This is a genomic window from Salinimicrobium gaetbulicola, from assembly GCF_042676025.1.
Classification (GTDB): Bacteria; Bacteroidota; Bacteroidia; order Flavobacteriales; family Flavobacteriaceae; genus Salinimicrobium; species Salinimicrobium gaetbulicola.
In genome coordinates, this window is the sequence record NZ_JBHTJP010000034.1 from 173,286 (window position 1) to 218,685 (window position 45,400).

The window sequence follows — 45,400 nt, forward strand, 5'->3', positions numbered from 1 at the left end:
ATATTTTTCCTGAATAAGGTGTTTTGAACAGTCAACAAAATCTGTAAAAGTGTTCATCTTTTTCAGCAGTTTCCCGTCTTCATACCATTGTCTGCCAAGGTACTCTCCTCCTCTAATGTGCGCCAAAACAAAAATAAATCCTCTGTCCAAAAGGCTTAACCGCACCGTTGAAAAATAAGGATCGATAGTAGAACCATAAGAGCCATATGCATATTGCAACACAGGGTTCTTGCCGTCCTTTTTCAATCCTTTGCGATGCACAAGGGTCATTGGGACCTTAGTACCGTCCTTGGCAGTCGCCCAGATACGTTCAGACACATAATTATCCTTATTGAACTTACCGCCAAGTACTTCCTGCTCCTTCTTGACATCTTTCTCTTTCGTCTTCATATTAAAATCAACGACCTGGGTTGGAGTACCCAACGAATTATAGGTATACCTTAATAACGGGGTATCAAAATCTGGATTGGTGCTGGTATAAGCAGTATAAGTTTCATTATCGAATGGCAGAAAATAAGATTCTGTGCCATCCCATCTGCTCACCCTTATTTTATTAAGACCATCACTCCGTTCGCTTACTACCAAAAATTCCTGGAACAGGTCAATATCTTCTAAAAGTACATCTTCCTGATGCGGGATCACATCTACCCAATTTTCCTGACCGGTTGCCGTAACCGGGGTTTTCATCAGTTTAAAGTTGGTCGCCCCGTCTTTATTAGTAAGTATGTAAAAATGATCTTCATAATGAGAGATGCTGTATTCCATTCCCCTGATTCTAGGCTGGACAATCTGGAAATCACCATCGGGATGATCGGCATCTAAAAAGCGATATTCCGTGGTTAGCGTACTGCTGGACCCGATGACAAGGTATTTTTCCGATTTTGACTTATATACATAGGTATGAAAGGTCTCATCTTCTTCAAAAAACACCATTTCATCCTTCTTAGGATCTGTTCCAAGTCTATGTTTATAGATCTTATCACTACGAAGGGTTTCATCATCCTTTCGCGCGTAAAAAAGAGTAGAATTGTCATTGGCCCAGGTAGAACCACCCGTGGTAGTCTTGATCTTCACCGGAAGAATTTCTCCCGTTTCCAGATTCTTGATCTGGATAGTATATTTTCTTCGGCTAATAGTGTCTACTGCAAAAGCGCAAAGTTTATTATCAGGGCTCACATTCAAGCCTCCCAGCTTGTAATAGTCAAAGCCTTTTGCCATTTCATTGACGTCAAAAAGCAACTCTTCGGGAGCATCCAGGCTTTCCTTTTTTCTGGAGTATATAGGGTAATCCTTTCCGGATTCATACCTGGTAATATACCAGTAGCCGTTCAGTTTATAGGGTACCGAAGAATCATCTTCTTTTATACGGCCTTTCATTTCCTGAAAAAGGTCTTCCTGCAACTGTTTGGTATGAGCTGTCATTTGCTCATTATATTGGTTCTCCCGTGCCAGATAATCCAGAACTTCAGGGTTCTCACGCTCCCTCATCCAGAAATAATTATCTACTCTTACATCTCCATGCTTTTCAAGTTCTACCGGACTTTTCTTCGCGATCGGCTCTTGTATTTCCTTATCTGCAACTTTCATTTTCTCTTTTTAAAACCAGCTACAAAGGTATGATTTCTAATAAAGAAAACTTAAAACTATCCTTCATACTTCAGTTATAAAAGATAGTTTAATAGCTTTGCAATAACTATAAAAGCATTACTATGTTTGGAGATATGATGGGCATGATGAATAAGATCAAAGAGACCCAAAAAAAAGTAGAAGAAACTAAAGAACGCCTAAAAACCGTCCTTATAGATGAGGAATCAAGCGACGGATTGCTAAAGGTTACCATCACAGCTAACAGGGAGCTCAAGAACATCCATATTGCAGATGAACTTCTGGAGGATAAAGAACAGCTGGAAGATTATCTGGTTTTGACCCTGAACAAGGCGATCAAAAAAGCGACAGATGTGAATGAGGCTGAACTTGCTGCCGTAGCCAAGGAAGGTATGCCTGACATTCCGGGAATGAACGACATGCTCAAGTAATCTGTTCTTTAAAAATATTTAAAGCAGTCAAAAATGTGATTTTTGACTGCTTTTTTTTTGCAGAATTGTTTAGAATTTCAATCCCGAAATCACTTGTTGAAAACGCTGGTGCATTTCTTCGGAATAATCCAGGTGGGTAACTATTCTCAGTTTACCATGGCCCATGTTACTGATCCTGATATTTTCCTTTTCCAGGGTTTTCATAAATTCGGCTTCATCTGAAGTATTCTGGAGATACAAGATCACGATATTGGTCTCGATAGGCTCTACCTCCTTCACATACGCCTGCGCCCGAAGCACCTCGCCTATTTCCGATGCCCTTCTGTGGTCATCAGCCAAACGCTCCACATGGTTATCAAGAGCAAAGACCCCTGCTGCTGCCATAAAACCAACCTGCCGCATTCCGCCGCCCAAAACTTTACGCACGCGCATGGAATTCTTCATCACCGATTTTTTCCCGATCAAGACAGATCCCATTGGGGTTCCCAGCCCTTTGGAAAGACAGACAGAAATGGTATCGAAGATCTTTCCGTACTCTTTGGGATCTTCATTTTTAGCTACCAGGGCATTGAACAACCTTGCCCCGTCCAGGTGAAGTCCAAGATTGTGTTTATCACATACTTTCCTGATCTTTTTGATCTCTTCAAGATCATAACACGCCCCTCCTCCTTTGTTGGTAGTATTTTCAAGACACACCAGTGATGTCAAAGGACTGTGATAAAAGTCCGGCGGATTTATATTTTCTTCAACCTGTTCGGCAGTGATCATTCCTCGATGACCATCTACCAGTTTACAGGACACTCCGCTGTTAAAAGAAGCCCCGCCACCTTCATAGTTATAAACATGGGCCCACTTATCACAAATAAGCTGTTCTGCAGGCTGGGTATGCAATTTTATGGCCGCCTGATTGGCCATACTTCCGGTTGGAAAGAACAAAGCTTCATCCATCCCGAACATTTTAGCCAGTTTTTCTTCCAGCTTATTGACCGTGGGGTCTTCCTTGTACACATCGTCACCAACTTCAGCGCTCATGATCGCTTTTAGCATATCGCCGGTAGGTTTGGTAACCGTATCACTTCTAAGATCTATTTCTTTCATGTAATTATATATTTTCTGAAAAGAATATGAGGTCTAAAATCCTTTTTTAGCCCAATTCCTTTGAGGATCCTAAAACTATAAAATATTCGTAAAATAGTTTTCAGGAAACCTGTGAAATTCTATTTTTGCTTAAAATCAAAAGATGATTACTACCGATACAATAAAAGATCTTAGAGATCGCCTGGTTGCGTTAAGGAGGTATCTTTGACGTTGATGCCAAAAAAATAGAAATTACCAACCTTCAGGAAAAGACCCTCGCTCCCGATTTCTGGAACGATCCCAAAAAAGCTGAAATCCTTGTTAAGAATCTGAACGCCGAGAAAAAGTGGGTGGAGGATTTTGAACAGGCGGTTACTCTTGTGGATGATCTCGAAGTGATCTATGAGTTCTACAAAGAAGACGAGGCTACTGCCGAAGATGTTGAAGAGCGTCATCAACAGTCACTAGATCTTATCGAGGAGCTGGAGTTCAAGAATATGCTTTCTGAAGAAGGAGACAGCCTGAGCGCGGTTCTCCAAATTACCGCAGGCGCAGGAGGAACTGAAAGTTGTGACTGGGCAGAGATGCTCATGCGCATGTACCTTATGTGGGCTCAAAAAACCGGATTCAAGGTTAAAGAATTGAACTACCAGGCCGGAGAAGTCGCGGGAGTAAAAACCGTGACCCTGGAAATTGAAGGCGATTATGCCTTCGGATGGCTGAAAGGGGAAAACGGGGTACATCGTTTGGTTCGGATTTCGCCTTTTGACAGCAATGCGAAACGCCATACTTCTTTCGCTTCGGTATATGTTTACCCGTTAGCCGATGAAACGATTGAAATTGAGATCAATCCTTCAGAAATATCATGGGAGACCATGAGATCTTCCGGAGCCGGTGGGCAAAATGTGAATAAAGTGGAAACTGCGGTGCGGTTAAGACACGCCCCATCAGGAATAGTGATTGAAAATTCAGAAACCAGGTCTCAGCTGGAGAATAAGAACAAAGCCATGCAGTTGCTGAAGAGCCAGTTATATGAAATTGAACTTCAGAAGCAGCAAGCCCAGCGAAGAGAGATCGAGGATTCTAAGATGAAGATCGAATGGGGATCACAGATCAGAAATTACGTGATGCACCCCTATAAGCTGGTGAAAGACGTACGTACCGGGGAAGAAACCGGGAATGTGGATGCCGTAATGGACGGGGAAATTGACGCATTCCTGAAAGCCTATCTAATGATGATGGGACAGAAAGTTGAAGATTAATCAATCCTATAATTTTTAATACATGATCACGATCTACCACAATCCAAGATGCAGTAAATCAAGACAGGGACTGGAAGTTTTAAAAGAATCCGGAGAAGATTTTGAAATCCGTGAGTATTTGAAAGAACCTGTAACTGAGGAAGAGCTTTCAGAATTGCTTGAAAAATTATCCATGGCACCCATTGAACTGGTAAGAACCGAAGAAAAGATCTGGAAAGAGAACTATAAAAACAAGGATCTAAGTGACCGCGAATTGATACGTGTTATGGTAGAAAATCCAAAATTGATCCAGAGACCGGTGGTTGTGAAAGACAATTCCGCAGTTGTAGGAAGACCGGTGAGTAATATCTCAGAATTTATTCATTAACAAGTTTTCACACCCCTTGTTTAATTTTTTAACCCAGCCTTAACCCTTTGAAACTGAGTTCTTCTTTACATTATAAAAAACTAATGTCATGAAGATGAAAAGGAATTATCAATTAATAATAGTATTCACGGTAGCTTTTTTAACCACCGCTGTGGCGGTTTCTCAAAATATGACGCAACAGGACCCCGATAAAGAACTGAAAGAGGTGGCTCGGGAAGCGGTTGATTTTTGGGAAAAAGAACTGGTGCTCTCCCCTAAGCAGGTGGATCTCATGGAAAAAAAGATCATTGAATTTGCCATTAAAAAGAATCGGCTTATCCAGTCAAAAATGAGGGAAGAAGCCAAAAATGAACGCCTGGCAGAACTGCAGCAGCTGGAATACAGAGATATGAGGGATATTCTCACCGAACCTCAATATGAGAAGTATTTGAAAATCTCAAAACAACGGATCCAGGAACAAAAACACAAGCACAGAAAATAATTTTGTGAAAATTTTTACCGAATAATTTAAACCATTTCCTTTTTTTGATGTCCAAGGATAAAAATCTGGTATGAGCATCAAATCACTTCGATACTGTTTCAAAAGTATCTTTATTCTTTTTTTATTCTTCTATTTCAATGCAAACGCACAACGCGGGGATAGACAAATGCCGCAGTATACCGTTTCCGGAAAGGTAACAGACGAAGCGGGAATTCCTTTGGAATACGCCACTATTTCATTTCAAAGCACCCGGAATCCAGATAAACTTACAGGAGGAATCACCAATGCCCAGGGAACTTTCGAGATCGAGGTTCCGCGCGGTTCTTATAATATCAATATTGAGTTCATTTCGTTTGAACCCAAAAACTTCGAAAAGAGACAGATCAATGCAGACCTGGATATGGGAACCATAGTTCTGGGCATGGCAGCGGGCGAATTAGACGAGGTGGTGGTGACTGCTGAAACTACCCAGGTGGAAGTACGGCTCGACAAGAAGATCTACAACATTGGAAAAGATCTTACTACAGCAGGCGGTACGGTGGCAGATGCCTTGAACAATGTACCTTCGGTTTCTGTAGATATTGAAGGCGGAATCAGTTTGAGAGGAAATGAAAATGTTCGCATTCTTATTAATGGTAAACCTTCAGCCATGGCAGGCTTCGGAAATACCGATATACTATCACAACTTCCCGCAGAAGCGATTGAACGGGTTGAAGTGATCACCTCCCCTTCCGCAAGGTATGATGCAGAGGGAACCGCCGGAATTCTTAATATCATTCTAAAAAAGGAAAAAACACTGGGTTTTAACGGTTCTGTTTCAGCCAGGGTAGGAGAACCGGACATGGTAGGCCTTTCAGCAAATATCAATTACCGTACAGACAAGTTCAATATTTTCACGACCACCGGATTCAGATATTTTGATGCTCCCGGGAATGCGAATTCCAACACCCGTTATTTTGAATATCTCAATCAAGACAATGAAGTGGTGACCCCAAATTTCGAAAGGATCATTGAAGACAGGAAATTTGACCGCCTGAACAGGAATTTCAATACCAGCTTGGGTTTTGAATACTACATTACCGAACAATCTTCCCTTACCGCCACAGGGTTTTACCGTTATGGAGAAGATGAGGACCTTACCACCAATTACAACAGCATGTTCAATAATGAAATGCTGGAATTAAGAACCTTGAGAACCGAGGAAGAAATTGAAGAAGATAACAGTTTTCAATTTGCGCTTAACTATATTAACAAGTTTGACAAAAGCGGCCACCAGTTAACCGCCGATTTGCAATATGAAAATGACAGGGAAACCCAAACGGGAGATATCAATGAATTGATAGAATTCAATTCAACAGGGGAAGATCCTTTCTACCCTATGGAAAACACGCTTACCGAAGAAGTTCAGAACGAATACCTGATCCAGGCTGATTATGTGCGGCCAATTGGCGAAAATGCTCAGTTTGAAGCAGGTTACCGTGGTAATTTTGAAGAAGAAGTGACAGATTATAAGCTTTCCCTGGAGGATCAAAGTTCAGGAAATCTGGAGCTTTCCCCGCTTTCGAATGAATTCACCTATACAGAAAATGTGAACTCTTTATATTCCCAATACGGAAATAAATTCGGGGAGTTTTCTTTTCTGTTAGGACTAAGGCTGGAGAACACCCAGTTAAAAGGGAAGATCGAATCCCAATTGACCGAAACCGAATTACAGGAAGAATTTGGAATACCGATCGACACCGACTTTGACAACAATTATTTAGGTCTTTTCCCCACAGTTAATCTGATCTATGAACTGGACGAACAGGAAAATATCACCCTTGGTTACAACCGAAGGATCAACCGACCAAGAGGCTGGTTTATCAACCCCTTCCCTTCGAGAGCCAGTCGTACGAATATTTTCCAGGGAAATCCTAATCTTTCTCCTGCGTTTTCCAATGCCTTTGACCTGGGATATTTGAAAAGATGGAAGAAACTCACACTTACAACTTCGGTCTATTACCAGCATGAAACAGATTCCTTTGAGAGAGTAGAACAAAGCTCCACGACCCAGGACGGCACCCAGGTTATTCGTACCATTCCTATCAACCTGGCAACCAATGATCGGACAGGCGCGGAAGCCGGGATCTTATACAATCCTGCCAAATGGCTCAGGCTTAATGGAAGTTTCAATTTTTTCCAGTTTGACACCAAAGGGGAATACAATGGCGTTGATTACAGCGCAAAAAATACCAGCTGGTTTGGAAGATTCAGTTCAAAAGTAACGCTTCCCGCCAAGATCGATTGGCAGACAAATGCCTTTTACAGGGGAGCCTGGGAAGGTGCCCAATCAGAAAATGAAGGCATACTTTCAGTAAGCATGGCAGTTAGTAAGGAACTTTTTAATGAGAATGCGACCCTCACGCTCAACGTTAGCGATCTGTTCAATTCCAGAAAAAGAGAATCGTTCACCACTACCGAATTTTTTGAAAGAGAAAGTGAGTTCCAGTGGAGACAAAGAAGCATTACTCTTTCTTTTACATACATGTTCAACCAGCAGAAAAGAGACCGTGAAAGAGCTCGAAGATCTGAAGGTGGAAACGATGATATGAATGGAGAAGGAGAATTTTAGTTTGTTGGTTAGTTAACGAAAAAGAGCCGTCATTACTGACGGCTCTTTTGTTTATTACTAATTCCTATTTAACCACAAGACATAAAAAAAAGGACTTTTTCAAGTCCTTCTCTTTATACTTTTTCCCTTTCCAGGCGTTTCTTCTCTTTTCTTTCATCGAGCATTTCCTTAACGGCTCCTCCAATCCAGTAAGGGATAATGGCAGTTAAGAACAGCATTACCCAAAACCCGATAAGTAAGATAATGACAAAGGCTAAGAACCCCAGATATTGATCAAATTCAAACATGATTTTCTAGTTTTTGAATCTGTGTCAAAGATAGTAACTCTCATAAGTTATCACAATAGTTTTTATTTTATTTTTTAGGACAGTTTTGACCGCTTTCTCTTTTGAAAATAAAAGCTTGAAAGTCATTAATTTTCTATCGTTTTTAATGCTATTATTTTTCTGAAACTGTAAATTTGTGTCAAATAATTAACCGTTATGGATTACAGAATAGAAAAAGATACCATGGGGGACGTAAAAGTCCCTGCCGATAAATTGTGGGGAGCACAAACTGAACGTTCCCGAAACAACTTTAAAATTGGTGCTCCCGGAAGTATGCCGCTGGAGATAATTTATGGATTTGCGTACCTTAAAAAAGCTGCAGCTTTTACTAACTGTGAATTAGGGGTATTATCTGTTGATAAACGTGACCTTATTGCAAAGGTTTGTGAAGAAATTCTCGAAGGAAAGCATGATGACCAGTTCCCGTTGGTGATCTGGCAAACAGGAAGTGGAACGCAAAGTAACATGAACGTGAATGAGGTGATCGCGAATCGCGCTCATCAACTTGCCGGAAAAAAAATAGGAGAAGGAGAAAAGACTTTGTCTCCAAATGATGATGTCAACAAATCTCAATCTTCGAATGACACCTTCCCTACCGGGATGCACATTGCAGCATATAAAAAGATCGTAGAAGTTACGATTCCCGGTGTAAAACAACTACGCAATACACTTAAGAAAAAAGCTGAAGAGTTTAAGGATGTGGTGAAGATTGGACGTACCCACTTTATGGATGCCACCCCTCTAACCCTGGGACAAGAATTCAGCGGATACGTTAGCCAGTTAGACCACGGTCTTAACGCGTTGGAAAATACCCTGCCTCACCTTTCTGAGCTGGCCTTAGGAGGAACAGCAGTTGGAACCGGGCTTAACACTCCAAAAGGATATTCTAAAAGAGTAGCTGAATTTATCGCGAAGTTCACTGAACTTCCATTCATATCAGCTCCTAATAAATTTGAGGCCCTTGCGGCTCACGATGCTTTCGTTGAAACTCATGGTGCCCTTAAGACCCTTGCTGTTTCTTTGAACAAGATCGCAAATGATGTGAGAATGCTTGCTTCCGGACCTCGAAGCGGAATAGGTGAGATCATCATTCCTGCAAATGAACCGGGATCTTCAATCATGCCGGGGAAAGTGAACCCTACCCAGGTAGAAGCACTTACCATGGTATGTGCACAGGTAATTGGTAACGACGTTGCTATTAACGTTGGGGGAATGCAGGGACAGTTCGAATTGAACGTATTTAAGCCGGTAATGGCGGCCAATATTTTACAAAGTGCTCAATTGATCGGTGACGCGTGCGCTTCCTTTGATGAGCATTGCGCTGTGGGAATTGAGCCTAACCACCCAAGAATTCAGGAATTATTGAATAATTCATTAATGCTGGTTACTGCATTGAATACTAAAATTGGTTATTACAAAGCGGCAGAGATCGCTAATACCGCACACCAAAACGGAACCACTTTAAAAGAAGAAGCAGTAAATCTTGGGTACGTCACTGCTGATGAATTTGACGAGTGGGTGAACCCAAAAGACATGGTAGGATCTATGAAATAGACCTTTCAAAATACGGTCAATACCTTATCAATAAACCTTCAAATTCACATTTGAAGGTTTATTTTTTGGGGTTTTAGCAATCAAAATATTTGTGCTATTTTCACCTCCAATTCCCTTACGAAAAATGAACGAAAAGATCGAACTGGATTTTGGAACTATTAGCATTTTTGACAGAATACTTATCTGCGAATGCAAAGAAGGAATCCTGTTAGATCTTCAAAATAACAGAAAGATACTGGAAATAGGGGCTCACCATTTTAACAACCAGGATTTTGGCTACATCTCCCATCGTGTAAATTCGTACGCTGTTGATCCTATGGTTTACAGGGATGCCGCGGAATATGAACATTTAAAGGCTATTGCAGTGGTATCTTCCAGTGAGGCGGCTCGTCAAAGTGCCGTTTTGGAACAGAATTTCTATATCAATAAAAATTCCTTCCAGATCTTCAGCTCCCTTTCAGAAGCCAAAGACTGGATAAGGAATATTCTTCATCATTAGTCAAAAGAGAATTCTGCCAGTTCGTAATTCTCTAAAAACTCTTTTGATTTCTGTATAAAAGGAGCCATTACCACATCCTCTTTTACCAGTGGAACACTTTTCCTGTACTCTTGCACCATTTCTTCCAGAAAATCAGAAGTTTTATATGGTTTTCTATAGGAAAGTGCTTGTGAGGCATTAAAAAGCTCGATCGCAAGTATAGTTGAAAGGTTTTCGAGCACCTTGATCAATTTAGTCGCAGCATTTGCTCCCATACTAACGTGGTCCTCCTGTCCATTTGAAGATACTATGGAGTCAACACTGGCAGGACTGCATAATTGTTTGTTCTGACTCACAATACTTGCAGCAGTATACTGCGGGATCATAAATCCGCTGTTCAATCCCGGGGCATCAACTAAAAATGCCGGTCCGCGAAGTCCTGATACTAGTTGATAGATCCTTCTTTCAGAAATGTTCCCCAGTTCTGCCATGGCGATGGCCATATAATCTAACGCCAGTGCCAAAGGCTGCCCGTGAAAATTACCTGCGGAAATGATCTTATCAGCATCCACGAAAATATTAGGATTATCGGTAACCGAATTGATCTCTGTCTTGAAGCATTTATGAACAAAGCTTAAAGTATCTTTGGTAGCACCATGCACCTGTGGAATACATCTAAAAGAATAAGGATCCTGCACATTTACCTTTTTTTGACGGCCGATCTCACTGCCTTCTAAAAATTTTCTAAAGCGCTCAGCTGTTTTGATCTGTCCGCGGTGCGGTCTTACTAAGTGCACCAGTTCATCAAAAGGTGACATATTGCAGTCATAAGCATCTACCGAAAGTGCGCCTATCACATCTGCCCAATAAGATAACTTATAGGATTCTAATAGGGCGTAAATACCGTGCGCACTCATGAACTGAGTTCCGTTCAATAGGGCCAGTCCGGCTTTGGATTGAAGCTTCACCGGCTCCCATCCAAATTCTTTCAAAATTTCTTCGGAAGGAACGATCTCATCTTTGTAATACATTTCACCTTTTCCGATCAAGGGAAGTGATAAATGAGCCAAAGGAGCAAGATCTCCCGAAGCTCCTAACGAACCTTGAGAATAGACTACCGGAAGCAGGTCTTCATTGAAAAAGTCGATCAGTCTGTTGACAGTTTCAAGGGAAACTCCCGAATGCCCATAACTCAATGACTGGATCTTCAGTAATAACATCAACCTAATGATGGGTTTTGCTATTTTTTCTCCGGTTCCGCAGGCATGAGACATGACTAGATTTTCCTGAAGCTGCGTAAGGTTTTCAGAAGAGATCTTTACGTTACAAAGGGAACCAAATCCCGTATTGATTCCGTAGATAGGAGTCTTATTTTCCTTCATTTTATCGTCCAGGTACTTTCGTGCCTTTTCAATGTTCAGAATAGCTTCATCACTTAAAGCTAAAGTCTTCTTTTTTTCCAGGATCTCCCTGATTTCTTCCAGATCAATTACTGAAGAACTTATATAATGGCATTCTCTCATTATAGTGTTTAAATATTTGGGGGGTTGTTTGGATTTATTTTGTTTTCCGACTGAAAAAGATCAAGAATGGCAGCACCTGTATGCCTTGCTATATCTCCGGCAATTGTACCTTCATAACTCAATTTTTCAGCAGCCAGGTCTCCTGAGCGTCCATGAAGGAACACTCCCAAGACCGCAGCTGTTAATGGATTATATCCCTGGGCCAGCAGGGAGATGAGAATTCCTGTAAGCACATCTCCACTTCCGGCCGTGGCCATCCCGGGATTTCCCGAAGTGTTAATATACAGGTCATCGGCGGTTAGGGTTATGGTGTAAGCATCCTTGAGTACAAGAATGAGTTTATATTCTTTCGCCAGTGCCCTGGCTCTTTCTAATTTTTCAAAATCATTGCTCCACTTCCCTACCAGCCTTTCCAGCTCTTTAGGATGAGGAGTTAAAATACTGGCTTCGGGAACTAATTTTAAAAGCTCCTTGTTCTTTGATAATATGTTCAGCCCATCGGCATCGATCACCATGGGTTTTTCGGTCTTCCTTAGCAGCCCGGAGAAAGCCTTTCCTGTTTGCCGGTCTGTCCCTACTCCTACTCCAAATCCTATAACTGAAGGATCCATTTTGTGATCAATATCGGTGAGCATTTTTTCGTTCGTATCGGTCAATACCATAGCCTCGGGCAATGAGGTTTGAAGGATCTCGTAGCCACAGCCCGGGATAAAAACGGTAACCATCCCTGCCCCGGCGCGCATTGCAGCAGTAGCAGAAAGACAGATGCTTCCCATTTTCCCATAACTACCACCTACCATCAAGGCGTGGCCATAGGTTCCTTTATGGGAGAACTTATTTCGTGGACGATAGAGCATTTTAGCTTCTTCCCTACCTATTAGTTGGGCTTCTGTCTTGGTATTGATAAGATATTCCCTATCAAGTGCTATATCCATGATCTGCAATTCCCCTACGAAAGGAGCTGTTTCAGGCAGAAAAAATGACATTTTAGGTGACTGAAAGGTGATGGTGTAGCCTGCTTTTATGATGGCCTCCTTATCTTCTGTTGGCTGATCTGCCATGAGGCCAGACGGAAGGTCTATAGCAAGCACAAATGCTTCCGAAGCATTTATATGTTTCACAAGATTGGCGACCCACGGTACCAGCGGCCTGTTTAGTCCTACCCCAAAAATGGCATCTACCACGAAATCCCCTTTTTTGATCTCAGGGAAATCCTCTTCAGATCTCAGCAAAGCCGGCCATTTGGTGGTTTGATTCTTAACCCGGTCATAATTGACAAGAAAATCCTTGGAGCGATGCTCGCTGTAATTCACAATGTAAAAGCTTACATCATAACCTTTTTCAAGCAGCAATCTTCCCACGACCAGCCCGTCTCCTCCATTATTGCCAATTCCGCAGAAGATCTTAACGGGAATATGAGCACCCTGCAGGCGCCTGTCAATTTCTTCAAAGACTAGTGTAGCAGCCCTCTCCATCAAATCTGTAGAGGAAATCCCCTGTTTTTCAAGGGTTATTTGATCTGCGTCTTTAAGTTGCCCGGCAGAAAAGATCTTCATATGCTAATCGCCTTTAATATTGTTTTACAAATATAGAATTTCCTGTGCGCTCTGCTTCATGTTGAAGAAATTCTATTGAAAAATTCGGCTTAAAACGCGTTATCCTTACTGAAATTAATAAATTTGCTCAACTAAATTTTCAAAAATGAAAAATACAGCCCTAACCTCTACTCATATTGCGTTAAACGCAAAGATGGTTCCTTTTGCAGGATATAATATGCCGGTATCATACGAAGGTGTGAATGCCGAACACGAAACGGTAAGAAAAGCTGTTGGTGTTTTTGATGTTTCTCACATGGGAGAATTTCTTATCACCGGTGATAAAGCACTTGACCTTATCCAGAAGATCAGCTCTAATGATGCGTCAAAATTAGTTGACGGCAAGGCACAGTATAGCTGTATGCCTAATAATCAAGGGGGAATCGTTGATGACCTTATCATTTACAGGTTCAACGAGGAAAAATATTTACTGGTTGTAAATGCATCCAACATCGAGAAGGACTGGAACTGGATCTCTCAACACAATACCATGAATGCTACTATGAGAGACCTTTCAGAAGAGTATTCTTTGTTGGCTATTCAGGGGCCTAAAGCTGTGGAAGCTATGCAGTCTTTAACCGATGTGGATCTTTCAACTATTAAATTCTACACTTTTGAAGTGGCACCATTCGCCGGAGTGGAAAATGTTATTATTTCAGCCACCGGATATACAGGTAGCGGCGGATTTGAGATCTACTGCAAAAATGATGATGCTCAAAAGATCTGGGACAAGGTTTTTGAAGCTGGCGCCGACTTCGGAATAAAACCAATTGGTTTGGCTGCTCGTGATACTTTACGCCTGGAGATGGGATTCTGTCTCTACGGAAATGATATCGATGATACTACTTCTCCTATTGAAGCCGGTCTTGGCTGGATCACCAAATTCACCAAAGACTTCATTAACTCCGAAGCTTTAAAAGAACAGAAAGAAGAAGGACCAAAAAGAAAACTTGTTGGTTTTGAACTAGATGACCGCGGAATTCCTCGCCAGGGATATGATATTGTCGACGAAAATGGCAAGGTTATTGGCGAAGTAACTTCGGGAACTATGTCTCCTTCTCTTGAAAAAGGGATTGGTTTAGGATATGTTCCAACAGAGGTTGCCACCCCGGGAAGTAAGATATTTATTCAAGTACGTAAAAAACCCCTTCCTGCAACGGTGGTAAAATTACCATTTTATAAAGGATAGGATTTTTTGAAAAAAATATTGATTTTAGGAGCAAGCGGCTTTATCGGCAATGCCTTGTATAAAGAGCTTTACCCTTATTTTGACACTCATGGCACTTATTTCACAGACAGTGCTTTCTTTGAAAAGAACCAAAAGTTCCATCAATATGATGTTGAAAAAGAAAGTATAAGTGTTCTGTTGGAAAATTTGCGCCCGAACATCATTATTTCCGCACTCCGTGGAAATTTTGATGCTCAGGTGCATGCCCATTTTGAGATCATAGACTACCTCCTGAAAAACAATAATACCAAGCTGATCTTCCTTTCATCAGCTAATGTGTTTGACGCCTTCACCAACTATCCGTCTTATGAATATGATAAGACCCTGTCCCAAAGTGTTTATGGCAGGTTCAAGATCAAGATCGAAAATGCACTTTTAAGGCTGCCTAATTCCAAATATGTGATCGCCCGAATGCCTATGGTGTACGGTGCTAACTCTCCAAGAGTACTGGAGATCAAAAAACAATTACAGGAAAAAACGGCCATAGAAGTGTTTGCAAATGTGGTTGTCAACGCGACGACAGACACCAAGTTAACCCAGCAAATTCATTATATCATTAACAGAAGACGCCAGGGGGTTTTCCATTTGGGAAGCAACGATCTAATTCACCACAACGACCTGGTCACAGAGATCTGCGAAAAACTGGGAGTAGAGAAGCCGTTGCTTAAAAATGTGTACGATTCCAATTTTGACCGATTTCTGGCGGTGATCCCAAAAGACAATCTTCTGCCTAAGAATTTGCAGATCTCAGTTCAGGATGTGGTTAGCGGAACTTTGGTGAGTTGATGTTAATCTTCTACTAAATCTCGGTTGTCAAAAATATCTCTTTGAAAGGATGCTTAACTTTAGGTATTAAATAGAAAAGTCATGAAAAAACTAACCGAAGAAGAGATCTACAAAAAACTGGAATCCCTACAGGGATGGGAATTTGACAACAACGCCATTCATACCTCTTTCGAATTCGAAGATTTTAAGGAGGCATTTTCTGCCATGGTGCGTATCGCGTTTGAAGCAGAAGTCCAGCAGCATCACCCCGACTGGACCAATGTTTACAATCAGGTAGAGATCTCCCTTTCAACGCATGATGCCGGCGGTGTCACCGAAAAAGATTTTAAACTGGCCGAAAGCATTGAATCTATAATTAATGCCGGAGAATAATCTTTTTTCCTGCTTCCAAAAATCGATGTTTTTCCTATTTTTACGCCACATTTAATAAAATCTCATGGGAAGAGCATTTGAATTTAGAAAAGCACGTAAAATGAAGCGCTGGTCAGCAATGGCCAAAGCCTTCACTCGTATTGGAAAAGACATTGTTATGGCTGTCAAAGAAGGCGGACCGGATCCCGACACCAACTCACGCCTTAGAGCTGTAATTCAGAACGCCAAGAGTGTCAATATGCCTAAAGACAATATCGAGCGAGCTATTAAAAGAGCTTCAGATAAGAGTCAGGGTGATTATAAAATCGTACTTTTTGAAGGGTACGCCCCACACGGTATCGCCGTATTGGTGGAAACTGCAACAGACAATAACAACCGTACGGTTGCTAATATTCGATCTTATTTCAACAAATGTGACGGAAACCTGGGAACTTCAGGATCTGTAGAATTTATGTTCGATCACACCTGTAACTTCCGAATTCCTTCGGAAGGTATTGACGCGGAAGAGCTGGAACTGGAACTGATCGATTTTGGAGCCGAAGAAGTTTTTGAGGACGAGGACGGAATTTTGATCTACGCTCCTTTTGAAGCCTTTGGGGCACTTCAGAAAGAATTAGAAGGCCGCGGTATTGAGATCATTTCATCTGGATTTGAAAGAATTCCACAGGTCACCAAAAAATTATCTCCTGAAGAAGCGGCAGATGTAGAGAAGCTTTTAGAGAAGCTGGATGAAGATGATGATGTTCAAAACGTCTATCATACCATGGAGGAAACTTCAGAAGAGTAAAAAATAAAAGTTTTAAAGCCGGTTTTCTTAAACCGGCTTTTTTTATTTTAGTCCAAATGGAAACCGAAAAACATCAAAAGGCGATCAATGCTTCCTATTTCAGCATTGTAGGCAATGCAGCGCTGGCTATTATCAAGGGTATAACCGGATTTTTCGGAAATTCATATGCTCTTATCGCTGACGCCATTGAATCTACTACCGATGTCTTTTCAAGTCTCCTCGTTTTACTGGGACTTAAGTACTCTGCCCGCCCGGCTGATGAAAACCATCCATACGGCCACGGAAAGGTGGAACCGCTGGTCACTTTTGCCGTTGTGGGATTTTTGATCGTATCGGCTACCATCATCGTGATCGAAAGCATTGAGAACATCCAAACCCCTCACAAAGTTCCTAAACCCTACACTTTGATCGTTCTAGCCGTGATAATTGTGATCAAGGAAGTATTTTACCGGTTCATTTCCAAAAAAAGCGATGAGACCCAAAGCAGCTCTCTTAAAGCTGATGCCTGGCACCACCGCAGTGATGCGATCACCTCATTAATGGCTTTTATTGGGATCTCCGTCGCGATATTCATGGGGAAAGGTTATGAAAATGCCGATGACTGGGCAGCACTCTTCGCCTCAGGCTTTATATTATATAACGCTTTCCTCATCCTGCGTCCTGCCTTAGGCGAGATTATGGACGAACATTTATATGATGACCTGGTAGAGGAAATAAGAGAGGTTTCACACAAAGTTCCCGGAGTCATAGATACTGAAAAATGCTTTGTTCGAAAAGCCGGAATGACTTATCATGTAGATCTCCACGTTGTGGTTGATGGTAAAATCACGGTTAGTAAAGGGCATGACATCGCACATAATCTCAAAAACGTGCTTTTAAAAGAAATACCTGATATCGCCGATATCCTTATTCACGTGGAGCCCGATGATATCGAGCACTCCTAAATCCCACTTCTATTTCATAAAAAAATTATAATGAGCTTGGCACTTTCTGAGGGTCGCTTTCAAATGCCTATCTTTAATGAATATTAAAGAAATATTTTAAATGGATATAAAATTAGCGGTATTAATTGATGGCGATAACATTCCTTCAGCCTACGTAAAAGAAATGATGGAAGAGATCGCCAAGTATGGAAACCCAACAATTAAACGCATCTACGGTGACTGGACAAAACCCCATCTCGTAAAATGGAAAAATGTACTACTGGAGAACGCAGTAACACCTATTCAGCAATATGGTTACACCCAGGGCAAGAACGCGACCGATTCGGCGATGATCATAGACGCTATGGACATCTTATATTCCGGGAAGGTTAACGGATTTTGTCTGGTATCCAGCGACAGTGATTTTACACGCCTCGCCACCCGTCTTAGAGAAGCCGGTATGAATGTGATTGGAATTGGAGAAAAGAAAACTCCAGATCCTTTTATTGTAGCCTGTGACAGGTTCATTTATATAGAAATCCTGAAAAACCAGGTGAAAGAATCGAGTAAGGAAAAGGAAAATAAGAAAAATGATTATGACAAGATCACTTCAAAGGTCATAAAACTCATCGCCTCAACCATTTCAGATGTCGCGGATGATGACGGCTGGGCTTTTCTTGGAGATGTGGGAAGTTTGCTGCAGAAAAAACAACCAAACTTTGATTCACGTAACTACGGGTTTCAAAAGTTAACTCCTATGATCAACTCCATTGATAAATTCGAAATTGAATCCAGGGAAAATCAACGCGGTAAGTACAAGCTTATCTACGTAAGGAACAAGGATCAATAATAGCTTTTCCAGAGCATTTTAAATTCAGGATTTTAGTATGAGAACTATTAGGAAAGTTCATAAAGCGGAGTATCGGCCTATAGCCGATTTAATCACCTATTCTCCTATGCCTACGCGTAGTCTTAGAATGATCGATCCCTTTTTGTTTTTGAATCATCACGGGCCTCAAAAATACCTTCCGAACAATAATGGATTGCCTTTTGGTCCACATCCCCATCGTGGAATGGAAACGGTCACTTTTATTTTGGAAGGAGATATTGCACATAAAGATTCGGGAGGAAACAAAAGTGTTATTGAAGGTGGCGGAGTTCAATGGATGACTGCGGGAAGCGGATTGATCCATTCTGAAGTCTCTTCGGAAGAATTCAAGAAACAAGGAGGTCCTTTGGAAATTTTACAGCTATGGGTAAACCTTCCGGCAAAGCTTAAAATGACAGAACCTAAGTATAAGGGCCTCAAAAAGGAGGAAATCCCACAGACAACTTTTGATAACGGAAAAGTTTCCGCTCAGGTCATCTCCGGAAAACTTCAAAATGAAGAAGGAGCTTTTGAAACGCTTACCAAGATACATTTGAGTACCTTATTTCTCAAGTCCGGAGGGGTCTTAGAAACTAAAGTACCTCTTGATCACAATATTCTTTGTTACATCATTAAAGGGGAGATCAAGATCAACGGAGAAATTATCCCGGCATTACACCTTATAGAATTCAATAATGACCAGGAAGAGCTCAGATTAGAAGCCCTTTCAGAAAGTACGGTATTATTTGGCCACGCAAAGCCTTTTAACGAACCGGTAGTAGCCAGAGGCCCTTTTGTGATGAACACCATGGAAGAAATTGACCAGGCTTACAAAGATTATGAACAGGGAAAAATGGGAGATCCTTACCAGTAAACTCTACTCTTAAAAAAAAAATCCTGCCTATTGGCAGGATTTTTCATTTATAGATTTTTCTTCTTTTTCTTCTTTTCAAGAAACTTATCCGTTAGTCGGTTCTGGTTTTCTTTCTTGTAGTACTTCTTAAACCTGAAGTACGACACTAATCCCAGTAAACTTACTACCCCAACAGAATAGTATACGAAATTTGGAGTGATCACCTTGTCACCGCTCGCATACGAGTGAAGACCGGAAAGATAAAAGTTCACCCCGAAATAGGTCATCAAAATACTGGCGAAAGACACTACTGCCATCAGGTTAAATAACCAACGGCTTCTTAAGCCGGGAACAAGTCTCATGTGGATCACGAAGGCATAAACCATGATACTCACCAAAGCCCAGGTTTCCTTAGGATCCCAGCCCCAGTAACGACCCCAGCTTTCATTGGCCCATTGTCCACCCAAAAAGTTTCCGATGGTCAGCATAACCAGACCTACCGTTAAAGCCATTTCTGTAATAATGGTGATCTCCTTGATAGTAAGATCCATCTTCTTTTTATTCTTTTTAGTGGTCGCGATCATCAGGATCAAAGCAACCGCACCCAGGATCATTCCCAGGGTAAACGGCCCGTAACTACCAACAATAATAGATACGTGGATCATAAGCCAGTAAGAATCCAGTACCGGTTGTAAATTAGCTATAGAAGGATCCATCCAGTTCCAGTGCGCGATCATTAGGATCATAGCAGTTACAAATGCAGTTGAGGCCACAGTAAGATCACTTTTTCTTCCGAATAAAATTCCGAAGAGCATGGTAGCCCAGGCCACATAGATCATAGACTCATACGCATCACTCCAGGGAGCATGCCCAGAAACGTACCAGCGGGCGATTAGTCCGGCAGTATGAAGCAGGAACAATAAGATGATCGCCACCTTACTGATGGAGATCAAAACACTCACCGCTTTATTGTCTTTGAAGATCTGGAAGATCACAAACATCATCATGAGCACACCTGCCAACATATACATCCAGAAAAGGTTCCTGAAAATGTCGTATTTATTATACAGAATCTCAGTCTTTATTTTTTTATCCGAAGGCATCACCTCATCACCAAATTTCTTCTGGAAACCTTTGATGCTGCCCAATAACTCGTTTGCCTTTTCATAATCTCCGGTTTGTTTTGCTGTACGCAAGGCCGAAAAATACATGGGCAGAATTTGCTGGGTATAAAGAGAATCCATGCCTTTAAACCCAGATTCCATAGCCTCAGGGTAAGAAGCCCACTTATTATTTTCATGTTCTGGAATCGGGAATATTCGAAGGATCTCTCCTTGCAGCGCATTATAAAGCAGGTTCACTTTCCTGTCAGTGTCAATAAAGTCTTTTTGGAATTGATTCGGAACAGCAGCCTGGTAAGCACTCTCCAGATAAGGGCTGAGCTTGTAATTTCCTTCTCGGTCGAAGAAATTAGTCAGAGCCAGGTTTTTTTGATCAGCAGAAACCCCTGCAATATGACGAATACTGTCATTTCCACGCTTCACATTAATAATAGGCACGTTGTACCACATGGTAGGGTTTTCGGTCATGGAGATCAGGATCTGATCTGAGGTTAGACCTTCATATTCGGCACTTTTACTCAACTTCCGAAGTAATTCAGAAGAATAAGTGTTCACCGGTTTCATTCTACCCCCAACATCCTGAACCACCAGCTTTCCAAATTCCTCGGCATGTTCCTCAGAAACCACGTTAGCCTTGATGATAGAATCGATCTGAGCTTTTGGCATGGTAAGCGGAGAATTTTCATGCTCGTGCTGATCTTCCTGCGCGAATCCTGAAACTGAAACGAACAGAACCAGTAACAGGGTTGTCAACTTCGACTTCTTTTTCTTCACTTTTTTAAGCATCTTTTTAAGCTGACCAAATCGAGATCCGCGGTCAAACAGGATCCAAATCAGACCTATGTATAGCAGCGTATAACCTATGTAGGTGATCCAGGTACCCCAGAAATCATGGTTAACGGATAGTACCGTTCCCTTCTCATCGGGATCAAATGAAGCCTGGAAGAATCTGTAACCTTTATGATCGAGCACGTGATTCATAAAGATCTCGTATGGGAAAGATTCATTTTCATCGATCACGGTCACCTTACTCTTAAAGGCAGAGTAGCTCTTTTCGGTTCCCGGATATTTAGATGCAATAAAGTCATTCAATTTAATAGCGAAAGGCAATTCATATTGCTTCGAACCGTAGCGAACATAAAATTCAAGTCCACCTAAATTCAACTTCTTTGGGTCATTGATAATTCCTTTGCTTCCCATCAAGGAAACCACTTCAGATTCACCTGCAGTGGTAACCCTCAATTTGATCGCGTCCTGCTGGTTTGCTGTTTTCTCTTCGGTTGGAATAATGTCATATTTTCCCCTTATCACAGGGTCAGGCAGCACGAACTGCATTCCGGCCATGTTGTAAAGAGACCTCAGGTTAAAGGTTTGCACACTGTCTTTCATCACCTCCCCTTGCTGCTGGTCGGCCATTCTCATGTAGGTTCCTTCAAAAGGGGAAGAGATAAAATACTCTCCGTTTTCAAAGGTGATATTGATGGCGCCTTGAGTAGGCTTATTAAACGCGAACAGCACGTTGTGAATACTTGAAACCTCTCCTTCCTTGAGGTAGTGATCGTGGCGGTTTCCTCCCCCGGCTTCAACGATCTTCAGGAAATTCTCTCCGGAAGGATCTTCCACCAAACCTTCTTCGGCTCCGTGAATGTAATCGATCACTTCCAGTTTTACCGGCTGCCCGTTATAATCCGTATTAAAACTGAATTCATTGGAAGCTCCCGGTGCCAAGAGAATTTCATTCTCAACCACTCTTCTTCTTGGCTCCCCGTCAATTTCGCCATCAATAAACGTGGTGATAAATGTCTTTTCTGAAAGGAAGGTATTTTCTGTAGCTCCCTCTCTAATAGGCATCATTCCTTCATAACTTATATACCTGGTTACAAAGGCACCCACCAAAATCAAGATGAACGCGAGGTGTAAAAGCAGGCTTGACCATTTATCTCTTTTATGAAGTTTAAACCTTACGATATTCCCCAGGAAATTGATCACAAAAAATACCATGATCACTTCAAACCAAAGGGCATTATATATCCAGACTTTAGCGGTTTCTGTACTGTACCAGTTCTCAATAAATGTTCCCAGTCCAAGCGCAACGGCAAATACAACAAATAATACGGCCATTAAACGGGTGGAAAATAGGATGGAGGCAATTCTTTTTTGCATGAAAAGTTGTTTTAAAAACGCAGCAAAAGTAAGCATTTTTAAGGATTTAAGTTTTTTTTAGGACTAGAAATTCAGCTTCCTGTATGGTCCTGATTTTTTTGGTAATTTTGCCGAATGATCGACCTTGTTCTATTAGGATCCGGAAATGTTGCCACACATCTTTACAGAGCTTTTTCTGCTTCGGAAGAAATACGTGTGAAGCAGGTCTATAATCATGCGGAAGAAAGTCTCAAAGATTTTAAAGCCGAGACCGCGGTCACTACATCCCTTTCAGAATTAATGAAAGCCGATATTTACCTTTTAGCTCTCAAGGATGATGTTATCCCTGATGTTGCTCAAAAATTAAGTCATTTGAACGGACTTGTGGCTCACACTTCGGGCTCGGTTACTTTAAATGCACTCGAAGCCTGTAAGCGGGTGGGTGTATTTTACCCTTTGCAGACCTTTTCCAGGAACAAAGAATTGGAGTATTCCCAGATCCCTTTTTGCCTGGAAGCTAACAATACTTCAGATCTGGAAATGCTGAAAAAGATCGCGAAAAATATTTCAGGAAAAGCCTACGAGATCAATTCGGAACAGCGGAAAAAACTGCATTTATCGGCAGTCTTCGTTTGCAACTTCGTGAACCATCTTTATAGCATTGGCGAAGATATCTGCAAAGAGAATGATATTCCGTTTGAGATCCTTCAGCCGTTGATCAAAGAAACAGCCGAAAAAGTTAAGGACTCCTCCCCTTCCGAAGTACAAACAGGTCCGGCCATAAGGAGAGATCAGTCCACTATAGACGCGCATCTAAAACTGCTGTCTTCTTCAGAAAACAAAGAAATTTATCAATTAATAACTACTGCAATCCAATCATTTCATGGAAAAAAATTATAAAGAATTCCTTTCACAGATCACCACTTTCATTTTTGACGTTGACGGCGTGCTGACTGATGGTACCCTGCAAATAAGTACTAATGGTGACCTGCTGAGAACCATGAATATCAAAGATGGTTTTGCCATGAAACACGCTATGCAAAAAGGTTTTACGGTATGCGTGATCTCCGGTGGTTATAATGAAGGGGTACGTCACCGCCTGAAGGGTCTTGGAGTGACCGATATCTACCTGGGATGTCCCGATAAAGTAGAGCAAATGGAAGAATTTTTGGATATCTACGACATCAAGCCCGCGCAGGTTTTATACATGGGTGATGACATGCCCGATTATTACGCGATGCAAAAAGTAGGTTTGCCTTGTTGTCCTCAGGACGCGGTGGCAGAGATCAAGGAAGTCTCCCGATATATTTCTCACAAAAAAGGCGGAAAAGGCTGTGTTCGTGAAGTGATCGAACAGGTGATGAAGGTACAGGGAAAATGGCTGGAAGAATAATATGAATTGGGTCCTCCTGATCATAGCCGGACTTTTTGAGGTGGGTTTTGCAACCTGCCTGGGGAAGGCACGAGAGACTTCCGGAAGTACAGCCACTTATTGGATGCTGGGATTCTTTGTATGCCTTTCCATAAGTATGACCCTGCTTTACAAAGTAACACAAACCTTACCGATTGGAACCGCCTATGCGGTGTGGACCGGAATTGGAGCCTTCGGAACTGTCTTGATCGGAATCTTTGTTTTTAAAGAACCCGTTCACTTCTGGAGGTTATTTTTCCTTTTTACGCTCATCGCTTCCATCATCGGATTAAAGTATGTCTCTGCCTAATGCCAATAGCCCCCTTTCTTAAGCTCGTTCGTTACCCGAATCTATTGATGATCGTCCTTACCCAGGTTCTGGTCAAATACTTTCTATTCGAACCTTTTAAACTGGACGTAACTCTTGACGGCTTGGGATTTTCGTTACTTGTGATTTCCATGGTTTGCCTTGCAGCCGCAGGAAACATTATCAATGATCTACATGACACAGAAACCGACACTGTTAACAAACCTCATAAGCTCATTATTGGAAACAAGATCTCTGAAAAAGCCGCTTACAACTGGTTCATTGCATTGAACATTATTGGTGTGGGAATTGGCTTCTACCTTTCGAATCTCGTAGGCAAGCCCTCTTTTACCGCTCTTTTTATAATCCCCTCAGCTTTCTTGTATTTCTATGCCACCCAGATCAAAGGAACTGTCCTGGTAGGGAATCTGGTGGTAAGCATCATGGTAGCCATGATCATTGTGATGGTGGGGATTTTTGACCTGGTACCGGCAATTACCCCTGCTAACTTAAGCACTCAAAAAGTGATATTTTTGATCCTGGTCGATTATGCCATTTTCGCCTTCTTAGTCAATTTTATACGTGAAATGGTAAAGGATCAGGAAGACATAAAGGGAGATTACAAAGCAGGTTATCAAACCCTGCCCGTCATCCTTGGCAGGAAAAGGACCAATATGATAACATTTTTCATAACCCTGCTTCCGCTTGCCGGGGTACTTTACTATATTTACAATTACCTATATGACAACAAAATAGCCATATTGTATGCCTTGTTGCTTGTCATGGGGCCTTTGCTATATTTCCTGGTTAAAATCCCCGGGGCTGAAACAAAGAAACAATACCATCAACTTAGCACCCTGCTAAAAATGGTTCTCGCGGCAGGCCTACTTTCAATAGGATTGTACCGGTTCATTTTAATTTAAATTATGCTACAAGAAAAACTTAAAGATCATCATATCATATTAGCTTCGGGATCACCCAGAAGACAGCAATTTTTCAAAGATCTGCTCATTGATTTTGAGATCAGGTTAAAACCTGTACAGGAAGTCTATCCTTCACACCTTTCGGGAAAGCAGATCACAAATTACCTGGCAGAATTAAAAGCCGCTGCGTTCGATGGTGAACTTAATACGGGAGATATCCTTATTACCAGCGACACCATCGTATGGCATAAAGGTAAGGCCATGGAGAAACCAAAAGATCCGGCTCAGGCTATGGAAATGATCAAATCGCTCTCCGGAAAGACCCATGAGGTGATTACTTCTGTTTGCTTTAAAACACCAGAAAGAGTTCATACAGTAGATGCTACTACCCGTGTAACTTTTAGTCACCTGGATGAGGATGAGATCCAATTTTACATTGATAGATTCAGACCATTTGATAAAGCAGGGGCCTACGGAATCCAGGAGTGGATAGGTTTGATTGGCGTGGAACACATTGAAGGAAGCTATTTTAATGTTGTGGGGCTTCCCACCCACCTGGTCTACCAAACTTTGATCGAAATTGCCGAATAAATGCACCTTTTTAGAAACCCGAATCTAATTTTGAATCATTTATCTTTGACAAAATAACCTCGCAGAATGAAAGAATTCTTTTTCACTTACCAATACCAGATAATTTATACGATCATAACTTTATTGGTCTTATGGTTCTTCCAGTTTGGCCTTAAAAAGGCGGCTCAAAGGGTGGGTCATAAAAGTGAAATTCACATCACCCGTACGCGGTTGATGTTCAAATACATCAACATCCTTATTGTTCTTATCGCTTCGTTTCTATTGGCTTTAGCCTGGGGAGTTGGCGTGGGAGACCTGGCCTTATTGTTTTCTTCAGTTTTTGCCGTAATTGGAGTCGCACTCTTTGCCATCTGGTCTATTCTCAGCAATATTACTGCAGGTATCATCCTATTCTTTTCATTTCCATATAAGATCGGAAGCAAGATCAAGATCCACGATAAGGATATGCCAATTGAGGCGATAATCGAAGATATAAAAGCCTTCCACCTACATCTAAGGACCATGGACGGCGAATTGATCACGTATCCTAACAACCTTATTCTCCAGAAAGCGGTTTCATTGATTGAAAAAGAGCATTACTACGACGAAGGTAAGGATGCGCTTTAACATCTACTGCCTCTAAAGTAATCTTGCTATATTTGAAGAGTTCCAAAATTCATTTTAATGCGAAAGCTCTTAGTATTTCTCTTCCTTCTTATATTTTCCAACTTGCAGGCACAAGAGCCTCAAAAATTAAATTCTTCGGAAATATTCCAGGAGATCAAGAAACTGAACTTTCTGGGAAGAGCCCTGTACGTAGCAGCCCATCCGGATGATGAGAATACAAGGCTGATTTCATACCTAAGCAATGAACTGCACGCAAAAACAGCATATCTTTCCCTTACCCGTGGAGACGGAGGACAAAATCTCATTGGCCCGGAATTAAGAGAAAAGCTGGGAATTATAAGAACACAAGAACTGCTCGCGGCCCGAAAAATTGATGGAGGAGAACAGTTTTTTACTCGCGCAAATGACTTTGGGTATTCCAAAAATCCCGAAGAGACACTGGAGGTATGGAACGAAGAGGAGATCATGAAGGATGTCGTAATGACAATTAGGAAATTCCGTCCAGATGTTATCATCAACAGATTCAATGTGGAATCGGCAGGACGCACTCACGGTCACCACACCTCATCGGCCATTTTAAGCACCCAGGCGTTTGAGATTTCAGGAAATAAAAACACATATCCTGAACTGGCGGAAAAGTACGGATCCTGGCAGCCAAAAAAGCTGTTTTTCAATACTTCTCCCTGGTTCTACAGCTCCCAGGAAGCCTTTGAAGCAGCAGACAAATCTAATTTTCTGGAAGTAGACACCGGAGTATATTACCCTTTGACCGGAAAATCAAATACTGAGATCGCCTCTTTAAGCCGAAGCCAGCATCAATCCCAGGGTTTCGGAAGTACCGGAACACGAGGCAAACAACCTGAATATTTAGAATTCATAGCAGGAGAGCATCCAAAAAATGAAAATTCTCTTTTCGCAGGAATAAATACCACCTGGAGCAGAGTTAAAGGAGGAAAGAAAATCGGGGAAATTCTGAAAGAGGTAGAAGAAAATTATGATTTTAAAGATCCTTCTGCCAGTATTCCCGGTCTTTTAAAGGCTTACACCCACATTCAAAACCTGGATGATGGGTTTTGGAAAAAGGAAAAATCAGATCACATCAAGGAGATCATCGCTGCCTGCGCCGGACTTTACCTGGAAGCAGTGGCGACAAAACCCCTGGCGACACCGGGAGAAGAAATAGAAGTGAACCTGGAAGCCATTAACAGAAGCGCTTCTGACATTTCCATAAGTGAGATTACCGTTACTCCAAATCTGGAAACTTTAAGTCTGCAAGCAGCACTTCCAAATAATGAATCCTGGAGGAAATCTGTACGTGTGAAAATACCTGAAGCTTCAGAATATTCCGGTCCTTACTGGCTAGTGGAAAAGAGTGACCTGGGAATTTACAAAGTGAAGGACCAGGCTTTAATAGGTCTTCCTAAAACGCCGCGAAAATATCAGGCTCAATTCAACATCCAAATTAATGGTACCGTAATTCCATTTTCAAAAGATATTGTTTACAAGGAAAATGATCCTGTAAAAGGTGAAAAATACAGGCCTTTTGAGATAGTTCCGCCGGTCTCCCTTTCCCTTAAAGATGATGTGCTCATTTTCTCCAATCATGCTCCCAAGCAAATTCCGGTAACCATAAAAGCCATGAAAGATTCAGTTTCCGGGGTATTAAAAGTGAAAAAATTAGATTCCTGGAATATTGAACCGGTAAGCTATTCTTTTGGACCACTTTCAGAAGGTGAGGAAGTCAGCTTCAGTTTTGAGGTGAGTGCCCCCGACTTTCAAAATGTAGGCGAATTGCAGCCAATCGCTGAAGTGAATGGCAAAGATTACACGAAAGAGATCGTTCACCTTGACTATGAGCATATCCCGTTCCAAACTCTCATCCTTCCGCCTGAAACAAAATTGGTGAAGATCAACATTGAGAAAAAAGGAGATTTGATCGGCTATATTCAGGGCGCCGGAGATGTGGTTCCTGAAGCCCTCGAACAAATAGGTTACCGGGTGGAAGAGATCAATCCTTTAAATATTTCCGCAGAGAATTTAGCCAAATATGACGCCGTAGTTCTAGGCATCAGAGCCTATAATACCGTTGACGCATTGACTTATAAGCAACCCGAACTTTTGAACTATGTAGAAAATGGCGGAAATTTGATTGTACAATACAACACCAGCCGCGGCATTAATACAGATCAACTGGCACCTTATAAGCTTTCGGTTTCCAGGGATCGGGTGACCGATGAAAATTCAGCAGTAAGATTCTTAGATAAGGATCATCCCGTTTTAAATATTCCAAACAAAATTTCACAGAAAGATTTTGACGGCTGGGTACAGGAAAGAGGCCTTTATTTTCCGGATGCATGGGCGCCTGAATTTACCGCGGTACTTTCCATGAATGATGAAGGAGAAACCCCAAAGAACGGAAGTCTGCTAATTGCACCTTACGGTAAAGGTCATTACGTTTATACCGGACTGAGCTTTTTCAGGGAGTTTCCTGCAGGTGTCCCCGGTGCCTTCAGGCTTTTCGCAAACCTGCTATCACTTGGCAAAGAGAAAGAAAATCAAAATTAATCAATGAAACTGCCTCAAAAATATCATTGGAAGAAATCCTACACCATCGTACTTCTTGCGAATGCGGTATATATTTTCCTGTTCTATCTTTTAATGACCTTATTCTCCTGATATGCTGCTTTTAGACTGGATCATTTTGATAGGAACCCTTGTTTTTATTGTAGCTTATGGAGCTTACAAGACCAGGGGCAGTAAAAATGTACAGGATTACCTTCGCGGCGGGAACGAGGCAAAATGGTGGACGGTGGGACTTTCGGTAATGGCAACTCAGGCCAGTGCGATCACCTTCCTTTCCACCCCCGGCCAGGCATTTCATAGCGGGATGGGCTTCGTGCAGTTCTATTTTGGTCTGCCCATTGCCATGATCATCATTTGTATGGTCTTCATCCCCATCTATTACAGGCTGGAGGTCTATACGGCCTACGAATATCTCGAATCACGATTCGACAGGAAAACACGCTCCCTAACAGCCCTACTCTTTTTAACCCAGAGAGGATTATCTGCCGGAATTACCATTTTTGCGCCTGCAATTATCCTGTCTGCAGTTCTGGGTTGGGATCTTACAACCCTGAATATAATAATTGGAGTTTTGGTGATTATTTACACGGTTTCCGGAGGAACGAAGGCGGTAAATGTCACTCAAAAACAGCAAATGGCGGTTATCTTCTTCGGAATGATCACAGCTTTCGTTTTGATCATACAATACCTTCCGGAAGAGATAAGCTTCACAAAAGCCCTTGAGATTGCCGGTGCCAGCGGAAAATTGGATATTCTTGACTTCTCTTTTGATTTTGACAATCGTTATACTTTTTGGAGCGGAATAATTGGCGGTACGTTCCTGGCTCTCTCCTATTTTGGAACAGATCAAAGCCAGGTACAGCGTTATCTTTCAGGAAAATCGGTGCAACAAAGTCAGTTAGGACTTATTTTTAACGGACTTCTGAAGGTCCCTATGCAGTTCTTCATTCTGCTGGTGGGTGTGATGGTCTTTGTGTTCTATCAGTTCAATTACTCACCGCTGAATTTTAACCCGGCTGCAACCAAAGCTGTGACTAACTCTGAGCTTGCTTCGGAATATGAAGAACTTGAAAATGAACTGAATTTTATACAGACTCAGAAACAGGAAAAATCTTTAAAGTATGCCCGGGCCGAAGATTTTTCTTCCGGAAATCGAGAATCTTTCAAACAGGATATGCTTCAGCTTAATGAGGCTGAAATATCTACCAGGCAAAAAGCATCGAATATCATTGCTGAAGCAGATGAAAGTGTAGAGACCAACGACAAGGATTATGTCTTCATTCACTTTATTCTAAACAATCTTCCCCGTGGTTTAATTGGTTTATTGCTGGCCGTGATCCTTTCCGCAGCCATGTCTTCTACCGCATCTGAGCTTAATGCATTGGCCTCGACTACGGTAATTGATCTTTATAAAAGGAATATTGGTGACCGCTCTGATGAACATTTTGTGAAGGCTTCCAAATGGTTTACGCTCGCCTGGGGATTGATTGCCATCTTGGTAGCCAGTTTTGCCGAGCTTTTTGATAATTTGATCCAACTGGTAAATATTATTGGATCCATTTTCTACGGAAACGTTCTTGGAATCTTTTTGCTGGCGTTCTTTATCAAATATGTTCGCAGCAATGCTGTTTTTGTAGCAGCACTTATCACACAGGGCCTTATAATTGGAATTTACTTCATGGAAATTATGCCCTATCTATGGCTGAATCTCACCGGATGTGTATTGGTGATGGGTATTGCCTTTCTGCTTCAGAAGCTTGACAACATTAGAAAGATAGCCTAAAAGAAAAAGCGGCCAAAAGCCGCTTTTCAGATCTTATTTCAAAATTGAAATTATTTCGTTCCCCATTCTTCAAGGGATTCCTTATTCATTTTTACATAATCTTTATTGCCGGCCTTCTCGGCTATCTCCAATGATTTCTTTGCAGTGGCAATAGCTTCTTTTTTCATTCCAAGATCTGCCTCGATCAAGGCTTTTCTTCGTAAGACCCAAAATGCATTAGGATCACCTAATTCCACTGCTTTTTTGATCCACTCATAAGCTTTATCAAGATCTTTCTTCTCGTCATGATAGTAAGAGGCAGCAGAAAAATAATCACCTGCAGACGGACCGTTCATAACACGTTCTATACTGGAAAGTGCCATTTCATCTGTAGGAACATTCATTTTTAAACTGGCGGCTGTAGAACCCCAAATGAAAGAAAGCACGGCGGAGTCATTTTTAAGATCTCCGAACATGATAGTGAAGGTTTCTACTTCAAAAGGAAGCGTATCCAGGTCGGCACCTGCTTTCAATACAACTTTGCTTTCGTCCCAATTTTGAGGCACACCCCAGTTATTGCTGTCCTGGTAAAAAATAATATCCCAGGAATCCTTTTTTGGAACCGTATATATAGCATAAGTTCCTTTCTCCAGTTCCTTGCCGTTAACGGTAATTTTGGTATCAAAAGAGATGGTGGTATTCGCATTGGCGCCGGTTCTCCAGGTTTCCCCGTAAGGCACCAGGTCTCCAAAGATGGCTCTTCCCTTCATTCCCGGACGGGAATAAGAAACAGTAAAATTGGTAAGACCTACTTGCTGTTCAATTTTAGCTGCCGGACTCGGTGCAGGAGTCTTGATCTGGCCTGTCAAGGAAGAGGTCAATAACCCTGCGAAAAGGAATAAGAAAATGTTTTTCATAATATCTTAAAGTTGGTTTTACTCAAAGATATATAAATAATAAAGAGAACTATGAAGTATCGGAAATATGAAATTTACTCCTTGCTTCCGGAAAGGATCTTTCTGGCCTCCTCCAAGTCTTCGGGGGTATCTATCCCTACTCCTTTCACTGTGGTTTCAACCATTTTAATGTTTTTACCGTACTCCAGATACCTGATACATTCGATCTTTTCTGTAGCCTCCAGCTTCAGCATAGGTAAGCGGTAAAAATCCATCAAAGCCTGCTTTCTAAAAGCGTAAATCCCAATGTGTTTGAACCAGGTCACTCCTGAATTCTCCTCGCGAGGATAAGGGATCGGGGAACGTGAGAAATATAAAGCGAAGTCATCTTTGTTGGTGATCACCTTCACATTATTCGGGTTTTCAATATCTTTTTTATGGATCAACGGAGCTTTCAAAGAAGCCAGATCGATCTTATCCGCATCTTTTCCGCGGAAAACGGACAGGACTTTCTCAAGGCTGTCGGTATCTATCATGGGCTCATCTCCTTGTACGTTCACTACGATATCCACATCCATATCCTCAACCGCTTCAGCAATACGATCACTTCCGCATTCATGCTCCTTCTTGCTCATGATCGCTTTACCGCCGTTTTCAGTAATTTCCGAATATATGGTCATGCTGTCGGTCACCACATAGACCTCCTGAAAAAGTCCGGTATTTCGGGCTGCTTCATAGGTTCTTAAAATGACGGTTTTCCCATTAAGATCCTGCATTAATTTCCCCGGAAAGCGTGATGCGGCATAACGCGCGGGAATCATAGCGATAATGTTGAGTGGAGTATCCAAAGCTGATGTGTTTATTGAGTGTTCAAAAATAGCAATTTTCGATGGGCTCTCTAAACGAAAAAATCATCTTTAAAGCCTATCAAATATAGTTTTTCCTTGGCCCGGGTGATCGCAGTATAAAGCCATCGCAGGTAATCCTTATCGGGCCCGTTAGGAAGATAAGGCTGCTCTACAAAAACAGTATCCCACTGGCCACCTTGCGATTTATGGCAGGTCATGGCATAAGAGAATTTGATCTGCAAAGCATTGAAATACTTGTTGTTCTTCACTTTAAGGAACTTCTTATACTTGGATGTTTCATCGGCATAATCCAGCATCACTTCCTGGTACAATTTATTGGATTCCTCATAAGTAAGCGACGGGTTATTGCTTTCAAGGGTATCCAGCATCACCACCGTTTCTATGGGTTTCATGTTGGGATAATCGACCATTTGAGCCTTGATCTCCGCAAACCGGAAACCGTACAACTCCTTTATGGCGAATATTTCCAAAACCTTGATAATATCCCCGTTTGCGATAAATCCGGCCTCACTGTTGGGCTTCACCCAGAAATAATTGTTCTTGACGACCATTAAATAATCACCGGCAGAAATTTCCTCCTCCTGAAATAAGATCCTGGAACGGATTTGTTGATTATACAGGTTCGCTCTTTTATTGGAACGAACAATTATAGTGGTTTCCTCATGGCCAAGGTTGCGATAAGAATCTTCAATTGCCTCCATGATTTCATAACCGTCCACCAGCCTGATGAGATCTTTTTTATTAGAAAGCTGAAATTTGAAAGAATCATAGAATTCTTCCCTGAGGGCCTCACGAATCAATGTCGCATTTAAAAGTATGTCACTTTCCTCGCTTTGTCGCACTACTTCGTCAAGTTCAATGTGAGTGACCTCTTTTAAATAGGTGTTTTGAAGCTTATGTTCTTCCAGTGCCGGGCTCACCTCCAGTTTCACCGGTGGTAACTGCGCCGTATCTCCAATTAAAATTAGCTGGCATTTGTGACCCGAATAGACATATTGGATCAAATCGTCCAAAAGAGATCCGTTTTCGAACATTTTAGCGTCATTGTTTACATCAGGAATCATGGACGCTTCATCAACAATAAAGATGCTGTTTCGGTGTTTATTAGGCTGAAGTACGAATTGCACCCCCGACCCTCCTTTTTTCTTCGGAAAATAGATCTTTTTATGAATGGTAAAAGCCTCTCTTCCGGAATAATTGGAGATCACTTTTGCGGCCCTTCCGGTAGGAGCTAACAGCACCCCGCTTTTTTTTGCCTTCCAGAGATTCTTAACAAGGGAACTTATTATGGTGGTTTTTCCGGTTCCGGCGAAACCTTTCAGGAGAAAAATAGAATCTTTGCGCTCATCTATCACGAATGAAGACAGTTGCTGCAAAGCGATATCCTGTTTCACTTTTGCCTCAAACTTCAGATCTTCAAGCATTAAATTATAAAATGTCGCCGCATTCAATTTCTCCATATCCAGATTTCCTCAAACCTCAAAGATAGCAAGGTTTTTTTCGGAAGAAACTTTTACGAATAAAAAAAAATTGTAGATTTGCGGGGAACACTTAATAAACTTAAACTGCAACGCATGAAACTTGTCATTCAGTTAGTTCTTTGGATCGTAATTATTTTCCTGGGATACCTGGTTTTTAATTCCATCTACGAACCTATTCAATTTAATAAGATTAAAGAGGCAAGATATGCCAAAGTAATTGAGAATTTAAAAGATATTCGTGACGCCGAATTAGCTCACCGTACTGTTACTGGAGAGTTTGAAGGGGAATGGGATAATCTTGTTCGTTTTATCGATACTGCACAATTTACTTTAACACAGCGTCGTGATACTACCATCCTTGATGAGGAGTATAGAAAGACTTACGGAGTTGATAAGTATAAAGAGATCACAGTTATTGACACTTTAGGATATGCATCTGTAAAAGATTCATTATTCAAGAACAGTGATCGTTACAAAACTATGATGAATGTGCCTATCAAAGGTGTTGACGCCAAGTTTGACCTTAAAGCCGGAACGGTAGACAAAAACGGAACTCAAATTCCTGTTTTCGAAGCTAAGATCGCCAAAGCGGTAATCCTTCAGGATCAGGACAAGGACCTTATCAACCAGGAAAACGAAGTTGTTTCTGTTGACAACGTAAACGGACCGTTCATTAGTGTTGGATCTATGGAAGATGTAAACACTAGCGGTAACTGGCCAAAAGTCTATGGAGACGCCGAATAAGGAAACAAATATTACAAATTTAAAGTTGTCCATTCAGGTTAGCCTGAATGGACTTTCTTTTTGTGCCCTCCGCCCTGAAGAACAAAAGATCGTGTTCTTTAAGGAGATCACTTTCTCCAAAAAGCTCAACCCTGCTGGAGTTCTGGAACAGATCGAAAAGGCATATGAGGACGAACCCTTCTTTACGGATGAAACCCCGGAGGTCACCTTACTTTATTCCAATGAATTGTACAGCCTGGTTCCCCGGAAATTCTTCAACGAGGAAAACGCATCAGATTATCTGAAGTTCAACACCAAGATCCTGGAAACAGATTTTGTGGCTCATGACGAGCTGGAAAATAACGATCTGGTGAATGTTTTTATTCCCTATACCAACATCAACAACTTCTTTTTTGAAAAATACGGCGAATTCGAATATACTCACTGCATAACCGTACTTGTAAACAGCTTTCTTAAAAATGACGGGGATAAGGAAGAGATTGGGGACAAAATGTACATCAATTGTTACACCAGGGGTTTTGACCTCGTGGTGATAAGAAACGGGAAATTACTTCTCGCCAACTCATTTACCTGTAACACCAAGGAAGACTTCATTTATTATATCCTTTTCACCGCTGAACAATTGGAAATGGATCCCAATGAATTTCAATTGATCCTCCTCGGAAAGATCACCGCAAATTCAGATTATTATCAAATCGCTTTTACTTATATCAAGAACATTATCTTTCTTGACAATTCATTTGGTTATATCTTTGCAGCCAAAGGAGAACCTCCAACAAGCTATATGCATTACACCCTGCTAAAAACATTACAATGAGGATCGTCTCAGGCACCTACAAAGGAAAAAGGATAACCGCACCCAAGAAATTACCGGTAAGACCAACCACCGATTTTGCTAAGGAAGCACTGTTCAATATCCTGAACAACCAATACCATTTTAGCGCTCTAAAGGTCATCGACCTTTTTAGCGGTACCGGGAATATTGCCTATGAATTCGCCTCAAGAGGTGCGCAGGAGATCATTTCGGTCGACGCACATTTTGAATGTGTGAAATTCATAAATAAAATCGCAGCTGAACTGGATTTCCCCATAAGAACGGTCAAAAGTGATGTTTTTAAATACCTTCAGGCTACGGGTGAAACAGCTCATATCATTTTTGCCGATCCACCTTATGACTTCGACCAGGACTCCCTGAAGAAAATCGTCGAGACAGTCTTTTCAAGAAACCTACTGGAAGAAGGCGGCTCACTTATTATCGAACATTCAAAAAGAATGGACCTTTCTGAGATCGAACACTTTTCGGTCGCTCGAAAATACAGCAATTCTGTGTTTAGCTTTTTTTTGTAACTTAGAACATGACTCAGCCAAAGGAAACCATAGACCTGGATTTTTCCCATCTGGAATTTTTCGATAATTATGTGATATCTGTCTTGAAGGAAGATGTAGTTTTTGATATTAACAACCTTCAAAACCTCATAGACGCATGCTCAAAATTTTACGGTGACCGGCCCTATGTATACATCTCAAAAAGAGAAAACAATTATAATGTCAATCCTACGATATATTTGCACCTAGATATGATCAAAAATCTCTGCGGAATTGCCATTGTGAGTCAGAGAAGCTCCTCATTGAACATGGCCAATTTTGAAAAGAATTTTTCCAGAGTTGCTTTTGAAGTCTTTTTAGAGCTTGATGATGCGATCGCGTGGTCAAAGAAACAAGTGAAAAATAAAAAAGCAGACCTGTAAGCCGGATTCTGTATTTCAACCAAAGCTGAAATCCTTATCATTTATCTGAAGTTTTTGTTACCAAAAACCTTTAGCTGCCTACCCTCCGGCAACGGACGGGCAATCCTTAACAGCCGGTATACATGGCATTGCACCGCATAGAGTTTACCTGATTTCACTACAGCATTACCTGTACATCCTTTCTGTTGCACTAGTCCTGATCCAGCTTCTCACGAAACTGAAACGATGGGTGTTACCCACTATGCTGCCCTACGGTGTCCGGACTTTCCTCCCTGTTCTTTCGAATAGAGCGATAAGGCGGTCTGCTTGCTGACAAAGTTAGTCGAAAAATCCACTTTGACTTTATTTTCCGGATTTTTTACAGGAAAAATCATACCAGATTTAAACAGGTTTTTGTGGATAAAAAGCCATGGATTCTCTCCGCTTTCGGTTTTGTATTTTTATATTTGTCTTCTAATATTTTTCAATGGAACATTTTGTAGTATCGGCCAGAAAGTACCGCCCCCAGACTTTTAAAGACGTTGTGGGCCAGCAAGCTATTACCAATACCCTATTAAATGCCATTGAAAATAATCACCTTGCCCAGGCTTTACTTTTTACAGGACCTCGCGGGGTTGGTAAAACAACCTGTGCACGTATCCTTGCGAAAAAAATAAACCAGGAAGACAATCAGGATCCCAATGAAGATTTCGCGTTCAATATTTTTGAGCTCGATGCCGCGTCCAACAACTCTGTAGATGATATCAGAAACCTGATCGATCAGGTAAGGATCCCACCGCAGGTTGGTAAATACAAGGTTTATATTATTGATGAGGTTCATATGTTATCACAGGCAGCTTTCAATGCTTTCTTAAAGACACTTGAAGAACCGCCCAAGCATGCAATTTTTATCCTGGCAACTACTGAAAAACATAAGATCATCCCTACCATCCTTTCCCGCTGTCAGATATTTGACTTCAAAAGGATCACCGTTAAGGATGCAAAAGAATACCTGGCATTTATAGCACAACAGGAAGGCATTAACGCTGAAGATGACGCATTGCACATTATCGCTCAAAAGGCAGATGGAGCAATGAGGGACGCATTATCCATTTATGACCGGGTGGTAAGTTTCAGCGGAAAAGAACTAACAAGACAGGCCGTTACTGAGAACCTGAACGTTCTTGATTATGACACTTATCTAACTGCGACCAATTTAATTCTGCAGAATGATATTCCGCAGCTATTGCTCTTATTCAACGAGATCCTGTCTCACGGCTTTGACGGACATCATTTTATAGCGGGACTTGCTTCGCATTTCAGAGACCTCATGGTATGCCAGAATCCAAAGACAATTAACCTTTTGGAAGTTGGTGATAACACCAAGGCTCTTTATTATGAACAGGCTCAAAAAGCACCAACAGATTTCCTTTTAAAGGGAATTGATCTGGCAAATGATTGTGACTTACAGTATAAAAGCAGTAGAAATCAGAGGCTGCTGGTTGAACTTTGCCTAATGCAGCTTGCATCTGTCACTTTTGACAGCGAAAAAAAAAAGGCTAGTTCTTTCATAATTCCTCCTAACCATTTCACAGGGCCTCCTGTACCAACTCCTGCCTTGAAGATCACAAAAAGGGAGAAAGAGGTCATTGTCAATAATGAATATTCAGAAGGTGATTCTGCAGCGCCAAGGGAAGCTCAGCTGCCAAACCCGGCAAATTCACCAGCAGATTGCCACCCTCAAGTTTCTGAACCTGCAAAAGACACTAAGACCTATACTTCGGAAGAACCTGAGAACCAGTCTGAATCTCAAGATTCAGAAACTGCCCCTTCCGAAGGAAAACAGGAACAACCACGACCTGCTTCCGCAGAAACACCAATTGTCAAAAAGAAGGTTTCAGGCCTTTCTCTGAAGAGCATTCAGAAGAAAAAAGAGATCGAAGCCGAAAAAAGGGAAGCAAAGAAGGAAGCTGCCGTTGAAAAGAACGGAAAATTCACCGAAGCGGAAATGCAGGAGGCCTGGAGAGAGTTTACTGAACTTCAGAACGAAAAAGGTGAAAAGATCCTTGCTTCTATCATGCAGACCGACACTCCCGCACTTAGAGGCAAAGACATTTGGATAGAATTACCAAACGAAACAATGAAACTTGAACTGGAAAGGGTGCAATATCACCTGATGGGCTACCTTAAGGATAAACTTCAAAACACTCATATCCAGTTAAAGATTAGTGTGAATGAGAAAGCTGAAAAGAAATTTGCTTTCACACCTATTGAGAAATTCCAAAAACTGCAGGAGAAAAATCCGCTTTTAGAAAAATTACGTTCAACCTTTGATCTGGACATATAATTATGTTAGGCTTAAAATTACCCACAGACCCAAGATGGGTCAATATCGTTGAAAAGAATATTGAAGAGATACTTACAGATCATGCGTTTTGTGAGCAAAAAGCGGCCTCTACTGCCATCTCATTGATCGTAACCCATCCTGAATATTCTGAGCTTGTAACTGCCATGACGGCTTTAGTAAAAGAGGAAATAAGCCATTTTAAAATGGTACACGACAGGATCCTGGCACGCGGTTATACTTTAGGCAGGGACAGAAAGGATGAATACGTTTCAAAATTAATGACCTTCTTTCCTAAAGGAGGAAGCAGAGTAACTAATCTCGTTCACAGATTATTGTATGCGGCACTTATCGAAGCGCGGAGCTGTGAAAGATTCAGACTTTTATCTGAAAACCTTGAGGACAAAGAACTTGCAGATTTTTACCGAAGCCTGATGGTGAGTGAAGCTAATCATTATACCATGTTTCTGAATTTTGCCCGAAAATATGGGGAACGAAAAGAAGTTGACCAAAAATGGCAGGATCTCTTAAAGTTTGAGGCCGAGATCATGAAAGACCTGGGTAAATCTGAAACTATGCACGGTTAGTTTCTTACTGAGCTTCCTGATAAAGCGATTTGATGATCCCATCTGAAAGTCCGATCTTAGGCACATAGATCCTTCTGGCCCTTGTCCATTTCATGGCCGATAGATAGATCTTCGCCGCCGGTACGATAACATCTGCCCTATCCTGGTTCAGGTTAAGTTCGGTAATTCGCTCCTCGTAAGTGAAAGATTGCAGCAACTGGTAATAGGAGCTTAGATATAGAAAACTTAAGGGTTTACCATTAGGCCTACCACTACTTTTAAAGATATTGTTGATGTTACCTCCAGATCCTATCAGATCGATCTTGGTAAACTCCTTTGTAACTTTCTTGATCCATACTTCCACTTCCTGCCAAACGTCTGTCGTCACCATCTCGTTTAAAAGCCGAACGGTCCCCAGTTTGAACGAACGGGAGGTAATTGTTTTTCCGTTAGAATAAAGTGTGAATTCGGTACTACCTCCTCCTACATCAACGTAGAGATAAGTTTTATCTGTTTGAATAAGGGCATGAAGATCTGTAGCTGCAATGATAGCAGCTTCATCGCTCCCATCAATAATATTAATATCGATCCCTGTTTTGGCTTCGATCTTTTTCGCTACTTCTACCCCATTTTTAGATTCCCTCATTGCTGATGTGGCACATGCCTTATACTTTTCGATCTTATGAGACTTCATAAGTAGTTTGAATGCCTCCATGGTATCGATCATTCTTTCTACATTTTCGTCTGATATCTCTTTAGATATAAACACATCTGCACCAAGGCGAATCGGCACCCTCACTAAGGATGTTTTTTTGAACATAGGTTCTTTTCCCTCCTGTTCGGTAACTGTAGAAATGAGAAGTCTTACGGCATTGGAACCAATATCTATTGCGGCATATTTTCTTTGGACTATCAAATCTTATTCTTTTTCAAGTTTGTTCAAGTAGTAATCATATAAGGCGAACTGAGATCTATGGGCCGGTTTATTATTTCTGCGATAGGCATTATCCTGATCTTCGGAAAGAATTCTGGCTTTCACATTATCATTCCAGCAGATCTCAAAGGTCTCTATCAATTCTTTCTGAATCGATTTGTCATAAATAGGGCAGCTAATTTCTACCCTGTAATCCAGGTTTCGGGTCATCCAGTCAGCCGATGAAATGTAGACCTTCGGATTGGACTCATTTTCAAAAATGTAAATTCGTGGATGTTCTAAATATTTATCGACTATACTAATAGCTTCGATATTCTCACTCATTCCTTTCACACCCGGAATTAGACAGCAAATACCACGCACGATCAATTTGATCTTCACTCCGGCTCTACTAGCTTCATAAAGCTTATCAATAAGGGCAAAATCTGAAAGGCTGTTCAATTTCAACCTGATTCCCGCTTTTTTACCTGCGGCGGCATTTTCAATTTCAGTGGTGATCAATTTTAATAAGGAAGACCTTGTATAGTGCGGGGAAACTATCAGGTGCTTATAACGGCTCACCTTGTAGTTTACCTCAAAAAAGTCAAAGACCTTATTCACTTCTTTAAGGATCTCCTGGTTACTGGTGAAAAGTGTGAAATCTGTATAGACTCTTGCGGTGGATTCATTAAAGTTTCCGGTACTTATAAACCCATAACGTTTTAATTTCCCTTCCTCCAGGCGTTCAATCACGCAAGCTTTACTGTGAACTTTCAATCCTTTTACCCCGAAAATAAGGTTCACCCCTTCCCGCTGCATTTGTTCTGCATAATTGATATTCGCAACCTCGTCAAACCTGGCTCTCAGCTCGATTTGAACCGTCACTTTTTTGCCATTTTTAACAGCGTTAATAAGGGAACTCGCGATATGAGAAATCTTTGCAAGGCGGTAAATGGTGATCTTTATGGTTTTCACCTTAGGATCAAGAGCTGCCTCCCTGAGGAATTTTACGGTATAAGAAAATGTTTGATACGGGGTATGCAGTAAAAAATCCTTTTCAGCAATCCCCTTGAACAAACTCCCCTGAAGTACAAGACCAGGCAAGGCAAGAGGTTCATATTTTTTATACTGCAGCTCTTCACTCCCTAAACTTGGGAAATTCATATAATCCCGCCTGTTATGGTACCTCCCGCCGGGAATAATACTATCTGTAGCATCAATTCCCATTTTACTCATCAAGTATTGTAAAGTATCCTGCTCGATATTCATATCATAGACAAATCGAACCGGCTCCCCTTCTATACGTTCCTTTACACTGGCAGAGATCTTTTCTATAAAAGATTTACTCAGGTCGCTATCAATATCCAGTTCAGCATCCCTTGTAATTTTGATCATATGAGCAGTAATGCTCTCATATTCAAAAATATTGAAAATGGTGTGCAGGTTATATCGAATAAGATCATCGAGTAAAATTATATGCTGCTTGTCCCCTTCCTTCGGAAGCACAACAAATCGCTCTATACTTCTCGGGATCTCAATAAGCACATATTTCTTCTCTTTTAAAGGGCGGTTGACCAACTTGGAATTTCCTTTGGAAGGCACCGGCTCTTTCATGACCATTTTTACGGCCAGATAAGCGGCACTGTCCTTTAATCGAGGGAGTTCCTCCAGATCATTAAGTATGATGGTAACAAGAGCCGGACTCACTTTTTGAAGAAAAAAGTTCTTCACAAAAGTCTGTTGAGACTTGGAGACCTGTTTCTCATTAATGATTAAAATATTGTGGTCTTTCAGTTTGGACTGAATAGAATCCAGAATACTTAAGCTCTCGCTCTGTTGATCAATAACTATCTGTGTGATCTCTTCCAGAAGTTTTCCGGCTTTAATTCCACCTAAAACGCTTTTTCCTCCTTTTCCTGCAAGGTCTATCCGTTTGATGGTCGCATAACGAACTTTGAAGAACTCATCTAGGTTATTAGAAAAGATCCCTAGAAACCTAAGTCTTTCTATTAGCGGTACCGTTTTATCGGCAGCTTCCTGTAAAACACGCGCATTAAATTGTAACCAGCTTAATTCTCTGTTGATATATTTATTAGACTCCATAGACTACCTCAAATTCTTCGGAAATAAATATAAGATTGTTTTTCCGTCTTTAAGGTTATTCCAGGAATCGGTTTGGAATTCAATTAAAACCAGGCCTGTAGTGGGAATATTTTTAAAATGCTGGCTTCCCAGGGAATTGGCAACAGAAGTCATTGCTGGGTTATGTCCAAAAACCATCAGGTTATTTATAGAATCATCAACTCCTGAAATGGTTTTGAGCAACTGTTTACCATCGAAAGTGTACAGATCTTCGTTTATTTCAAAATCCTGGTTTGCAATTTCCAGCTGGTCTTTAAAAATATTAGCAGTGGTCAAAGCTCTAACCGCGTAACTGCTTTTTAAGGTTAAGACTTCATCTTTCCAATGACTCTTAAAAGCCGAGATGACAAAATCTGCATCTTTATAGGCCCTTTTTTTCAAAGGTCGCTCATCATCGGGAAGATCATTATCCCATGATGACTTACCATGTCGCACGAGAATTAATTTCTTCATAATCAAGGTGCTAATCTATCGATCTTCCAGTTGTTTTCCTCTTTCGTAAAGTATATTCTGTCATGAAGGCGATTTGGTCTTCCTTGCCAGAATTCAAATTCCGACGCATAAACTTTATACCCTCCCCAATAAGGTGGTTTAGGAATCTCCTTGCCTTCATATTCATTTTCCAATGCCTCTAATCTCCTGTTCAGAAAATCCTTTGAAGGAATAACAGAACTTTGAGAAGAAGCCCAGGCTCCCAGTTGACTTCCACGAGGTCTTGATCTGAAATACTCTTCAGATTCCTTTTCGGAGGTTTTTTTTGCAATTCCTTTTACAATAACCTGTCGCTCAGAGTTTGGCCAGAAGAAAGAAAGGCACACTTTTGGGTTTTCGGCAATAGCCTTCCCCTTTTCAGAAAGATAATTGGTATAGAATACAAATCCTTCGTGATCATATTCTTTTAAAAGGACGACCCGCGAATTTGGATACCCATTGGGACTCACCGTTGATAAGGTCATGGTGTTTATCTCTTCAACTTCTTTTTTCTCTTCTGTATTTCTGATCCAATAATGGAATAATTCAAAAGGATCAGACGGGATTTCGTGTTCCAGCAACTCATGTTTTTCATAAAGTTTCCGGTAATCGTGGAGCTTATTTTTCATATAGCTAATTTAATTGATTTAACCCTAACCCCGAAATAATTTTAAGAGTTCTGTTAACACAAAATTGTAGGAATTAACACTTCTGTTTTTTGGGTTTTCAGGCCAGTTTTTCATTAAGAAACTTTTAATCAGACCGTTAAATTTCCATGAAAGGATTGTGAGTATTTTCTACCTACATGACGTAGTACTTCTTTTGCTATTGTCTTGTTAAAAAGCTAAATTTTTTGCCAAAATACAGTACTTAACAAACTGTTAATGTGCCTTTTGTCCGATAAATTCCTCTCTACATCTAAAAGATTTAAAATTTCTTTTTTTAACAGATTTAAGCATTAATTTTACTTTATAGTTAGCTGAAAAATGCTGCTTTATTGCCCCACTACTCCCCCCCAACACTAGTGGATTTTGTAAGAAGAATAAACAATCTTCAGCTTGTCCAACCCCTCAGGATAAGATGAACTTAACCGGAATTTCAACCAGAAACTGACAGATTCCTAAACGGTTTTTAATTCATATTAAAGATCGTAGCAGGACTGCTCGCAACAAAATGTTTTGACTATGATTTGGAAAACTACTCTCGAAAAAATTTTCCTCCCCGTCAGCCAAGCGAAAAACAAATTTCGCCAGCCAGACCTTTGGAGAATTTTTAACCCGTCATCAGGACTTGGCCTCCTGATCTGTCTATTTACAGCTTCCTTAACCGGGAATGCTCAAAACAGCCAAAGTAGCATATCCGGCGATAACTGTATCGACTTTAACAGCTGTCCGGCCGATCAAACGGTCTGCGCCGACGCATATGAAGATGGTGTTTATGGCGCCTACGTGAATTGGACTGACCCAGTAGTTACTCAGACTTGTACTCCTAATGGGCGTCCCGGGAATTTCCAAATGCTTTTTGAGCTTAATGAACAACTCCTTACGGTTGACTGCTGGGATTTCAACTATATCTCCAGAGTAGGAACCGATGGAGGTCAGGTGAAATTGTTTTCAGGAGAAGATGGGGACAAAACAAAGAATTCTGTAATTATTACTCCTTATCTTATTTTAAAAGCGGGTTCTGAAACGTCTATTGATGTAGATTATGTAAATGGTGACTATACAGTGCAATTATCTCTTATAGATGAAAATGGCGATATCATACCCATGAATGCCCCACCACAAACTGTAGATGGAAATAATCTTACTTATACCTTTTTCACTCCAAATACTGTAACAGGTATTTACCGATTAAAATATGAATTTGTTTATTCCGGAAAAGAACCTTCAAACGCCAACAACGGTGATACTTTAATTGCTGTAGATGGGATGTTAAGTGATACTAACGACTGTAGCGCCGGGGTTGATTTTACCGTAACGGCACCATCACAGGGCTTTTTCCCGGTGGGATCTCACGAGCTTCAATATGTTGCGACATATACTGCTCCTGACGGAACCATAAAAACCAAAACATGCAGTTTTACCATTACTGTCACCGAGTTGGCTTTACAATTTTCAAACGTCAATCCAGTAGATTGTGATGGAACCGGAGGTTCATTCAATGCCACAGGCTCCGGAGTAAACGGAAGTGGAAACCCTCCTTATCAATATAGTATTGACGGCATAAATTATCAATCAAGCGGAACTTTTAATGAACTCGATGCCGGTCCCTATACCGTTACCGTGAAAGATGCTACGGGCTGTACAGCTCAAGCCGTCGTGACGATAGATAAACTTTCACCTGTTTCAGCTAACATTTCAGGCAACGAATTGCTGACCTGTACAAATACATCCATTACACTAGATGCAGGCGGGTCAACAACCGCTGAGGGATCGGTAAGTTATTCATGGAGTACCGGTGAAACCTCTCAAACAATTAATGTCAACGGTGCCGGAGATTATTCTGTAACTGTAACTAATAACGACAGCGGATGTTCTGATACAGCATCTGTAACTGTTGAGCAAAATATTACACCGGCAGTGGCTGCAATAACCGGAAATGAGATCCTTACCTGTGATGTCACTTCTGTAACCCTCGATGCTTCAACTTCAACTGCAGATGGCAACTTCAC

40 protein-coding genes, 1 other RNA gene and 1 pseudogene (1 of these 42 running past the window's edge) are annotated in these 45,400 nt (G+C 41.2%); 28 read left to right on the top strand and 14 right to left on the bottom strand.

Going from position 1 to position 45,400, the window contains the following annotated elements; all coding sequences use genetic code 11:
• Positions 1–1,587, bottom strand: partial view of a S9 family peptidase gene (locus ACFQ1G_RS09070; protein WP_380738800.1) — the 5' portion only. It extends 483 nt beyond the left edge of the window; the window shows 1,587 of its 2,070 coding nt (coding positions 1–1,587); it begins with the start codon at positions 1,585–1,587; the stop codon falls past the left edge of the window.
• Between the two features lie 122 nt (positions 1,588–1,709).
• Between ACFQ1G_RS09070 and ACFQ1G_RS09075 the strand changes: the two genes are divergently transcribed.
• Positions 1,710–2,036 carry a YbaB/EbfC family nucleoid-associated protein gene (locus ACFQ1G_RS09075; RefSeq protein WP_380738801.1) on the top strand — a complete coding sequence of 109 codons (327 nt, stop codon included), beginning with the start codon at positions 1,710–1,712 and terminating at the stop codon, positions 2,034–2,036.
• A 69-nt stretch (positions 2,037–2,105) separates the two neighbouring features.
• On the opposite strand, the gene ACFQ1G_RS09080 is transcribed toward ACFQ1G_RS09075, so the two are convergent.
• Positions 2,106–3,134, bottom strand: coding sequence for a threonine aldolase family protein (locus ACFQ1G_RS09080; RefSeq protein WP_380738803.1), 1,029 nt, complete (start codon positions 3,132–3,134; stop codon positions 2,106–2,108).
• Positions 3,135–3,276: 142 nt separating this feature from the next.
• Here ACFQ1G_RS09080 and prfB point away from each other — a divergent pair.
• The 4 genes from prfB to ACFQ1G_RS09100 all read left to right on the top strand — a co-directional run bounded on the left by prfB (position 3,277) and on the right by ACFQ1G_RS09100 (position 7,834).
• A protein-coding gene (gene prfB, locus ACFQ1G_RS09085; RefSeq protein ID WP_380738805.1) for a peptide chain release factor 2 occupies positions 3,277–4,375 on the top strand; the annotation gives its coding sequence in 2 pieces (ribosomal slippage) (positions 3,277–3,339 and positions 3,341–4,375; 1,098 coding nt in all).
• Between the two features lie 22 nt (positions 4,376–4,397).
• On the top strand, positions 4,398–4,742 hold the full coding sequence (gene arsC / locus ACFQ1G_RS09090) for an arsenate reductase (glutaredoxin) (RefSeq protein ID WP_380738807.1): 345 nt from the start codon (positions 4,398–4,400) through the stop codon (positions 4,740–4,742).
• A gap of 88 nt (positions 4,743–4,830) precedes the next feature.
• Positions 4,831–5,223, top strand: a complete 393-nt coding sequence (locus ACFQ1G_RS09095) for a hypothetical protein (protein ID WP_380738809.1) — start codon at positions 4,831–4,833, stop codon at positions 5,221–5,223.
• A 70-nt stretch (positions 5,224–5,293) separates the two neighbouring features.
• A complete protein-coding gene (locus tag ACFQ1G_RS09100) occupies positions 5,294–7,834 on the top strand; it encodes a TonB-dependent receptor domain-containing protein (RefSeq protein ID WP_380738811.1) in 2,541 nt (846 codons plus the stop codon).
• 113 nt (positions 7,835–7,947) lie between these two features.
• On the opposite strand, the gene ACFQ1G_RS09105 is transcribed toward ACFQ1G_RS09100, so the two are convergent.
• A complete protein-coding gene (locus ACFQ1G_RS09105; protein ID WP_380738813.1) occupies positions 7,948–8,121 on the bottom strand; it encodes a hypothetical protein in 174 nt (57 codons plus the stop codon).
• Positions 8,122–8,316: 195 nt separating this feature from the next.
• On the opposite strand from ACFQ1G_RS09105, the gene fumC reads away from it, so the two are divergent.
• Positions 8,317–9,714, top strand: a complete 1,398-nt coding sequence (fumC, locus tag ACFQ1G_RS09110; protein WP_380738815.1) for a class II fumarate hydratase — start codon at positions 8,317–8,319, stop codon at positions 9,712–9,714.
• A 124-nt stretch (positions 9,715–9,838) separates the two neighbouring features.
• Entirely contained in the window at positions 9,839–10,213 is a 375-nt protein-coding gene (locus ACFQ1G_RS09115) for a hypothetical protein (RefSeq protein ID WP_380738817.1), read from the top strand.
• On the opposite strand, the gene hutH is transcribed toward ACFQ1G_RS09115, so the two are convergent.
• Positions 10,210–11,715 (bottom strand): histidine ammonia-lyase, encoded by a 1,506-nt coding sequence (gene hutH / locus ACFQ1G_RS09120; RefSeq protein WP_380738819.1) that lies wholly within the window; start codon positions 11,713–11,715, stop codon positions 10,210–10,212. The two genes, ACFQ1G_RS09115 and hutH, sit on opposite strands and share 4 nt — an antisense overlap.
• Before the next feature lie 8 nt (positions 11,716–11,723).
• Positions 11,724–13,271, bottom strand: a complete 1,548-nt coding sequence (locus ACFQ1G_RS09125) for an NAD(P)H-hydrate dehydratase (protein WP_380738820.1) — start codon at positions 13,269–13,271, stop codon at positions 11,724–11,726.
• Between the two features lie 145 nt (positions 13,272–13,416).
• Here ACFQ1G_RS09125 and gcvT point away from each other — a divergent pair, with 145 nt between their 5' ends.
• The 7 genes from gcvT (at position 13,417) to ACFQ1G_RS09160 (ending at position 19,148) form a co-directional block, all read left to right on the top strand.
• Entirely contained in the window at positions 13,417–14,499 is a 1,083-nt protein-coding gene (gene gcvT, locus ACFQ1G_RS09130; protein ID WP_380738821.1) for a glycine cleavage system aminomethyltransferase GcvT, read from the top strand.
• 6 nt (positions 14,500–14,505) lie between these two features.
• A complete protein-coding gene (locus ACFQ1G_RS09135; RefSeq protein ID WP_380738822.1) occupies positions 14,506–15,324 on the top strand; it encodes a sugar nucleotide-binding protein in 819 nt (272 codons plus the stop codon).
• 81 nt (positions 15,325–15,405) lie between these two features.
• Positions 15,406–15,696 (top strand): 4a-hydroxytetrahydrobiopterin dehydratase, encoded by a 291-nt coding sequence (locus ACFQ1G_RS09140; RefSeq protein ID WP_380738824.1) that lies wholly within the window; start codon positions 15,406–15,408, stop codon positions 15,694–15,696.
• Positions 15,697–15,760: 64 nt separating this feature from the next.
• On the top strand, positions 15,761–16,483 hold the full coding sequence (locus tag ACFQ1G_RS09145; RefSeq protein ID WP_380738826.1) for a YebC/PmpR family DNA-binding transcriptional regulator: 723 nt from the start codon (positions 15,761–15,763) through the stop codon (positions 16,481–16,483).
• A gap of 56 nt (positions 16,484–16,539) precedes the next feature.
• Positions 16,540–17,427 carry a cation diffusion facilitator family transporter gene (locus tag ACFQ1G_RS09150; RefSeq protein ID WP_380738828.1) on the top strand — a complete coding sequence of 296 codons (888 nt, stop codon included), beginning with the start codon at positions 16,540–16,542 and terminating at the stop codon, positions 17,425–17,427.
• A gap of 100 nt (positions 17,428–17,527) precedes the next feature.
• A complete protein-coding gene (locus ACFQ1G_RS09155; RefSeq protein ID WP_380738830.1) occupies positions 17,528–18,256 on the top strand; it encodes an NYN domain-containing protein in 729 nt (242 codons plus the stop codon).
• Between the two features lie 37 nt (positions 18,257–18,293).
• A complete protein-coding gene (locus ACFQ1G_RS09160; protein ID WP_380738832.1) occupies positions 18,294–19,148 on the top strand; it encodes a pirin family protein in 855 nt (284 codons plus the stop codon).
• Positions 19,149–19,195: 47 nt separating this feature from the next.
• On the opposite strand, the gene ccsA is transcribed toward ACFQ1G_RS09160, so the two are convergent.
• Positions 19,196–22,411 (bottom strand): cytochrome c biogenesis protein, encoded by a 3,216-nt coding sequence (gene ccsA, locus ACFQ1G_RS09165; protein WP_380738834.1) that lies wholly within the window; start codon positions 22,409–22,411, stop codon positions 19,196–19,198.
• Positions 22,412–22,525: 114 nt separating this feature from the next.
• On the opposite strand from ccsA, the gene ACFQ1G_RS09170 reads away from it, so the two are divergent.
• The 8 genes from ACFQ1G_RS09170 (at position 22,526) to ACFQ1G_RS09205 (ending at position 30,594) form a co-directional block, all read left to right on the top strand.
• Entirely contained in the window at positions 22,526–23,290 is a 765-nt protein-coding gene (locus ACFQ1G_RS09170; RefSeq protein WP_380738836.1) for a Rossmann-like and DUF2520 domain-containing protein, read from the top strand.
• The gene (locus tag ACFQ1G_RS09175; protein ID WP_380738838.1) at positions 23,274–23,783 is read left to right on the top strand and encodes a KdsC family phosphatase; all 510 of its coding nucleotides are present in this window, start codon (positions 23,274–23,276) and stop codon (positions 23,781–23,783) included. The genes ACFQ1G_RS09170 and ACFQ1G_RS09175 overlap by 17 nt, the downstream gene beginning before the upstream one ends.
• Position 23,784: 1 nt before the next feature.
• The gene (locus ACFQ1G_RS09180) at positions 23,785–24,111 is read left to right on the top strand and encodes a DMT family transporter (RefSeq protein WP_380738840.1); all 327 of its coding nucleotides are present in this window, start codon (positions 23,785–23,787) and stop codon (positions 24,109–24,111) included.
• Positions 24,111–25,031: a geranylgeranylglycerol-phosphate geranylgeranyltransferase gene (locus ACFQ1G_RS09185; protein WP_380738842.1), complete on the top strand. Its 921-nt coding sequence runs from the start codon at positions 24,111–24,113 to the stop codon at positions 25,029–25,031. The genes ACFQ1G_RS09180 and ACFQ1G_RS09185 overlap by 1 nt, the downstream gene beginning before the upstream one ends.
• A gap of 3 nt (positions 25,032–25,034) precedes the next feature.
• Positions 25,035–25,622: a Maf-like protein gene (locus ACFQ1G_RS09190; RefSeq protein ID WP_380738844.1), complete on the top strand. Its 588-nt coding sequence runs from the start codon at positions 25,035–25,037 to the stop codon at positions 25,620–25,622.
• 66 nt (positions 25,623–25,688) lie between these two features.
• A complete protein-coding gene (locus tag ACFQ1G_RS09195; RefSeq protein WP_380738846.1) occupies positions 25,689–26,228 on the top strand; it encodes a mechanosensitive ion channel domain-containing protein in 540 nt (179 codons plus the stop codon).
• A gap of 57 nt (positions 26,229–26,285) precedes the next feature.
• Complete coding sequence (locus tag ACFQ1G_RS09200; RefSeq protein WP_380738848.1) at positions 26,286–28,793, top strand: PIG-L family deacetylase; 2,508 nt, start codon at positions 26,286–26,288, stop codon at positions 28,791–28,793.
• A gap of 112 nt (positions 28,794–28,905) precedes the next feature.
• The gene (locus ACFQ1G_RS09205) at positions 28,906–30,594 is read left to right on the top strand and encodes a sodium:solute symporter (RefSeq protein ID WP_380738851.1); all 1,689 of its coding nucleotides are present in this window, start codon (positions 28,906–28,908) and stop codon (positions 30,592–30,594) included.
• A 50-nt stretch (positions 30,595–30,644) separates the two neighbouring features.
• Here the strand turns inward: ACFQ1G_RS09205 and ACFQ1G_RS09210 are convergent, their stop codons facing one another.
• From ACFQ1G_RS09210 to ACFQ1G_RS09220, 3 genes are all read right to left on the bottom strand, one after another.
• Positions 30,645–31,490, bottom strand: coding sequence for a DUF2911 domain-containing protein (locus ACFQ1G_RS09210; protein WP_380738853.1), 846 nt, complete (start codon positions 31,488–31,490; stop codon positions 30,645–30,647).
• A 74-nt stretch (positions 31,491–31,564) separates the two neighbouring features.
• The gene (gene kdsB, locus ACFQ1G_RS09215; protein WP_380738875.1) at positions 31,565–32,290 is read right to left on the bottom strand and encodes a 3-deoxy-manno-octulosonate cytidylyltransferase; all 726 of its coding nucleotides are present in this window, start codon (positions 32,288–32,290) and stop codon (positions 31,565–31,567) included.
• Positions 32,291–32,367: 77 nt separating this feature from the next.
• The gene (locus ACFQ1G_RS09220; RefSeq protein WP_380738855.1) at positions 32,368–33,798 is read right to left on the bottom strand and encodes an ATP-dependent DNA helicase; all 1,431 of its coding nucleotides are present in this window, start codon (positions 33,796–33,798) and stop codon (positions 32,368–32,370) included.
• A gap of 114 nt (positions 33,799–33,912) precedes the next feature.
• Here ACFQ1G_RS09220 and ACFQ1G_RS09225 point away from each other — a divergent pair, with 114 nt between their 5' ends.
• Genes ACFQ1G_RS09225 through ACFQ1G_RS09235 form a run of 3 tightly spaced genes read left to right on the top strand, consistent with a single transcriptional unit; the run spans position 33,913 to position 35,910 of the window.
• Positions 33,913–34,563, top strand: coding sequence for a hypothetical protein (locus ACFQ1G_RS09225; RefSeq protein ID WP_380738857.1), 651 nt, complete (start codon positions 33,913–33,915; stop codon positions 34,561–34,563).
• A complete protein-coding gene (locus ACFQ1G_RS09230) occupies positions 34,547–35,380 on the top strand; it encodes a DUF3822 family protein (protein WP_380738859.1) in 834 nt (277 codons plus the stop codon). Before ACFQ1G_RS09225 ends, ACFQ1G_RS09230 begins: the two co-directional genes overlap by 17 nt.
• Entirely contained in the window at positions 35,377–35,910 is a 534-nt protein-coding gene (locus tag ACFQ1G_RS09235) for an RsmD family RNA methyltransferase (protein WP_380738862.1), read from the top strand. The genes ACFQ1G_RS09230 and ACFQ1G_RS09235 overlap by 4 nt, the downstream gene beginning before the upstream one ends.
• Before the next feature lie 382 nt (positions 35,911–36,292).
• Here the strand turns inward: ACFQ1G_RS09235 and rnpB are convergent.
• An RNA gene (rnpB, locus tag ACFQ1G_RS09240) (RNase P RNA component class A) lies at positions 36,293–36,620 on the bottom strand.
• 157 nt (positions 36,621–36,777) lie between these two features.
• Here rnpB and ACFQ1G_RS09245 point away from each other — a divergent pair.
• Positions 36,778–38,637 carry a DNA polymerase III subunit gamma/tau gene (locus tag ACFQ1G_RS09245; protein ID WP_380738864.1) on the top strand — a complete coding sequence of 620 codons (1,860 nt, stop codon included), beginning with the start codon at positions 36,778–36,780 and terminating at the stop codon, positions 38,635–38,637.
• Positions 38,638–38,639: 2 nt separating this feature from the next.
• Positions 38,640–39,221, top strand: a complete 582-nt coding sequence (gene miaE, locus ACFQ1G_RS09250) for a tRNA-(ms[2]io[6]A)-hydroxylase (protein ID WP_380738866.1) — start codon at positions 38,640–38,642, stop codon at positions 39,219–39,221.
• A gap of 4 nt (positions 39,222–39,225) precedes the next feature.
• Here the strand turns inward: miaE and ACFQ1G_RS09255 are convergent, their stop codons facing one another.
• The 4 genes from ACFQ1G_RS09255 to pdxH are packed head-to-tail and all read right to left on the bottom strand — an operon-like array spanning position 39,226 to position 43,355.
• Positions 39,226–40,116, bottom strand: coding sequence for a Ppx/GppA phosphatase family protein (locus ACFQ1G_RS09255; protein WP_380738867.1), 891 nt, complete (start codon positions 40,114–40,116; stop codon positions 39,226–39,228).
• Positions 40,117–40,119: 3 nt separating this feature from the next.
• A complete protein-coding gene (gene ppk1 / locus ACFQ1G_RS09260) occupies positions 40,120–42,216 on the bottom strand; it encodes a polyphosphate kinase 1 (RefSeq protein WP_380738869.1) in 2,097 nt (698 codons plus the stop codon).
• 3 nt (positions 42,217–42,219) lie between these two features.
• Complete coding sequence (locus tag ACFQ1G_RS09265; RefSeq protein WP_380738871.1) at positions 42,220–42,708, bottom strand: SixA phosphatase family protein; 489 nt, start codon at positions 42,706–42,708, stop codon at positions 42,220–42,222.
• 2 nt (positions 42,709–42,710) lie between these two features.
• A complete protein-coding gene (gene pdxH, locus ACFQ1G_RS09270) occupies positions 42,711–43,355 on the bottom strand; it encodes a pyridoxamine 5'-phosphate oxidase (protein ID WP_380738873.1) in 645 nt (214 codons plus the stop codon).
• A 555-nt stretch (positions 43,356–43,910) separates the two neighbouring features.
• Here pdxH and ACFQ1G_RS09275 point away from each other — a divergent pair.
• A pseudogene (locus ACFQ1G_RS09275) lies at positions 43,911–45,400 on the top strand (hypothetical protein); the annotation flags it as partial.

What these genes read in the sequence shown, in the direction of transcription:
- ACFQ1G_RS09235 (WP_380738862.1), top strand. Translation starts at nt 35,377, where the DNA reads ATGAGGATCGTCTCAGGCACCTACAAAGGAAAAAGGATAACCGCACCC.
- fumC (WP_380738815.1), top strand. Translation starts at nt 8,317, where the DNA reads ATGGATTACAGAATAGAAAAAGATACCATGGGGGACGTAAAAGTCCCT.
- hutH (WP_380738819.1), bottom strand. Translation starts at nt 11,715, where the DNA reads ATGAGAGAATGCCATTATATAAGTTCTTCAGTAATTGATCTGGAAGAA.
- ACFQ1G_RS09160 (WP_380738832.1), top strand. Translation starts at nt 18,294, where the DNA reads ATGAGAACTATTAGGAAAGTTCATAAAGCGGAGTATCGGCCTATAGCC.
- ACFQ1G_RS09190 (WP_380738844.1), top strand. Translation starts at nt 25,035, where the DNA reads ATGCTACAAGAAAAACTTAAAGATCATCATATCATATTAGCTTCGGGA.
- ACFQ1G_RS09195 (WP_380738846.1), top strand. Translation starts at nt 25,689, where the DNA reads ATGAAAGAATTCTTTTTCACTTACCAATACCAGATAATTTATACGATC.
- ppk1 (WP_380738869.1), bottom strand. Translation starts at nt 42,216, where the DNA reads ATGGAGTCTAATAAATATATCAACAGAGAATTAAGCTGGTTACAATTT.
- ACFQ1G_RS09075 (WP_380738801.1), top strand. Translation starts at nt 1,710, where the DNA reads ATGTTTGGAGATATGATGGGCATGATGAATAAGATCAAAGAGACCCAA.
- ACFQ1G_RS09200 (WP_380738848.1), top strand. Translation starts at nt 26,286, where the DNA reads ATGCGAAAGCTCTTAGTATTTCTCTTCCTTCTTATATTTTCCAACTTG.
- ACFQ1G_RS09180 (WP_380738840.1), top strand. Translation starts at nt 23,785, where the DNA reads ATGAATTGGGTCCTCCTGATCATAGCCGGACTTTTTGAGGTGGGTTTT.
- ACFQ1G_RS09080 (WP_380738803.1), bottom strand. Translation starts at nt 3,134, where the DNA reads ATGAAAGAAATAGATCTTAGAAGTGATACGGTTACCAAACCTACCGGC.
- ACFQ1G_RS09265 (WP_380738871.1), bottom strand. Translation starts at nt 42,708, where the DNA reads ATGAAGAAATTAATTCTCGTGCGACATGGTAAGTCATCATGGGATAAT.
- pdxH (WP_380738873.1), bottom strand. Translation starts at nt 43,355, where the DNA reads ATGAAAAATAAGCTCCACGATTACCGGAAACTTTATGAAAAACATGAG.
- ACFQ1G_RS09230 (WP_380738859.1), top strand. Translation starts at nt 34,547, where the DNA reads ATGGAGACGCCGAATAAGGAAACAAATATTACAAATTTAAAGTTGTCC.
- ACFQ1G_RS09225 (WP_380738857.1), top strand. Translation starts at nt 33,913, where the DNA reads ATGAAACTTGTCATTCAGTTAGTTCTTTGGATCGTAATTATTTTCCTG.
- arsC (WP_380738807.1), top strand. Translation starts at nt 4,398, where the DNA reads ATGATCACGATCTACCACAATCCAAGATGCAGTAAATCAAGACAGGGA.
- ACFQ1G_RS09145 (WP_380738826.1), top strand. Translation starts at nt 15,761, where the DNA reads ATGGGAAGAGCATTTGAATTTAGAAAAGCACGTAAAATGAAGCGCTGG.
- ACFQ1G_RS09115 (WP_380738817.1), top strand. Translation starts at nt 9,839, where the DNA reads ATGAACGAAAAGATCGAACTGGATTTTGGAACTATTAGCATTTTTGAC.
- ACFQ1G_RS09125 (WP_380738820.1), bottom strand. Translation starts at nt 13,271, where the DNA reads ATGAAGATCTTTTCTGCCGGGCAACTTAAAGACGCAGATCAAATAACC.
- ACFQ1G_RS09155 (WP_380738830.1), top strand. Translation starts at nt 17,528, where the DNA reads ATGGATATAAAATTAGCGGTATTAATTGATGGCGATAACATTCCTTCA.
- miaE (WP_380738866.1), top strand. Translation starts at nt 38,640, where the DNA reads ATGTTAGGCTTAAAATTACCCACAGACCCAAGATGGGTCAATATCGTT.
- ACFQ1G_RS09220 (WP_380738855.1), bottom strand. Translation starts at nt 33,798, where the DNA reads ATGGAGAAATTGAATGCGGCGACATTTTATAATTTAATGCTTGAAGAT.
- kdsB (WP_380738875.1), bottom strand. Translation starts at nt 32,290, where the DNA reads ATGATTCCCGCGCGTTATGCCGCATCACGCTTTCCGGGGAAATTAATG.
- ccsA (WP_380738834.1), bottom strand. Translation starts at nt 22,411, where the DNA reads ATGCAAAAAAGAATTGCCTCCATCCTATTTTCCACCCGTTTAATGGCC.
- ACFQ1G_RS09170 (WP_380738836.1), top strand. Translation starts at nt 22,526, where the DNA reads ATGATCGACCTTGTTCTATTAGGATCCGGAAATGTTGCCACACATCTT.
- gcvT (WP_380738821.1), top strand. Translation starts at nt 13,417, where the DNA reads ATGAAAAATACAGCCCTAACCTCTACTCATATTGCGTTAAACGCAAAG.
- ACFQ1G_RS09205 (WP_380738851.1), top strand. Translation starts at nt 28,906, where the DNA reads ATGCTGCTTTTAGACTGGATCATTTTGATAGGAACCCTTGTTTTTATT.
- ACFQ1G_RS09140 (WP_380738824.1), top strand. Translation starts at nt 15,406, where the DNA reads ATGAAAAAACTAACCGAAGAAGAGATCTACAAAAAACTGGAATCCCTA.
- ACFQ1G_RS09105 (WP_380738813.1), bottom strand. Translation starts at nt 8,121, where the DNA reads ATGTTTGAATTTGATCAATATCTGGGGTTCTTAGCCTTTGTCATTATC.
- ACFQ1G_RS09245 (WP_380738864.1), top strand. Translation starts at nt 36,778, where the DNA reads ATGGAACATTTTGTAGTATCGGCCAGAAAGTACCGCCCCCAGACTTTT.
- ACFQ1G_RS09175 (WP_380738838.1), top strand. Translation starts at nt 23,274, where the DNA reads ATGGAAAAAAATTATAAAGAATTCCTTTCACAGATCACCACTTTCATT.
- ACFQ1G_RS09095 (WP_380738809.1), top strand. Translation starts at nt 4,831, where the DNA reads ATGAAGATGAAAAGGAATTATCAATTAATAATAGTATTCACGGTAGCT.
- ACFQ1G_RS09100 (WP_380738811.1), top strand. Translation starts at nt 5,294, where the DNA reads ATGAGCATCAAATCACTTCGATACTGTTTCAAAAGTATCTTTATTCTT.
- ACFQ1G_RS09185 (WP_380738842.1), top strand. Translation starts at nt 24,111, where the DNA reads ATGCCAATAGCCCCCTTTCTTAAGCTCGTTCGTTACCCGAATCTATTG.
- ACFQ1G_RS09150 (WP_380738828.1), top strand. Translation starts at nt 16,540, where the DNA reads ATGGAAACCGAAAAACATCAAAAGGCGATCAATGCTTCCTATTTCAGC.
- ACFQ1G_RS09210 (WP_380738853.1), bottom strand. Translation starts at nt 31,490, where the DNA reads ATGAAAAACATTTTCTTATTCCTTTTCGCAGGGTTATTGACCTCTTCC.